Annotated in this window: 51 protein-coding genes and 1 riboswitch (2 of these 52 running past the window's edge); of the genes, 9 read left to right on the plus strand and 42 right to left on the minus strand. The window is 64.9% G+C overall.

Going from position 1 to position 57,671, the window contains the following annotated elements; all coding sequences use genetic code 11:
• The 16 genes from ABIC75_RS11815 to ABIC75_RS11890 all read right to left on the minus strand — a co-directional run.
• On the minus strand, window positions 1-1,299 hold the 5' portion of the coding sequence (locus ABIC75_RS11815) for a sigma-54-dependent transcriptional regulator (protein WP_354014053.1). Its footprint begins 39 nt before the window's first position; the window shows 1,299 of its 1,338 coding nt (coding positions 1-1,299); its start codon is at window positions 1,297-1,299; the stop codon falls past the left edge of the window.
• Window positions 1,300-1,479: 180 nt separating this feature from the next.
• Window positions 1,480-3,285, minus strand: a complete 1,806-nt coding sequence (locus ABIC75_RS11820; protein WP_354014054.1) for a DUF885 domain-containing protein — start codon at window positions 3,283-3,285, stop codon at window positions 1,480-1,482.
• Window positions 3,286-3,417: 132 nt separating this feature from the next.
• The gene (locus ABIC75_RS11825) at window positions 3,418-4,629 is read right to left on the minus strand and encodes an ABC transporter permease (protein ID WP_354014055.1); all 1,212 of its coding nucleotides are present in this window, start codon (window positions 4,627-4,629) and stop codon (window positions 3,418-3,420) included.
• Window positions 4,630-4,637: 8 nt separating this feature from the next.
• Window positions 4,638-5,960, minus strand: a complete 1,323-nt coding sequence (locus ABIC75_RS11830; RefSeq protein ID WP_354014056.1) for an ABC transporter permease — start codon at window positions 5,958-5,960, stop codon at window positions 4,638-4,640.
• 16 nt (window positions 5,961-5,976) lie between these two features.
• On the minus strand, window positions 5,977-7,200 hold the full coding sequence (locus ABIC75_RS11835) for an ABC transporter permease (protein ID WP_354014057.1): 1,224 nt from the start codon (window positions 7,198-7,200) through the stop codon (window positions 5,977-5,979).
• 2 nt (window positions 7,201-7,202) lie between these two features.
• A complete protein-coding gene (locus ABIC75_RS11840) occupies window positions 7,203-8,507 on the minus strand; it encodes an ABC transporter permease (RefSeq protein WP_354014058.1) in 1,305 nt (434 codons plus the stop codon).
• A 33-nt stretch (window positions 8,508-8,540) separates the two neighbouring features.
• The gene (locus ABIC75_RS11845; protein ID WP_354014059.1) at window positions 8,541-9,770 is read right to left on the minus strand and encodes an ABC transporter permease; all 1,230 of its coding nucleotides are present in this window, start codon (window positions 9,768-9,770) and stop codon (window positions 8,541-8,543) included.
• Between the two features lie 15 nt (window positions 9,771-9,785).
• Window positions 9,786-11,099, minus strand: coding sequence for an ABC transporter permease (locus ABIC75_RS11850; RefSeq protein WP_354014349.1), 1,314 nt, complete (start codon window positions 11,097-11,099; stop codon window positions 9,786-9,788).
• Window positions 11,100-11,167: 68 nt separating this feature from the next.
• On the minus strand, window positions 11,168-12,400 hold the full coding sequence (locus ABIC75_RS11855) for an ABC transporter permease (protein ID WP_354014060.1): 1,233 nt from the start codon (window positions 12,398-12,400) through the stop codon (window positions 11,168-11,170).
• 10 nt (window positions 12,401-12,410) lie between these two features.
• Entirely contained in the window at window positions 12,411-13,724 is a 1,314-nt protein-coding gene (locus ABIC75_RS11860) for an ABC transporter permease (RefSeq protein ID WP_354014061.1), read from the minus strand.
• 62 nt (window positions 13,725-13,786) lie between these two features.
• Complete coding sequence (locus ABIC75_RS11865) at window positions 13,787-14,509, minus strand: ABC transporter ATP-binding protein (protein ID WP_354014062.1); 723 nt, start codon at window positions 14,507-14,509, stop codon at window positions 13,787-13,789.
• Between the two features lie 24 nt (window positions 14,510-14,533).
• Window positions 14,534-15,805, minus strand: coding sequence for an efflux RND transporter periplasmic adaptor subunit (locus ABIC75_RS11870; protein WP_354014063.1), 1,272 nt, complete (start codon window positions 15,803-15,805; stop codon window positions 14,534-14,536).
• A gap of 173 nt (window positions 15,806-15,978) precedes the next feature.
• Window positions 15,979-16,566: a hypothetical protein gene (locus tag ABIC75_RS11875; RefSeq protein WP_354014064.1), complete on the minus strand. Its 588-nt coding sequence runs from the start codon at window positions 16,564-16,566 to the stop codon at window positions 15,979-15,981.
• Between the two features lie 173 nt (window positions 16,567-16,739).
• Window positions 16,740-16,964, minus strand: coding sequence for a hemin uptake protein HemP (gene hemP / locus ABIC75_RS11880; RefSeq protein ID WP_354014065.1), 225 nt, complete (start codon window positions 16,962-16,964; stop codon window positions 16,740-16,742).
• A gap of 71 nt (window positions 16,965-17,035) precedes the next feature.
• The gene (gene bla / locus ABIC75_RS11885; RefSeq protein ID WP_354014066.1) at window positions 17,036-17,920 is read right to left on the minus strand and encodes a subclass B3 metallo-beta-lactamase; all 885 of its coding nucleotides are present in this window, start codon (window positions 17,918-17,920) and stop codon (window positions 17,036-17,038) included.
• A 140-nt stretch (window positions 17,921-18,060) separates the two neighbouring features.
• A complete protein-coding gene (locus tag ABIC75_RS11890; RefSeq protein WP_354014067.1) occupies window positions 18,061-19,029 on the minus strand; it encodes a potassium channel beta subunit family protein in 969 nt (322 codons plus the stop codon).
• 146 nt (window positions 19,030-19,175) lie between these two features.
• On the opposite strand from ABIC75_RS11890, the gene ahr reads away from it, so the two are divergent.
• Window positions 19,176-20,192 carry an NADPH-dependent aldehyde reductase Ahr gene (ahr, locus tag ABIC75_RS11895; protein ID WP_354014068.1) on the plus strand — a complete coding sequence of 339 codons (1,017 nt, stop codon included), beginning with the start codon at window positions 19,176-19,178 and terminating at the stop codon, window positions 20,190-20,192.
• Between the two features lie 88 nt (window positions 20,193-20,280).
• Here the strand turns inward: ahr and ABIC75_RS11900 are convergent, their stop codons facing one another.
• The 4 genes from ABIC75_RS11900 to thiL all read right to left on the minus strand — a co-directional run bounded on the left by ABIC75_RS11900 (window position 20,281) and on the right by thiL (window position 24,216).
• Window positions 20,281-20,757: a hypothetical protein gene (locus tag ABIC75_RS11900; protein WP_354014069.1), complete on the minus strand. Its 477-nt coding sequence runs from the start codon at window positions 20,755-20,757 to the stop codon at window positions 20,281-20,283.
• A gap of 140 nt (window positions 20,758-20,897) precedes the next feature.
• Window positions 20,898-22,052 (minus strand): acyltransferase family protein, encoded by a 1,155-nt coding sequence (locus tag ABIC75_RS11905; protein ID WP_354014070.1) that lies wholly within the window; start codon window positions 22,050-22,052, stop codon window positions 20,898-20,900.
• Between the two features lie 683 nt (window positions 22,053-22,735).
• Entirely contained in the window at window positions 22,736-23,242 is a 507-nt protein-coding gene (locus ABIC75_RS11910; RefSeq protein ID WP_354014071.1) for a phosphatidylglycerophosphatase A family protein, read from the minus strand.
• Window positions 23,239-24,216 (minus strand): thiamine-phosphate kinase, encoded by a 978-nt coding sequence (gene thiL / locus ABIC75_RS11915; RefSeq protein ID WP_354014072.1) that lies wholly within the window; start codon window positions 24,214-24,216, stop codon window positions 23,239-23,241. The genes ABIC75_RS11910 and thiL overlap by 4 nt, the downstream gene beginning before the upstream one ends.
• A gap of 164 nt (window positions 24,217-24,380) precedes the next feature.
• On the opposite strand from thiL, the gene ABIC75_RS11920 reads away from it, so the two are divergent.
• Window positions 24,381-24,854, plus strand: coding sequence for a nuclear transport factor 2 family protein (locus ABIC75_RS11920; protein WP_354014073.1), 474 nt, complete (start codon window positions 24,381-24,383; stop codon window positions 24,852-24,854).
• Between the two features lie 113 nt (window positions 24,855-24,967).
• On the opposite strand, the gene ABIC75_RS11925 is transcribed toward ABIC75_RS11920, so the two are convergent.
• The 11 genes from ABIC75_RS11925 to glyA form a co-directional block, all read right to left on the minus strand.
• Complete coding sequence (locus ABIC75_RS11925) at window positions 24,968-25,507, minus strand: GNAT family N-acetyltransferase (protein ID WP_354014074.1); 540 nt, start codon at window positions 25,505-25,507, stop codon at window positions 24,968-24,970.
• Entirely contained in the window at window positions 25,507-25,953 is a 447-nt protein-coding gene (nusB, locus tag ABIC75_RS11930) for a transcription antitermination factor NusB (protein ID WP_354014075.1), read from the minus strand. The genes ABIC75_RS11925 and nusB overlap by 1 nt, the downstream gene beginning before the upstream one ends.
• The gene (gene ribH, locus ABIC75_RS11935; RefSeq protein ID WP_436407912.1) at window positions 25,953-26,414 is read right to left on the minus strand and encodes a 6,7-dimethyl-8-ribityllumazine synthase; all 462 of its coding nucleotides are present in this window, start codon (window positions 26,412-26,414) and stop codon (window positions 25,953-25,955) included. Before ribH ends, nusB begins: the two co-directional genes overlap by 1 nt.
• 45 nt (window positions 26,415-26,459) lie before the next feature.
• Window positions 26,460-27,425 carry a muramoyltetrapeptide carboxypeptidase gene (ldcA, locus tag ABIC75_RS11940; RefSeq protein ID WP_354014076.1) on the minus strand — a complete coding sequence of 322 codons (966 nt, stop codon included), beginning with the start codon at window positions 27,423-27,425 and terminating at the stop codon, window positions 26,460-26,462.
• A 114-nt stretch (window positions 27,426-27,539) separates the two neighbouring features.
• Entirely contained in the window at window positions 27,540-28,631 is a 1,092-nt protein-coding gene (gene ribBA / locus ABIC75_RS11945) for a bifunctional 3,4-dihydroxy-2-butanone-4-phosphate synthase/GTP cyclohydrolase II (RefSeq protein WP_354014077.1), read from the minus strand.
• 117 nt (window positions 28,632-28,748) lie between these two features.
• Entirely contained in the window at window positions 28,749-29,390 is a 642-nt protein-coding gene (locus ABIC75_RS11950) for a riboflavin synthase (RefSeq protein ID WP_354014078.1), read from the minus strand.
• A gap of 131 nt (window positions 29,391-29,521) precedes the next feature.
• A riboswitch (FMN riboswitch) is annotated at window positions 29,522-29,688 on the minus strand.
• Window positions 29,689-29,813: 125 nt separating this feature from the next.
• Window positions 29,814-30,830, minus strand: coding sequence for a Gfo/Idh/MocA family protein (locus ABIC75_RS11955; RefSeq protein ID WP_354014079.1), 1,017 nt, complete (start codon window positions 30,828-30,830; stop codon window positions 29,814-29,816).
• Complete coding sequence (locus ABIC75_RS11960; protein WP_354014080.1) at window positions 30,827-31,693, minus strand: phytanoyl-CoA dioxygenase family protein; 867 nt, start codon at window positions 31,691-31,693, stop codon at window positions 30,827-30,829. Before ABIC75_RS11960 ends, ABIC75_RS11955 begins: the two co-directional genes overlap by 4 nt.
• 38 nt (window positions 31,694-31,731) lie before the next feature.
• Window positions 31,732-32,796, minus strand: coding sequence for a bifunctional diaminohydroxyphosphoribosylaminopyrimidine deaminase/5-amino-6-(5-phosphoribosylamino)uracil reductase RibD (gene ribD / locus ABIC75_RS11965; protein WP_436407923.1), 1,065 nt, complete (start codon window positions 32,794-32,796; stop codon window positions 31,732-31,734).
• A 155-nt stretch (window positions 32,797-32,951) separates the two neighbouring features.
• Window positions 32,952-33,470 (minus strand): transcriptional regulator NrdR, encoded by a 519-nt coding sequence (nrdR, locus tag ABIC75_RS11970; protein WP_354014082.1) that lies wholly within the window; start codon window positions 33,468-33,470, stop codon window positions 32,952-32,954.
• An 85-nt stretch (window positions 33,471-33,555) separates the two neighbouring features.
• Window positions 33,556-34,809 carry a serine hydroxymethyltransferase gene (gene glyA / locus ABIC75_RS11975; RefSeq protein WP_354014083.1) on the minus strand — a complete coding sequence of 418 codons (1,254 nt, stop codon included), beginning with the start codon at window positions 34,807-34,809 and terminating at the stop codon, window positions 33,556-33,558.
• Between the two features lie 145 nt (window positions 34,810-34,954).
• Between glyA and ABIC75_RS11980 the strand changes: the two genes are divergently transcribed.
• Both ABIC75_RS11980 and ABIC75_RS11985 read left to right on the plus strand, forming a co-directional pair.
• Window positions 34,955-36,055: an alpha/beta hydrolase family protein gene (locus ABIC75_RS11980; protein ID WP_354014084.1), complete on the plus strand. Its 1,101-nt coding sequence runs from the start codon at window positions 34,955-34,957 to the stop codon at window positions 36,053-36,055.
• Window positions 36,056-36,058: 3 nt separating this feature from the next.
• A complete protein-coding gene (locus ABIC75_RS11985; RefSeq protein WP_354014085.1) occupies window positions 36,059-36,664 on the plus strand; it encodes a TetR/AcrR family transcriptional regulator in 606 nt (201 codons plus the stop codon).
• A 10-nt stretch (window positions 36,665-36,674) separates the two neighbouring features.
• On the opposite strand, the gene ABIC75_RS11990 is transcribed toward ABIC75_RS11985, so the two are convergent.
• Window positions 36,675-37,532, minus strand: coding sequence for a DUF817 domain-containing protein (locus ABIC75_RS11990; protein ID WP_354014086.1), 858 nt, complete (start codon window positions 37,530-37,532; stop codon window positions 36,675-36,677).
• A 209-nt stretch (window positions 37,533-37,741) separates the two neighbouring features.
• Between ABIC75_RS11990 and ettA the strand changes: the two genes are divergently transcribed.
• Window positions 37,742-39,403, plus strand: a complete 1,662-nt coding sequence (ettA, locus tag ABIC75_RS11995; RefSeq protein ID WP_019464029.1) for an energy-dependent translational throttle protein EttA — start codon at window positions 37,742-37,744, stop codon at window positions 39,401-39,403.
• A gap of 97 nt (window positions 39,404-39,500) precedes the next feature.
• The gene (gene pyrF / locus ABIC75_RS12000; RefSeq protein ID WP_354014087.1) at window positions 39,501-40,313 is read left to right on the plus strand and encodes an orotidine-5'-phosphate decarboxylase; all 813 of its coding nucleotides are present in this window, start codon (window positions 39,501-39,503) and stop codon (window positions 40,311-40,313) included.
• A 50-nt stretch (window positions 40,314-40,363) separates the two neighbouring features.
• Here the strand turns inward: pyrF and ABIC75_RS12005 are convergent, their stop codons facing one another.
• The 6 genes from ABIC75_RS12005 to def all read right to left on the minus strand — a co-directional run bounded on the left by ABIC75_RS12005 (window position 40,364) and on the right by def (window position 49,931).
• Window positions 40,364-41,251 (minus strand): patatin-like phospholipase family protein, encoded by an 888-nt coding sequence (locus tag ABIC75_RS12005; RefSeq protein WP_354014088.1) that lies wholly within the window; start codon window positions 41,249-41,251, stop codon window positions 40,364-40,366.
• 88 nt (window positions 41,252-41,339) lie between these two features.
• On the minus strand, window positions 41,340-42,512 hold the full coding sequence (locus ABIC75_RS12010; RefSeq protein ID WP_354014089.1) for an acyltransferase family protein: 1,173 nt from the start codon (window positions 42,510-42,512) through the stop codon (window positions 41,340-41,342).
• A gap of 105 nt (window positions 42,513-42,617) precedes the next feature.
• A complete protein-coding gene (locus ABIC75_RS12015; RefSeq protein ID WP_354014090.1) occupies window positions 42,618-43,382 on the minus strand; it encodes an AcvB/VirJ family lysyl-phosphatidylglycerol hydrolase in 765 nt (254 codons plus the stop codon).
• A 17-nt stretch (window positions 43,383-43,399) separates the two neighbouring features.
• A complete protein-coding gene (gene mprF / locus ABIC75_RS12020; protein ID WP_354014091.1) occupies window positions 43,400-46,006 on the minus strand; it encodes a bifunctional lysylphosphatidylglycerol flippase/synthetase MprF in 2,607 nt (868 codons plus the stop codon).
• A 142-nt stretch (window positions 46,007-46,148) separates the two neighbouring features.
• Window positions 46,149-48,146, minus strand: a complete 1,998-nt coding sequence (locus ABIC75_RS12025; RefSeq protein ID WP_354014092.1) for an OPT family oligopeptide transporter — start codon at window positions 48,144-48,146, stop codon at window positions 46,149-46,151.
• Between the two features lie 1,248 nt (window positions 48,147-49,394).
• Complete coding sequence (gene def / locus ABIC75_RS12030; protein WP_354014093.1) at window positions 49,395-49,931, minus strand: peptide deformylase; 537 nt, start codon at window positions 49,929-49,931, stop codon at window positions 49,395-49,397.
• Between the two features lie 207 nt (window positions 49,932-50,138).
• Here def and ABIC75_RS12035 point away from each other — a divergent pair, with 207 nt between their 5' ends.
• The 3 genes from ABIC75_RS12035 to ABIC75_RS12045 all read left to right on the plus strand — a co-directional run bounded on the left by ABIC75_RS12035 (window position 50,139) and on the right by ABIC75_RS12045 (window position 53,086).
• The gene (locus tag ABIC75_RS12035) at window positions 50,139-52,214 is read left to right on the plus strand and encodes a carbon starvation CstA family protein (protein WP_354014094.1); all 2,076 of its coding nucleotides are present in this window, start codon (window positions 50,139-50,141) and stop codon (window positions 52,212-52,214) included.
• 11 nt (window positions 52,215-52,225) lie between these two features.
• The gene (locus ABIC75_RS12040; RefSeq protein WP_354014095.1) at window positions 52,226-52,420 is read left to right on the plus strand and encodes a YbdD/YjiX family protein; all 195 of its coding nucleotides are present in this window, start codon (window positions 52,226-52,228) and stop codon (window positions 52,418-52,420) included.
• A 141-nt stretch (window positions 52,421-52,561) separates the two neighbouring features.
• Window positions 52,562-53,086, plus strand: a complete 525-nt coding sequence (locus ABIC75_RS12045; RefSeq protein ID WP_354014096.1) for a DUF2127 domain-containing protein — start codon at window positions 52,562-52,564, stop codon at window positions 53,084-53,086.
• A 25-nt stretch (window positions 53,087-53,111) separates the two neighbouring features.
• On the opposite strand, the gene ABIC75_RS12050 is transcribed toward ABIC75_RS12045, so the two are convergent.
• The 4 genes from ABIC75_RS12050 to purL form a co-directional block, all read right to left on the minus strand.
• On the minus strand, window positions 53,112-54,011 hold the full coding sequence (locus ABIC75_RS12050; protein WP_354014097.1) for a DMT family transporter: 900 nt from the start codon (window positions 54,009-54,011) through the stop codon (window positions 53,112-53,114).
• On the minus strand, window positions 54,008-54,880 hold the full coding sequence (locus ABIC75_RS12055) for a glycosyltransferase family 2 protein (RefSeq protein WP_354014351.1): 873 nt from the start codon (window positions 54,878-54,880) through the stop codon (window positions 54,008-54,010). The genes ABIC75_RS12050 and ABIC75_RS12055 overlap by 4 nt, the downstream gene beginning before the upstream one ends.
• 177 nt (window positions 54,881-55,057) lie before the next feature.
• Window positions 55,058-55,771 carry a hypothetical protein gene (locus ABIC75_RS12060; RefSeq protein ID WP_354014098.1) on the minus strand — a complete coding sequence of 238 codons (714 nt, stop codon included), beginning with the start codon at window positions 55,769-55,771 and terminating at the stop codon, window positions 55,058-55,060.
• Between the two features lie 69 nt (window positions 55,772-55,840).
• Window positions 55,841-57,671: the end of a phosphoribosylformylglycinamidine synthase gene (gene purL / locus ABIC75_RS12065; RefSeq protein ID WP_354014099.1), read on the minus strand. It continues 2,030 nt past the right edge of the window; only the last 1,831 of its 3,861 coding nucleotides appear in the window; the start codon falls outside the window, past its right edge; it ends in the stop codon at window positions 55,841-55,843.

Genomic DNA, 57,671 nt, shown 5'->3' on the forward strand with positions numbered 1-57,671 from the left:
CAACGCCTGTCGTGACAGCCCCAGCGACTGGGCGGCACGACTGACGACGCCGCCGGCCTTGTCCAGCGCCGCTTCCACCGTTTCGCGGCTGGGCTCGTCCAGATTGCGTGCACCCACCGCGGCGATCTGCGGCAAATTGAGCTGCTCGGGCGTGATGCGTCCGTCGCTCACCAGCAGCGCCGCGCGCTCGATGGCGTTCTTCAGTTCCCGCACGTTGCCCGGCCACGGATAGCTCAGCATCGAATCGCGTGCGGCATCGGTAAGTTCGGCACGGCCGTCGAGGAAGAATTCAGCCAGCGGCAGGATATCGTCCACGCGATCGGCCAGCGGCGGCAGGTTCACTTCGATCACGTTGAGGCGGTAATACAAGTCTTCGCGGAACGTGCCCGCACGTATCATCGCCTTGAGGTCGGCATTGGTGGCGCTCAGCACGCGCACCTTCACCTGGCGCGTGCGGCCCGAACCCAATCGTTCGAACTGGCCGGTTTCCAGCACGCGCAACAGCTTCACCTGGCCCGACAACGGCAGGTTGCCGATTTCGTCGAGGAACAGCGTGCCGCCATCGGCCATTTCGAAACGGCCTTCGCGCGCCTTGTTGGCGCCGGTGTAGGCACCGGCATCGGCGCCGAACAATTCGGCTTCGATCAGTTCGCCCGGCAACGCGCCGCAGTTCACCGCGATGAACTGGCCACGCTTCACCGCCGAATTGGCGTGCACGATGGCGGCGATGCGTTCCTTGCCGGCGCCGTTGGGGCCGGTGATGAGCACGGGCACATCCGAACGCGCCACCTGGCAGGCCAGGTCCAGCGTGCGGGCCATGGCTTCGGAGGCGAACACGATGCCGTCCAGGTCGTAGCGGCGCTGCAGGTCTTCGCGGCGCTTGCGGCGCTCGTTGCGCGCGCGCGTCACTTCACGCGTGGATTCGGAAAGCTCCAGCAGGTTTTCCACCGTGGCGAGCAGCTTGGCGTCGTCCCACGGCTTGGCGAGATAGTCCGCCGCACCAGCCTTGACCAGTTCCACCGCCGTTTCCAGGTGAGTCCATGCGGTGAGCAGTATCACCGGCATGTCCGCATGGCGCTGGCGCAGCTCGCGGAACAACGCGATGCCCTCTTCGCCCGAGGTGGTGTCGGCGGTGAAATTCATGTCCTGGATCACCACGTCCACCCGTTCGGTCTCGAGCATGGCCAGGCCCTGCTCCGGCGTGAGCGCGATCAGCGGGCGGATCTCATGCAGGGAGAGCGCCAGGGACAGCGCCTCGCCCACGGCCGGGTTGTCGTCGATGATCAGTACGGTTCGCATTCGTCGCTTGCACATGTAGACGTGGATGCATCTCCACGCCAAAAGGTTGCCATCAATCGATCGATTCGTCGCCTGGATTAACCGTCATCCCGGCGAAAGCCGGGATCCAGTGCCTGTCCAGGGCACCTAGGCGCTGGATTCCAGCGTTCGCTGGAATGACGGTCCTGAACGTTCAATGCCTCAATTATTGACCGGGTGTGCCGGCGCCTTGCCCGCCTTTACCGCGGCGATCCAGGCATCGGTACGCGCTTCGAGCACGTCCAGCGGCAAGGCGCCGCCACCGAGGATTTCGTCGTGGAAGGCGCGGATGTCGAACTTCTCGCCCAGTTCCTTCTTGGCGTGCGCACGCAGCTCCAGGATCTTCAGCTGGCCCATCTTGTACGCCAGCGCCTGGCCCGGCCAGGTGATGTAGCGGTCGGTCTCGGCCTGCACGTCCGGCTCGTCCTCGCTGGAGTGCGCGTGGAAGAAGTCGATCATCTGCTGGCGCGACCAGTGCTTGTAGTGCACGCCCGTGTCGAGCACGAGGCGATCGGCGCGCAGCAGCTCATCGGAGAGATGGCCGTAGTAGGAGAGCGGGTCCTTGTAGAAGCCCACTTCCTTGCCCAGCTGCTCGGCATACAGCGCCCAGCCTTCGATGTACGCGGTGTAGCCCGCCTGCTGGCGGAACGGCGGCAGCTTGGGCAGCGTCTGCGCGATGGAGATCTGCATGTGATGGCCCGGGATGCCTTCGTGATAGGCGGTGGACTCGATGCTCAGCACGCTGCGGTTCTGGTAGTCGCCGGTGTTGACGAAGATCTGGCCCGGACGCGAACCATCGGGCGTGCCCTGGTGGTATTCGGCCGCGGCGGCTTCTTTCTCGCGGAACGCTTCCACCGGCACCACTTCCACCTTGGTCTTGGGCAGCAGGCCGAACAGCTTGGGCAGTTCCGGCTGCATGCCGGCGAGGTAGCCGCGATAGCGGTTGAGGATGTCCTCACGCGAGGTGGCGTGCACCTTCGGGTTGGTCTTGAGCGATTCGCGGAAGCTCGGCAGATCCTTGAAGCCCTGCTGCTTGGCGATCTCGGTCATCTCGCCTTCGATGCGCTTCACTTCCGAAAGGCCGATCTCGTGGATGCGCTCCGGGCTTTCCTTGGTGGTGGTCATCTGTTCCACCTGGAAGGCGTAGATGGCCGCACCGTTGGGCAGCTGCCACACGCCCGGCTCGCTGCGGCCGTGCGGGGCGTAATCGTTCTTCACGAACGTGCCGAGCTTCTGATACGCCGGACGCACCTGCTGGTCGATGGCGGCGATGATGGCATCGTGCAGGCGCTTCTGGTCAGCGGCGGAAACCGACTTGGGAAAGTGCTTCAGCGGCTCGGCAAACACGCTGTCCATGCCGGCCGGCTTGCCGATACTGTCGATCTGCACGACCACTTTTTCGAGCAGGTACTTCGGCGGCATCATGCCGTCCTTCATGCCCTGCTGCGCCACCGCGGTGACCTGGTCGAACAGCGCCGGCACGGCCTTCAGGCGGGCGAGGTAGTCGTCGTATTCCTTCGTGTTGTCGAAGGGAATGGAGCTGATGAAACCGGCCAGTTGCAGATGCGCGCCGCTCATCTGGTCCAGCGGCATCTCGTCGAGCTTCAGGTCATGCGCCTTGAGCGCATCCTGCAGCTGACGAACCATCAGTTGCTGGTTGAGCTTGTCGTCATCGGAAAAGCCCGTGGTGTCGATGGCCTGGAAGCGCTTGAGGAATTCCTGGGTCTTGGCCACCTCGGCGCGCTGGTGTGCCAGCGAGGCATCGGTCCAGCGGTTGTTGTAGCGCAGGTCGCCGAGGATGGTGGCGAACTCCGGCGAATTCTCCAGATTGTGTTGCCACTGCTCGGCCAGCAGGTCGTTCAGCGCCTTCTCGCGCGTGGAGACATCCGCCGTGGCGGCCTGCGTCGAGCCGGCACAGGCCGCAGAAAGCGCCAGGCCGACCAGGAGCATGCGTGGTCCAATCTTCATGGGTACATCCTCGGGTTGATATCCCTCTATTCTGCACACCGCACGCCCGCCCGCCCGTGCCGAACCGCACGCCCTATCGTTCAGCGAGCCGGTCCGCCTGCCAAAACAGCAGGTTCTTGCTCTTTGTGCCGCTCACACCGATCGCGTCGCCACCACCGGCGGCACGTCGGCCGCACGCTTGGCCGGGGCCAGCACGGCGAGTTGGCCCAGCGTCCACAGCACGAGCGCGCCCAGCGGAAGGTAGTACAGCGGCAGGCGCGGCACTTCGTAGAACTTCATCAGCATCAGGTTGAGTGCGAACGTCATCACCGTGCCGATGGCGATGCCCACCGTCACGATCAGGAAATTTTCCGCCAGGAAGTAGCGCAGGATGTCGCCGCGTGTCGCGCCGATGGCCCGGCGTATGCCGATCTGCTTGCGTCGCTGCTGCACCCAGAAGCTGGCCAGCCCCACGATGCCCAACGCCGTCACCAGCAGCAGCGCAACGATGACGCCCGCCAGCGTGCCGACCATCACGCGCGTCTGCCGGAAGAAGTCCGCGCGCAGCTCGGGCACCGTGCGGCTCTGCTGCAGATCGAGCACGGCTTCGGGCGCTGCCTTCTGGGCGGCGGCACGGGCCTCGCGAAGCACGCGCGAGAGATCCGTGGGATTCGCGCGCAGCGCGTAGACGCCATGGAGCGATTCACCCGGAATCACCGGCACGAAGATGGACCACTCGCCAGCGCTGTCGCCGTGGCCGCCGCCCGGATCCGGAGGCGTCAGGTGCGCCATCACGCCGATCACGCGGAAGCGGTACTTGTTCGCCCAGAACTCCTTGCCCAGCGGGTCCTGTCCGGGCCATAGGCGCTGGGCAAATGCGCGCGTGATCCACACCGCGTTGTTTTGCGGAAGCCAGAGTTCGGCCGTCTGGAAATCCTCCGTGCGGAACGCACGTCCTGCCTGCAGTTGTAGCCCCAGTGTTCCCACCGCGTCGGGACCGCCTGTGTAAAAGTGCGGCACGGCGATGAAATGTTCGCGATCGAGACTGATGCCGGCGTAGCCGGTCGGCTGCGAGAACGGCACGGCATTCACCACGGCCACCGACTGCACGCCAGGCACGGCGCGCAACGCGGTGGTGACGCGTGCGTTGAGGTCAGCACCCTTGCAGCCGTCGCAACCGAGGTTGATCACCGCCAGCGAGGATTCGGCCACGCCGCTCTCGATATGCAAAGCCCGCAGTTGCCCCACGATGAGGAAGCAGGCGTTGCACAACACCGCGCAGGCCAGTGCGATTTCGAACGCAATGAGCGCCGTGGCAAGGCGGTGACGACGCAAGGCGGAAAAAATGGGAGCGAATTGCGTCACGGTTGGCCTCACAGGGACTTCAGTTGCCATGCCGGCACCACGCGGCACGCACGCACCGCCGGAAGGGCTCCGGCCAGCAGGCTGGAACCGATCGCGGCGAGGAAGGTGAGCAGGAACATCGACACGTCCAGGCGCGCCAGGTCCGCATAGGCCACCGGCTGCTGCCGTATGAACCACAGCCCTGCCAGGGTGAGCAGCCAGCCGCAGATGCCGCCGATGAGTCCGATCATGGCCGACTCCACCATGTACTGCGCGAACACGGCCGCGCGGCTGGCGCCGAGTGCGCGGCGCAGTCCGATTTCACCACTGCGGCGCAGGAATTTCGCCAGCAGCAGACCCACCATGTTGACCAGGCAAATGACGAGGAACGCCACCGCCAGCCAGGCCTGCAGCCGCACGTTGCTCGGCAATACGCCGTTGAAATCCAGCCATCCCATCAGGCTGCGCAGGCGCGTGTTGCCGGCATGCGTGAAACGACCGATCACCTGCTGCTGCGCAGCGTAATCCGCCACGAAGCGCCGGTAAGCGGCGACCCGGCTCGCATCGTCGATCTGCACCCACAGTGCCACCCACACGCACGGCGAGTCCTGCAGATGCCCCGGATGCGGCGCCTCCTGCCAGCAGGTGAACTGCTGGAAATTGCCGTCGTTGACGTCCAGGCCGGTGAAGAACGGGGTGATTACGTCCTCCGGCTTGGCGTAGAAATCGCTGGTGTCGCCTGCCGCGAAACGGCCGCCGCGCACGGCGTAGAACTGCGGCGAGGGCCGCCACGGCTTGAGCACACCGACGATGCGCACGTCGCTGCCGCGCAGACGCAAGGTGCGCCCCACGCTGTTTTCGCCGGCGAACAGCTTCTGGTTGAGGTCGTCGGTGATGACGGCCACCCGCGCACGCGCCGCGTCATCCTGCTCGCTCCACGGGCCGCCATAGCGGAACGGCACGTTGAACATGCTGAAGAAGTCCGCCGTGGCCGACAGCATCGGTATCATCACGGCTGGCTTCCCGGCATCGGCCGTGTTCAGGCGCACCACGCTTTGCACCAGCATCGTCTGCCGGTCAGCGCGCCGCGCGCTCCAGAGGTCGACCGCCGAACGGTAGTCCAGCACGTCCAGCGGTTCGTTGCTGTCCTTGTTCTTCGGGTCGGCATCCACCTGCGGATAGAAGATGGCCTGGCTGCGGCCCGGCAAGGGATCGCCGGAAAGCAGGTGCACCACCGTCAGCGTGGTCATGCACGCGCCGATGCCCACGGCGATGGCCAGCACCATCAGCGAGGTGAGTACCTTGTTGCGGCCAAGGCTGCGCAGCGCCAGGTCGAGGTAGTAACCGAACATTCCCCTGCCCCCTTGGTTACACCGAGCGCGTGGCAACCACCGGCGGCACCGCCGCGGCACGCATCGCCGGCCCCAGCACGGCCAACTGGCCGATGCCCCAGAGCAGCAGCGCGCCGACCGGGAAATAGATGCCGGGCAAGCGCGGCAACTCGTAGTGCACCATCAGCAACAGGTTGATGCCGTAGGCCAGCACCATGCCCACGGCGATGCCGATGGTGGCGAGCAGGAAGTTCTCGGTCTGGAAATAACGCAGGATGTTGCTGCGCGTGGCGCCCAGTGCACGACGCACGCCGATCTGCCGTCGACGCTGCGCCACCCAGAAACTGCCCAGGCCCACGATGCCCAGCGCCGTGACGATCAGCAACGCCACGCACACACCCAGCAGCAAACCAGCCATGGCGCGGTCGTTCTGGAAGAAGTCCTCGCGCATGTTGGACAGCAGATGTTGCTTGAGCACGATGCGATGCGGATTGATCTCCTTGAGTTTCGCCACCGCCGCCTTCAACACGCGCTCGCGGTTCTTCGGATCGTCCACGCGCACGATGTATTCGTTGTTGGCCACGCGCACCGGCAACACCATGGTGTAGCTCTTGGCCGAGTCATCCCAGATGGACGGCCGGATCAGGTCCTTCACCACGCCCACCACGGTGAACGGGTAATCGGACATGTAGATCTGCTTGCCCAATGCCGACTGCCCCGGCCACAGGCGCTGGGCCAGGTTCTGCGTGATCACCGTGACGTGCGGAATGCCCTTGGCGTCCTTGGTTGCGGCGGCATTCACCACCTGGTCCATGTCCATATAGTCGTCGGCCTGCAGCTCGCGACCGGCGATGAGTTGCGTGCCCAGTGTCTGGGTGACGTTCTCGCCAAAGTAGTCGGTGGCGTTGAGCGTGGCGATGCGTTGTTTGGGATCGAGCTTGATGCTGCCGTTGGACGAAGAATTGCCGAACGGCACCTGGTTCACCGAGGCCACCGAGACCACGCCGGGCACTTGCTGCAGCGCGGCCAGGTCTTCGTTGCGGCGCGCCTTGTCGTCCTTGGTCACGCCGATGTTGGTGAGCGCGATGTGCAGCAGGCGCTGCTCGTCCACGCCGCTCTGCCAGTGGATGCGCTCGATGCGCTGATCGATGATGAACACTGCGTTGCACACGATGGCGCAGGTGAGCGCGATCTCCGCGATCACCAGGAAGGCGGTGGTCTTGTGGCGGCGCAACGTCGAAAGGATCGGAAGAATATCCATGGTCACTGGCTCTTCAGTTGCAGCGCGGGAGTGATCTGGCAGGCGCGCCAGGCCGGCAGCAGGCCGGCAAGCAGGGTGGTGCCAACGGCCAGCAGGAAAGTGAGTGCCAGCATGCCCATGCTCATATGGGCCAGCGCGGCATAGTCGGAAGGTTGCTTGCGCACCAGCCACAGGCCAACGAACGCCAGCAGCAGTCCGCACGCGCCGCCGGCAAGTCCGATCACGCCGGACTCCACCAGCAGCTGCATGAACACTTCACGCTTGGACGCACCCAGGGCACGGCGCACGCCGAGTTCGCCCGCGCGGCGCAGGAACTTCGCCAGCATCAGGCCCACCGTGTTGACCAGGCAGACCAGCAGGAAGCCAAGCGCGAGCCAGGTCTGCAGGCGCACGTCGCCCGGCACCACCTTGTTGATGTCCATCCATTCCATCAGTCCGGGCAGCTCGACGTTCACCGGTCGCTGGAAACGGCCCAGCGTCTTCTGCTCCTGCGAGTAGTGCACGAGGAAGTCGTGATACGCGGCCACTTTGCTGGCGCCATCGAGCTGCACCCAGAACTGCAGCCAGACGCATGGCGACGTTTCCGCGTGCTCGTCGTCGCCACCGCCGGTGCCCCAGCAATCGGTGTTGCCGCTGTGCCCGAAATGCACGTCGCGCGAGGTGGTCAACGGCACGAACACGTCTTCGACGTCGCCGTAGCTCTCCATGTTGAGATCGTAGAAGCGCGGCACCGGCTTCCATGCATCGAGCACGCCGATCACCTGGAATGCCGTGTCCTTCATGCGCAAGGTCTGGCCAGTGCTGTCCTTGCCGCCGAACAGTTTCTCGTTGAGCTTGCGGCTGATCACCACCACCCGCGCCCTGCTGTTGTCCTCGGCCTCCGTCCACGGACGTCCATAGAGGAATGGCACCTGGAACATCGGGAAGAAGTCGCTGCTGGTGTAGCGCGCATCGCTGAAGAACGGATCGATGTTCGACTGCGTGGGCTGCACCGGCACCGCGCCACCTGTCATCAAGGCCTGCCGATCGGCGCGCTTGGCATGCAGGAGGTTCATGCCGTCGGTCCAGGCGATCTGTTCCGGCGGACGCTTGCCCTCTTCATAGCCGTCCATGTCGCGCGGATCGACCTGCGGATAGAACAGCGTTTGGCTGCTGCCCGGCAGCGGATCGCCCGACAGCACGTGCAGCACGGTGAGCGTGGTCATGCTCGCGCCGATACCCAGCGCAATCGCCACCACCATCAGCGCGGTGAGGATCTTGTTGCGCCTGAGGCTGCGTAGCGCCAGGTCCAAGTAATAGCCGAACATGTGGTTATTCCTCTCTTAGCGCCATCCACGCGGTCACACCGATCGCGTGGCCTCCACCGGCGGCACGCGCGACGCACGAAGCGCCGGCGCAAGTACCGCACCCTGACCCAGCAACAGCAAGATCACCACGCCCACGATCAGGTACACCAGCGACAGCCGATGCATCTCGAAGCGGGTGACCATCCATAGATTGATCGCAACGGCGAGCACCGCACCCATCAGCACGCCGCCGCAACTGATGAGCAGGTTCTCGGTCATGAAGTACTGCAGCACGTCCTGCCGCGTGGCGCCCAGCGCGCGCCGCACGCCGATCTGCTTGCGGCGTTGGCCCACCCAGAAGCTGGTGAGCCCGACGATGCCCGCCGCGGTGATCGCCAGCAGCACTACGCAGATCACGCCCATCAGGATCGCCATGCCGCGGTCGCGCTCGTAGGCGCGCGAACGCACCTCGCTGAAGCTCAGCACGCCATCGTCCTCGTTGATCACGCGTCGCGGGTTCTGCGCGAAGAGCGCCTTGACCGCGGCCGGCATGCTCGCATCCAGCTGCCCCGGCTTGGTGCGCACGATGTAGAACGTGCCCAGCGAAGCGTTCAGGCGTTCGGGAATGATCACCGAGCGATAAGCAAAATCGGCGGCCCAGTGCTCCACGCTTTGCGCCTGCAGCAGTTCCACCACGCCGATGACGGTCGCCGGGCCGCCGATCAGGTAGATGGTCTTGCCCACCGAGGTATCGCCCGGAAACAGTTTCTCCGCCAGCGCCTTGGTGATGATCACCACCGGCGGCGCCAGCTTGTAGCGCATGTCCATATGGCCGATTTCTTCCGCGCGGAAATTGCGTCCGGCGATGAGCTTGAGATCCAGCGTGTCGAGGAAATGCTCGTCGGCAAAATAAATGGTGGAGCCGGAGGTGTCCTGCACCTGGTCGGGCTTGAGCCGGATGGCATCGTCCCAACCGTCGCCACGCAGCGGATACGAATTGCTCGGCGTGGCGTCCTGCACGCCGGGCAGCTGGCGCAGCACCTGCAGGTCTTCGCGCATCTGCGCGTCGGCACGATCGGGGCCTGGCGCGCCGACCCACTCGCTCTTGATCACGAAGATATTGGCTTCGTCGATGCCGGTGGGTTCGGACAGGTGCGTCACGCGCTGCTGGATGATGAACAGCGCATTGCACACGATGGCCAGCGTCAACGCGATCTGCGCGGCGATCAGAAAGGTGCCCGCCTTGTGTCGGCGCAGCGCGGAAAGTATCGGCTTGATCTGCACGGTTCGCCTCTCCCCTCAGTTGGACTTGAGCTGCCAGGCCGGCTGCACTTGCGCCGCCCGCCAGGTGGGATAGAACGCCGCGATGACCGTGGCCGTAATGGCCACCAGCAAAGTCAGCAGCACCAGCGATGCGTCCAGGTGTGCGAGCCGCGCAATCTGCGGTTCGAACACCATGCCAAGGCCAAGCATGCCGATCGCCGTCAACACGAGTCCCAACGTGCCGCCGGCCAGTCCGACCATGGCCGCTTCGGCGAGGAACTGGCGGTAGATGTCGCCACGCGACGCACCCAGCGCGCGACGCACGCCGATCTCCGGCGCACGGCGCATGAACTTTGCCAGCAGCAGGCCGATGGTGTTGACCAGGCAGATCACCAGGAAACCGAACGCCAGCGTCATCGAAATGCGGCTCTCCTGCGGCACCGCGCGTTGGTAGTCCAGCCACTCCCGCACGTTGCGCAGGCGATTGTTAGGCGCCCAGTTGAAACGGCCCGCCTGACGCTGTTCACGCGCGTACCCGTCCAGGAATTGGCGATACGCCTGCACGTCCGCGGCGCTGTTCAATTCCACCCACGGGTTGATCCACACGCATTCGCCGTGCAGCCACGAATCCCAGGTGTCGCCGCGCTTGCCGTCGCTGCCGCAGTTGTTGTTGCCGCGGGTGTCGATGTGCTGCGCGATGGCGTAGGTAAAGGGAATGTAGATTTGCGTGGGATCGGCATAGGCGTTGCCGCTGAAGGTGTCGAAGAAACGCGGCTTGGGATCCCACGTGTCGGTGACGCCCACGATGCGGTACTGCTTGTCGTCCAGGATCACCCGACGGCCGACGCTGTTGCTGCCGCCGTAGAGCTTCTGGTTGAGCGCGCGGCTGATCACGATCACTGGCTCGCGCGCTTCGTCCTCGGCGCTGCTCCAACCACTGCCGTATTGGAACGGCACGTCGAACATGCTGAAGAAGTCGCCGTACGTGGCGTAGCCCGGCGCCTTGAACGGCATGCGGTGCGGATCATCCGGCATCACCGAAAGACCCACCGGATACACCATGGTCTGGCGCACGGCCTTGTGCGCACGCATCAGCGCCACCGCATCGACGTAATTGAGCGCCGACGGCGGCTCGCCACGGCGGTTGTACTGCGGCCCGCGATTGTCGATCAGCGGCACGAACAGTTGCGACGACTTCTGCGGAATCGGGTCACCCGACACCGCGCGGAACACGGCAAACGTCACCATCGACGCCGCCACGCCAAAGCCGATCGACATGATCATCAATGTCGTCAGAAAGACGTTGCGCCGAAGGCTCGCCGTTCCCAGTCGCAAGTTGTGCACAAACATGCCGCTCATCGTTACCTCGTGTTTCCCAGCAGGCCCTGCCGTCCTTGTCTTGCTTCACCACGCGCCGGTCAGACCGAGCGCGTGGCCTCCACCGGCGACACGCGCGAGGCGCGCATGGCCGGCGCCAGCGTCGCGCCCTGCCCCAGCAACAGCAGCGTCACGACACCAACCAACACATAGATGACCGACAAGCGCGCCATTTCGAACTGCGTCACCAGCCACAGGTTCATGCCGACCGCGAGCAAGGCGCCAATCAGCACGCCCGCAATGCCGATCAGCAGGTTCTCGGTGAGGAAGTAGCTGAGGATGTCGTGCTTGGTCGCGCCCAGCGCGCGTCGCACGCCGATCTGCTTGCGGCGCTGGCCGACCCAGAAGCTGGTCAGGCCCACGATGCCCGCCGCGGTGATGCCGAGCAGCACCAGGCACACCACGCCCATCAGGATGGCCATGCCGCGGTCGCCCTTGTACGCGTATTCGCGCACCTGGGCAAAGCTGCGCACACCGCGCTCGGAAGGAATCACACGCATGCGGTTGGCCTTCACCAGCGCTGCCGGCGCCGCCTTCAGCACATCGGCCAGCTGGCCGGGCTTGGTGCGGATCAGGTAATTGGTGAACGCACTGGTGAGCTGTACAGGCTGGATCAGCGAGTTCTCGTAGAACGAGTCGGACCACGTGCCATTCCACGGCACCTGCAGGCGCTCCACGATACCCACGATGGTGCTGGGTGACTTGGAGTCGCCGATGTAGATGGTCTTGCCCAGCGCCGAACCTTCTGGATACATCTTGTCGGCCAACGCCTTGCTCACGATGATCACGGCAGGATCGGGCACCGCCTGCGGATCGGCTTCCACGATTTCGTCGGGACGGAAGTTGCGTCCCGCGACGAGCTTGAGCGCCATGGTCGGCAAGGCGTGTTCGTCACCGAAGTATTGCGTGGTGTGTGCCTTGGAGTTCTTCGCGTCCGGATCGGTGCGTACGCCGGTCGACCAGCCACCGCCGCGCAGCGGATAGGAGTTCAAGGCCACGGCGTCCTGCACGCCCGGAAGCTGGCGCAGCGCGACCAGGTCCGCCTTGACCAGGGGACCCGCCTTGGATTCCTCGATACCGACGAAGCGGCTCTGGATCGCCATCAGGTCGCTTTCCACCATGCCGGTGGGACGCTGCACGCGATCCAGTCGCTGATGGATGATGAAGATCGCGTTGCAGACGATCGCCAGGGTCAAGGCGATCTGCATGGCGATGAGAACGGTGCCAGCCTTGTGACGCTTGAGTGCGGCGAGTATGGGCTTGATCTGCAGCATGGTCGTCGCCTCAATTGGATTTCAGCTGCCACGCCGGCTGCACTTGCGCAGCACGCCACGTGGGATAAAAGGCCGCCAGCACCGTCGCAAGGATCGCGAGCAACATGGTGAGGAGGATCAGCGATGCATCGAGCGTGGCGAGTTTGGCGATGTCCGGTTCGAACACCAGCGAGATACCCATCACGCCCAGGCCCGTAAGCACCAGGCCGATCACACCGCCAGCCAGGCCGATCGCGGCCGCTTCGATCAGGAACTGCAGATAGATCTCCTTGCGCGTCGCACCCAGCGCACGCCGCACGCCGATTTCCGACGAGCGCCGCATGAACTTGGCCAACAGCAGACCGACCGTGTTCACCAGGCAGATCAGCAGGAAGCCCAACGACACCAGCAGCGAGACCTTGGCCTCCTGCGGCACCACCTTCTGATAGTCGAGCCATTCCGTCACATTACGCAGGCGCGTGTTGGGCGCCCAACGGAAACGGCCGGCACGCTGCTGCTCGGCGGCATAGCCATTGAGATACTGGCGATAGGCATCAGCCTGTGCCGTGGTCGGCAGTTCCGCCCAGAAGCCCAGCCATACGCACTCGGACTTGATCCACGCATCCCAACCCTTGCCCGGGTCCTTGCTGCAGTTGTTGTTGCCGTTGGTCGTGGTCTGCACTTCCACGGCACGCGTAAAAGGAATGAACACTTCGATCGGGTCATCGAAGCCATTGGTGTTGATGACGTCGTAGAACACCGGCTCGGGGTTCCACTTGGCCGCCACGCCGACGATGCGGTAATCGCGGCCGTTGAGGTTGATGTTCTTGCCGACGCTGTTGGCGCCGTTGAACAGCTTGTCGTTGAGCGCCTTGCCGATCACCGCCACCGCGGCATGCGATGCATCTTCGTCGGCCGTCCAGCCATGGCCGTAGAGGAAGGGAATGTCGAACATCGGGAAGGCGTCGGCATACCAGGCGTAACTGGTTTCGCGGAACGGCAACATGGACGGATCCGCCGGCACGATCGACATCGCCGCCGGGAACAAGGCCGTCTGCCGCGTCGCGCGCTTGTCGCGCATCAGGTTGATGGCGTCGGTATACGTCATCGCATTGGGCGGCTCGCCTTTGTTGTCCGCCGTCGCTTCCGGACCCCAGTTGTCGATCTGCGGCACGTACAGCTGCGAGGACTTCTGCGGAATCGGGTTGTTGGAGGTGGCGCGGAACACCGAGTAGGTGGTCATCGACGCCGCCACGCCGCAGCCGATCGCCAACACCATCAGCAGGGTCAACAGCGGGTTTTTCCGAAGGCTGCGCAAGCCTAGCTGGAGGTAATAGGCGAACATGGTCGTCCTTTACATGGCGGAAGCCGCCTCCCGCACGTGCGGGAGGCATCGGTGGCGGGGAATCAGGCCGGCGAGTTGGCGCGTGCCGAATGCACGGCATGGTGGAAGCGCGGGTCTTCCGCCAGATCCACCACCTGGCCGTCGATGATGTGTACGTTGCGCTGCGCGCGTGCAGCCAGTTCCGGATCGTGCGTCACCATCACGATGGTGGCGCCCTCGCGGTGGATTTCTTCGAGAAGCTCCATCACGCCACGCGCCATCTGCGTGTCGAGGTTGCCGGTGGGTTCGTCCGCCAGCAGCAGGCGGGGCGAACCGGCCAGCGCACGCGCAATGGCCACGCGCTGCTGCTGACCGCCGGAGAGTTCGGCCGGATAGTGCTTGGCACGCGAGGCCAGGCCCACGCGTTCGAGCGCATTCATGATGCGTTCCTTGCGTTCGGCGGCCTTCATGCCGCGATAGCGCAGCGGCACTTCCACGTTGTCGAACACGTTGAGATCGGGAATCAGGTTGAACGCCTGGAAGATGAAGCCGATCTTCTCGTTGCGGATGCGCGAGCGCTCGTTGTCGTTGAGGTTGCTCACTTCCACGCCGTCGAGGTGGTACTGGCCACCCGTGAACGTTTCCAGCAAGCCGGCGATGGTGAGGAAGGTGGTCTTGCCCGAACCGGACGGACCAGTGACGGCCACGAACTCGCCTTCGTTCACGTTGATGTTGAAGTCGCGCAGCGCATAGGTCTCCACCACTTCGGTGCGGTAGACCTTGGACAGATGGGTCATCTTGAGCATGGTTGTGTCGTCCTTCGGTGGTGGTTAGTTGGAGATGGCGACGCGCTGGGCGCCCTTGAAGCTGTCGGTACCGGAGATCACGATGTTGTCGCCTTCCTTCAGGCCATCGAGGATCTCCACCTTGTCGATGCTGCTGGCGCCGACGCGGATGGGATGCTTCTCCGCCACGCCGTCACGCACGAGGTAGGCGTAGCTGCCACCCGATTCGTCCACGAACGAGCCGCGCTGCACGGTGAGCACGTTGTCGCGCTTGTCGAGCAGGATGCGCACGGAGAGGCGCTGGTTCTGGCGCAGCTGCTTGGGCGTCTGGCCGTCGAAGCGCAGGCGGGCGGCCACTTCACCGTTCACCACTTCGGGCGAAATGGCGCTGACCAGGCCCTTCCACACGCTGCCGTTGCCGCTGATTTCGCCGGTCATGCCGATGCCCAGGTCACGCGCGAAACTTTCCGGCACCTTCATTTCCACTTCGAGCGCGGAGAGATCGATCACGCTGACCAGTTGCGCATCCTTGGCCACGGTGGCGCGCTCGGCGATGAAGAGCTGGCCCACCTGGCCATCCACCGGCGACTTCACGTTGAGGTCTTCCACCTGGCGCTGCAGGTCTTTCACCAGCAGCAGCTGGCGATCGTGCGCGAGCTTCTTGGACTGGATGTCGAAGTTGAGGCTGTCGGTATTGGTGGCCAGGTCGGACTTGGCGTGGATCAGCGTGATCTTGGCTTTTTGTAGATCGTCCTTGGACTTGTCCACGTTCATGCTGGGCACGGCGCCCAGCGAAAACGCCTTCTGGTAACGGGCCAGGTCGCGCTCGGCGCCCTGCTCGTCGATCTGCGCGTTGTCGTAGGCCTTCTGCAGTTCGCCGCGCGTCTTGCGCGCGTCGATCTGCGCACGCAGGTAATCCACCTGCATGGCGTCGGCCGCGCTCATTTCCTGGGCGAGCTTGTTGGTGAGCTCAGGGCTGTCGATGACGGCGAGCACCTGGCCCTTCTTCACTGCGTCGCCCGCGTGCACCTTGAGCGTGACGGCGCCGCCATAGGTGGCGTAGAGCGTGGGGCTGACCGCAGCGACGACCTTGCCTTCGGCCGCGATGTCGCGCACGAACGGCCCGCGTTCCACGGTGGCGAAGGCGAGGCGCGAAGCGCTGACCGACGCGTCGGCCGAGAACAGGCGTCCGATGCGCGGACCGAACACGGCGAGCAGCGCCAGTACGGCCACGCCGGCGCCGATCAGCAGCATGCGGCGCTTGGGGTTGCGTTTGACCTCGACCAGCCGGTCTTGTGCGGAAGTATCGCGAATCATCGATGGGTCCCTGGCCGCGGACAATGCGGCCCCTGACCCTACTGAGCAATCCGCGTGCCAAGCCGGAGCGGTCGATTTATTGGCTATTTTTCAGTGAGTTGGAAACACGCACCATCGCCGGACAGCTGTCCGCGGACACAAGCTCGGACAGACGGACAAACGTCCGCGGACGGCTAGTCGAACGCAGGCGCCAGCGCCACGGCCGCCGCCCTCGCCACGTCTCGGGCGATGCCGCGACCGAGCAACGAAAGCTGGTCCAGCGGCAACGTGTCCAGCACATCCAGCGTTGCCACGCGCGTGGTGCGAAAACACAGCAGTTCGGCGATGGCGGCCTTGCAGGCCACTTCTCCCGGACAGACCGGTGCGGCCGGCAAGGGCGTGCCGCGCGCGAGCAAGGCATCCCAGGCGAGGTAATCGGTATCGGGCAGCAGATGAAGTCGCGCGCAGAACGTGCCGGAGGCATCGAAGCAGTCGATCCATTCGCGCGGTCCGTCGGCGCCGATCATGCTGGAAGCGCGCAGTTCTTCCGTCTGCAACAGCGGGGCAAGATCCTCGCGCGTCACGAGCCAGCCGGGCGCGACATCACTACAGGGACGCGAGGCAACGGAGGCCGGCAGATACAGCACGCCGCCCAGCAGGGGAAGACGGGAGGCCAGCTCCGTGCCGGGCATCCGGACAGCGGTGCGGCTGATGGTCCACGCCGCCGTATCAGCGCAGGACCGGGCCGTAGCGAAGGCGTGCGCAAGCCAGCCAAACATCATCAGTGCTCCTTGGAAGGACCTGGCTGGCGTTCGGCGAGAACCGCGTGGCGATAGGCCTGGGAAAATACCCCGGCGTGAAGCCGGAGGGAAAAGGCATCCATGCCCATGACGCTTCCCTCGGGGGACGGCATGGCCATCGGCGACCCGCGCCGCAGCGCGGATCACGGCAACCATTACTTGGTGAGGATCAGCTTGTCGTTGCGGGTAAGGCGCAGGTGGTACTCGTTGCCCTGGTGCTGGATCACCAGTTCACGTTCGCCCTTGAGCAGCGACTGGCTGGACACGCGCCGCATGGGCGCCCCCGGCGAGGCGGGCGCTGCAGGCTTGAGGCTGAGCAGGCGGAACGGGCGGGCCAATGCGTCGGCACCCTGGGGGAGGGACAAAACCGTCGTGGTCATGATGGAGCTCCGCAGGAGAGTGGTGGCGACTCAGATGATAATAATTCTCATTTGAGTGTCAACACCCTGTTTTACGGGGACCCACCCTTCCCTGCCTGCTCCTTGGCCAGCCTGGCGTCCAGGCTGCGACCGCCGACCGCAGCGTAGGCGCGACAGGCATCCGGCTTGATGATCGGGTCGGGCTTGGCGCCCGCATCGCGTTGGGCGACGCGTTCCAGGAAGTCGATCTGGTCGGGATGCGGCGTCACCAGGATGTCGCAAGGCAAAGCCGCGATGACGGCCAGGCCGTGCCGATAGTTCTGCACGCGTTCCGGATGCGCCGGATCGCTGTAGCGAAAGCCCCCGGCCGTCAGGGCGGTAACGCTGTCCGCATAGACCATGTGCAGGCAGCGGTCACCTTCGCACGATTGCCACGTCCAGGTGGTGCTGCCCGGCGTGTGACCCGGCGTGTAGTGCGCGGTGATCTGCACATTGCCCAGACGCACCACGCCATCGTCCGCGACCGTGTCGACGTGCGCCACCGCGGGATAGTTCGGCGCATCGCCAAATTGCGGATCGTCCGGATACTTGCCGCCCAGCATCAATTCTCTGGCACCGATCTCACTAGCCACGACGCGTGCGCCGGTGTCGCGCGCCAGCGCGGCGATGGCGCCGGCGTGATCGGCATGCGCATGCGTGTTGAGGATGAGCTTCACGTCGCTGAGCTTGAAACCCAGCGCCTTGATGTTGGCTTCCACCTGCGCCGCGTTCTGCGGCAGCGTGCCATCAATCAACACCAGGCCATCGGACGACTGGATGAGCACGGAGGAAAGCCCGCGCGTGCCGACGTAATAGGCATTGCCGTAAATGCGGAACGGCTTTTGTGGCTGCGTCCATGCCGGTGGGCCCGCGTGTGCGGACGGCATCATGGACAGGCCGATACAAACGCCGAGCGCGGCGCGGGACAGAGGCTTCATGCGTTGGTTTCCCTTGGAGACAGTCCGCGCAGCTTGGCAGCCGCCACCGGAGCGATGCGGCCAGCATCGGGCAGCCCGAGGGCGAAGTCTGGCAACCCGCAGGCAAGGGTTGCCAGATGCCCGGTGGGAACACTTCGTTTTCAGGCCACCGCCTGCGCGATGTGTTTCAACACATCCGCATCCAGCCGCGGCAGCAACGCCAACGCGCCGAGATTCTGCTCCAGCTGTTCCAGCTTGCTGGCGCCCAGCATCACGGTGGAAACATGCGGATTGGCCAGACACCAGGCAATCGCAAGCTGCGCCATGGACACGCCAAGCTCGGCCGCAATGGGCGCGAGACGGCGCACCTTCTCCAGGCGCGAGCCGTCGTTCTCGAGCACCGCTTCGCGCAGCCATGCGTAACCCGGTTGCGCCAGACGCGATTCCGATGGCACGCCGTTGTTGTACTTGCCGCTCAACAAACCCGAGGCGAGCGGCGACCAGATGGTGGTGCCCATGCCGTACGTTTCATAGAGCGGTGCGTATTCCTGCTCCACGCGCTCGCGGTGCAGCAGGTTGTACTGCGGCTGCTCCATCACCGGGGCGAACATGTGGTTTTCACGCGCCACCTTGTGCGCTTCGACGATGGCTTCCGCGGGCCACTCGCTAGTGCCCCAATAGAGCACTTTGCCTTGCCGCACGAGCGTGTCCATCGCCGCCACCGTTTCGGCAATTGGCGTATCGGGGTCGGGGCGATGGCAGAAGTAGAGATCCAGGTGCTCCACGCGCAAACGCTGCAAGGCCTGATGACAGGCTTCGATCACGTGCTTGCGCGAAAGGCCGCGTTGCGTGGGTAGCGGGTTGTCCACCGCGCCGAAATAGACCTTGCTCGACACGCAGTAGCTGTCGCGCGGGAAGCGCAGGTCGGCGAGCACGTCGCCCATCAGCGTTTCGGCGACGCCGTTGTTGTACGTCTCGGCATTGTCGAAAAAATTGATGCCGTGATCGTGCGCCATCGCCAGCAGGTCGCGCGCCAGCCCGCGCCCCACCTGCGTGCCGAAGGTGACCCAGGCGCCGAACGAGAGCGCCGAAAGCTGCAGGCCGGATTTGCCAAGGCGTCGGTATTGCATGGGAGCGCTCCGATGAAGGGGGATGGGCCAGCATGCCAAGAGCGTGCGTCATTCGTCCATCACCGCGCTTTACACGTCGCGCCGACGCCGGGCGATCTAGAGTCAGGGCTTTCACCGCCATCACTCATCCGGATCGGAGCGACACCATGTCAACCATGCAAGGCTGGGCTGTCCAGGAAGCTGGCAAACCACTGGTGCTTTCGCAGTTCGATCTCGGGCCGCTCGCTGCCGAAGACGTGGAAGTGGCGGTGGACTACTGCGGCATCTGCCATTCCGATCTGTCGATGATCGACAACGAATGGGGCATGTCGCGCTTTCCCTTCGTGCCCGGCCACGAAGTGGTGGGCCGCGTGACCGCACTGGGTGCGCAAGCGAAAGGCCTGAAGATTGGCCAGCGCGTGGGCATCGGCTGGACATCGGCCAGCTGCATGCATTGCCACCAGTGCCTTTCCGGCCATCAGAACCTATGCCCCGAATCGCAGGCGACCATCGGCGGTCGCCACGGCGGATTCGCGGACAAGCTGCGCGCGCACTGGGCCTGGACCATTCCCCTGCCCGACGGCATCGACCTGCCCAGTGCCGGCCCGCTGCTGTGCGGCGGCATCACGGTGCTCAAGCCGTTCCTTGCCTACAGCATCAGCCCCACCGCGCGCGTGGGCATCGTCGGCATCGGCGGACTGGGCCATATGGCGGTGAAATTCGCGCGTGCCTGGGGCTGCGAAGTCACCGCCTTCACGTCCAATGCCGCGAAAGCCGACGAGGCACGCAGCTTCGGCGCGCACCACGTGGTGTCCAGCCGCGATGCCAATGCCATTGCGGCCATCGCCGGTTCGCTCGACCTGCTGGTGATCACCGTCAACGTGACGCTCGACTGGCCGGCCTTGATCGGCACCCTGGCGCCGCGCGGCCGCATGCACGTAGTCGGTGCAGTGCTGGAGCCGATTCCGGTATCGGCGTTCTCGCTGATCATGACCGAGCGTGAAATATCGGGGTCGCCCACTGGTTCGCCGGTGGACATCGCCATGCTGCTCGACTACGCCACGCGCCACGACATTCGTCCGCAGGTGGAAATGTTCCCCATGTCGGAGGTGAATGCCGCGCTCAAGCATCTCGCCGATGGCAAGGCGCGTTATCGCATCGTGCTCGAAGCCAAGGCGGCGTGAGACGTCAGGGCGAAATCACCTGAGCGCGCAGTGCGAACATGCGATGGCCGCCATGAGCGACGGCCATCGCAGCAGTACACTCGCCGCCTTACGGCAGCGTATGGACGTCCATACGGTTTTCGATGCCCTGGTCGGCTTCGGGGCGCCACAAGGTACTCTTGAGCGGATCGCCCATACCCCACGCCTTCAGCGCAGCAATCAGCGGCACGTTGTCGCCGCTCTTGCGGACGTAGAAATCCAGGTGGCGGAAATCGTCGCAGGCGGTATCGCAGTGATAGCTGGAAAAGCCCAGCGCCTCGATCTGGCCATACTCGTTGACGATGATGGCGGCCGCGCTGCCGCCGCATTCGCGAGCCGGGCACGCGGTAAACAGGTAGCGATTATCGGCCAGCACCTGAACCGTCGCGGATGAACCGCCAAGCGCCGACAGCGCCTGCTCGCTCACCGAGCGGCTGCCCCGGAAATAGTTGACCTTGTTGTCGCCGACGAAATGCCCCAGCGCCGTCACGAAACCGCTGGCGTGCGCGAGCTGGTTGGCATTCGCGCAGGTGGACGGATCAATCATGCGGCACGGACCCGCGGGCGCTGCCGTGGCAGCGAACACCGAACAGGGCACAACGGACAACAGCAGTACGAAACACACAATGCGCATGAGTTTGCACATGACACCCTCCCCTTGGAGTGGAACTGCCCCCTAACACCGCATCAGGCGGCATCCGTTCCGGCTCCGGCGATCACGCCGGATGCGCGCGCCGCAGCCGGCGCCTGATGCAAAACACGTACTCGCAACTTCAGGAATGGACGCTCCACCCCGTAGTGCAGCAACGCACCAACCCCCAACACCGCCGACGCATAACCCGCAAAAGTCAGCATACCGTGGCCGTCCAACCGGCGACCCGCGGCGGATTCCATCACATGGAACACCGCCTTGTGCGACAGATACAGGCTGTACGAAATCGCAGCCAACCATCCGGCGCCCGGCACACGAAGACGCGCAAGCGCGCCGGACGCGTGGGCACCGCCCAACACCAGCAGTCCCAGACCGAAGGAAAGCAACGGATATCCCAGCACCGTGGGAATGAAGCCGGTCCGATCACGGAACAGCCAGATCGAACCGCCGACTACCGCTACCCCTGCAAGCAGAAAGCCGTTGGCGTGTCGCCCCCATCGGGACCAGAGGACGGGCCGGTAGACCCTGGCCGTAGCCAGCATCACGCCCATCAAGAGGCCGTCCAGACGGGACCACGTGGGATAGTAAATGCGCTCAAGGAAGGTTTTGCCATAGGAATTTTGGTCAAGCCCTGCCCACGGCGAGAGTTCGTGCCACCACAGCGCACCGCGCACCAGCATGCCCGCCAGCACGATGCCGATGCATACCACCGCGAACCGATGCACCGACGGACGCCGCGCGAGCCACCATGCCAGTGGCGGGAAAAGCAGGTAGAAATGCTCCTCCACGCACAGGGACCATACGTGCGAGAACGCCAGATGATCCTTGGCATCGATGAACAGGTTCACCGTGAACGTAAGGAACTGCCACAGCGGCTGGACGTCGCCCTGTTCCCTGATGGACGGCCAAATGAAATACGCCGCCACCACGACCAGGTACGCGGGGAGAATGCGGAAGGCCCGGCGCAGGTAGAAATCCGCGAACGAAAACCCCCGGCCCTCCGCGAGCGACTTGAGCACCTGCGAGCCGATCAGGAACCCGCTGAGCACGAAGAACAGGTCTACCCCCATCCACCCGTTCTTCTCGATGCCGCCGAAGTGGCCCCATCCGCCGATGAAGTACGAGTGGAAAATCATCACCCACACGATGGCGATAGCGCGCAGCAGATCCAGCCCTGGTAGTCGGTTCACGCAGTTCTCTCTTGGCATCCATGCGGCATCCGAGGCGAACGCGTCGGACGGAATCGCGGGCGGAAAATATATCGCGAAGAGCAGCTACTGCGGTGTCCGGCGCGTGGCAAAACCGGGGCAACCGTTACCGCTTATGCAGCGTGAAAGACGGCCGCTCGAACCAGCAGGGAGGAATGCTGTGCATTGCATTGGCGATGCGATGCGAAGCGAGCTTCGCTTTGAGCCCTCTTCGCATCGGCGCGTGGCGGTGTAGCCGCTACGCTCACTAGGGAAATCGTGACGATCCAGGCACCGAAGACTGCAAGGCTTGTATCCAACAGAACGCTACGAGCATGAAGCTCTGAGGGCCATTTTCTTTGGGTTACTTTCGACGCGAAGCTAGTCCCCGTGGGATCTTTTGGGCCAGCAAAAGAAAAGTGACTCGAGCGGCGGCAGCCGATCGAAACGCCCGCTGCGTAGGCGGCCAGGTCGCGGGAATCCTGCATAAGAGCGATAGCAACGCTGCCGCCATAACCAAGAGAAAAGACGCTGGATGACCAGCCTTCGGCTGTTGTAAGCGCCTCCTGCTTTCGCAGGAATGACGGGTTGGGGCGTCTTCGTCTACTGAAAAGATGCCTCCCACTGTTGCCGCCTTTTGGGGTTCGCAGGAATGACGAGCAAAAAAGCAAAGCCAGCGCTCCACCTCAACCCCAATGCACCACCGCCAAAACCCCCACCAACACCACAGCAGCAAAAACCCCCGCCACCACATCATCCATCATCACCCCCACCCCACCCTTGAGCTGCCGATCCAACCACCCAATCGGCCAGGGCTTCCAGACATCGAACAAGCGAAACAACGCAAACCCGACCACCACGCTCCACCAGGGAGCCATCAATGCGGGAATGAGCGCAATCCACAGCCCGACGAATTCATCCCACACGATGCTGCGATGATCGTCCACGCCTACCGCACGCCCCGCCACACCGCACACCAGCACACCCACGGCGAAGCCCACGACGATGGCGAACACGTAAAGCTGCAGCGGCAACGTGCGCAGCAACAACCACGGCAGCAGCGCCGCCAGCGAGCCGAAGGTGCCTTGCGCCACCGGCGCCAGGCCAGAGCCCAGGCCGCAGGCCAGCCAGCCGGCGGGCGTGGCGAGCAGTGCGCGGCGTTGTTCGGGAGTGAGATTGGTCTTGTCGCTCATGCGAAGTGGTCCCAGCCATGATGGGTAGCGTCCAGCCATTGCCCCTGGGCGTCGCGCACACGCACGCCCGTGCCTTCCACCATGCGCCCAATGCGCGTGGCTCCGCAACCGAGGCGCGCGAGATCGCTCTGCACCTGCGCGACCAGCGTGGGCGGCACGGTGAAGCACAGCTCGTAATCGTCGCCGCCGGCCAGCGCAAAATCGCGTACGGTCTCGTCGTCGAAGCTCGCCATCAGCATGGGGGAGCGCGGCAGCAATTCCGCTTCGATTTCCGCGCCCAGGCCACTTTCCTCGCAGATATGGCTAAGGTCGGCGAGCAGTCCGTCGGAGATGTCGATGCAGGCGCTGGCCCAACCGCGCAGGGCCAGCCCCGTCGACAGGCGCGGCGTGGGCCGGTGTAGCCGTTCGATCAGATAGGCCGCGCGTCCGTCGCCCTCGTCCACGCGCGCACCACGCTGCAGCAGGCGCAGGCCTGCCGCCGCATCGCCCAGCGTGCCGGTAACCAACACCACGTCACCCGCGCGCGCGCCTGAGCGCGTCAGCGCCTTGCCGGGCGGAGCAAAGCCATGCACGGCCACGCTGATGGTCAGCGCGCCGCGTGTGGTGTCGCCGCCGATCAGGGCGAGGCGATGCGGTTGCGCCAGTTGGGCGAAGCCCTCGGCGTAACCATCGATGAACTCGCGCAATTGCTCGGCGGGCTGCGGCGGCAGGGTGAGCGCCAGCAGCGCCCAGGCCGGGCTGGCGCCCATGGCGGCGAGATCGGAAAGATTCACCGCCAGCGATTTCCAACCGATGTCGGCCGCCGCCGTGCCATGCGGGAAATGCACACCCTCGACCATGGTGTCGATGGCGATGGCGATCTCCTGCCCCGCTGGCGGCGCCACCACGGCGGCATCGTCGCCGATGCCCAGCTTCACGTCTTCGCGGCCCTGCGCGGTGCGTTCGCGGATGCGGTCGATCAGTCGGAATTCCATGGCGGTCCGGCAAGGAAAAACTACGGAAAGCAGACCACCCGCAGCGCGCCCGCGCAAGCGCGAGGCTGAACGATGGGCCCATCTACCCGGTCATCAGTCATGGCTGCGGGTTTCCTGGCCGCTCCCTAGAATCGAAAGGCCCTTGTCCCACATCGGAGCCCGCCATGCATGCTCGTTCTTCACGGCTGTCGCGACTTGCCCTTGTCGCTGGCGCCGTCTTCGCCACGTTGGGCGTTTCCGTGGTTCATGCGTCTACACCGGAGGAACAGGCCGTGCTCGCGCCGTTCCAGGCACTGCTGGACGGCATCGGCAAGCGCGACCACGCGATGATGCGCGAGGCGCTGCTGCCCGGCGGCATGATCACGCTCAAGCGGGGCGACAAGATCACCCAGCTGCATTTCGACGCCTTCATCGATCACATTCCCACCACGGGGAACACGCAGCTCGCCGAGCGCATCCATGATCCGCTGGTGCGCATCGACGACGACATCGCCATCATCTGGGCGCCCTACGAGTTCTTGGTCGACGGCAAGCTGGACCACTGCGGCACGGACATCGCGCATCTGGTCAAGCACAACGGGAAGTGGCTGGTGGCCGGCATCGCGGACAACCAGCATGCGAGCTGCGCGGGGAAGTGAGGCCTTGGCCTTTCTGGCATCCGGAAAGCCGCGCGAAGAACAACGCGTCCGTCACCTGACGCAGCAATGGCATCGAACGCGCCCGCGCTTCAGAGCCGGGCGCATGCAAGCCATCAACGCCGATACACGACCGTCGGCGCGTCGTGGTAAACCGAATCCATCCATTTGACGAACCCGGCCTTCTCCGCCACGCGAATGGAGGGGGCGTTCTCCGGCGAAATGATGCACACAGCCGTCATGTTCGGCAGGTGCTCGCTCGCCCATGCCAGCGCGGCGGCCACGGCTTCGCTCGCATAGCCTTTACCTTGCGCATGCGGCGCCAGCGCCCAGCCGAATTCCAGCATGCCGTGCAGCGACGGCTCCATCTCGCGCTTCAGGTCGGCGAAGCCGACGTCGCCAATCAGGCGGCCCGTGGCCTTCTCTTCCACGCCCCAATAGCCGTAGCCCAGCACGTGCCACAGCCCGATGTACTGAAGGAAACGCCGCCAGATTTCTTCGGCGCCGAAGGGGCGTCCGCCGATGTAACGGGTCACCTCGGGGTGCGACCAGATGGCCACGCGCTCGTCATGATCCTCCACGCGATGCGCACGCAGGCGCAAACGCGCCGTCTCGATCACGGGAATCACCGACGAATGCCCCGTGGCGCCGTCCATCAGTGACGCTTCTCCGTGGTGCGCAGCACGCCGGCGAGCTTGTCCAGCACGCCGTTGACGTAGCTGTGGCCGTGGTCGGCGCCGAAGCGCTTGGTGACTTCGATCGCCTCGTTGATGATCACGCGGTACGGCACGTCCGGACGGTACTTCAGTTCATACGTGGCCAGGCGCAGGGCGGCGCGCTCGATCGGGTCGATCTGCTCCACCTCGCGATCCACGTAAGGCTTGATGGCCTCGTCGATGACCGCGACATGACGCTCGATGCCGTGCAGCAGATCCTCGAAGTATTCGAGGTCGGCCACTTCCATGTCCTGCTCATGGCGGAACTGGTCGATCACGGCATCCATGCGGCTGCCACCGATCTGCCACGCATACAGCGCCTGCAGTGCACGGCGACGGGCACGCGAACGTGCCGCCAGATCGATGCCTTCCGGACGTTGGTTCATCACAGCTTTCCGTACAGGTTGACCATCTCCAGCGCGGCCAGCGCGGCATCCGCGCCCTTGTTACCGGCCTTGGTGCCGGAACGTTCGATGGCCTGCTCGATGTTGTCGGTGGTGAGCACGCCGAACGCCACCGGCACGCCGGACGCGTAGGCGGCCTGGGCCAGGCCCTTGGCGCATTCCCCGGCCACGTAGTCGAAGTGCGGGGTGGAACCGCGGATCACCGCGCCCAGCGCGATCACGGCGGCGTACTTGCCGGAGTTGGCGACCCTGTGCGCCGCCAGTGCGATTTCCCAGGCGCCCGGCACGCGGATCAGCTCGATGGCATCGTCCTTCACGCCATGGCGTACCAGCACGTCACGCGCACCGGCCACCAGGGGCTCGACGACGAAACCGTTGAAACGGCCGGCGACGATGGCAAAACGGCCTTTGGGCGTGGCGAAATCGCCTTCGATGATCTTCATGGGTATGCGTTTCCTGGGGGCTTGGGCCCGACGGGGCCGACTATTTTACGGGATTTGAGGGATCGTGCCCGGATCGGGCCGCGAAACGGCTCCGGACAGGCGCGGATGGCCGCGGAAGCTGAGGCTGGCCTGCCCCGCCGCCACGCGCAGGCGGCCCGGCACGCCGAACGGCAGGGTGAACTTGTCCGCCTCGTGGCCGAAGGGCAGGCCGCGGACGATGGGAATGCGCACCACGCGGGCGATCTGCTCGAACGCCGCCTCGGTGTCGTAACCGTTGTCGTAGCTGTGCGGCCGGCAATGGGTGAAATGGCCGAGCACCAGGGCCCGCTGGCGGTCCAGCACGCCGGAGAGATGTAGCTGGTACAGCAAACGCTCGATGCGGAACGGCGGCTCGCCAATGTCCTCGACGAACAGGATGCCGTCGTCGATGGCCGGAAAATACGGCGTACCCAGCAGGCTGCACAGCATGGCGAGGTTGCCGCCCCACAGCGGGCCTTCGAGGTCCAGCTCGGCATCGGTCGCGGCCTTCCAGCTCGCCGTGGCTTCCGGATCGCCCACCGCACGCCAGAAATGCTCCCACATGAGCCCGTTGAGTTCCGGCGCACCGAAATCGGGCCCCAGCATGGGGCCGCCGAAGGTCACCAGTCCGCTCTTCACGTACAGCGCCATCTGGATGGCGGTGAAATCGCTGTGGCCGACGAGCAGCGTGTTCGAGCCGGCCAGCCGTTCCTTCAGCGCGTCGTAGTGCAGGTGTTCGAGCAGGCGCGCCGCGCCGTAGCCGCCACGCACGGCCAGCGCGATATCCGGCAAGGTGGACGTCGTGGCCAGCGCGTTGAGATCCGCCACGCGCGCCTCGTCCGACCCGGCAAAGCGATGCTCGACGCGATCCAGTACGTGCAGCCCATCCACCGCGCATCCGGCGACGCGCAGACGCGCCACGCCACGCGACATGGCATCGCGATCATGCGGATAGCCCGAAGGGGCGATGAGGCGAACGGTGGGAAAGGTCATGGCGAAGGTTCGTGGTGAAAGCCCGAGTATGCCGATAGCGGCATGGCATGGAAGTGGCGGCAACCTGCCACTTCGCTGCGGGAACGCACGAGGCGTCCCCGCGCCGGTTTTCGGTCAGACGTACTCGGTCACTTCCAGCCCGAAACCACCCAGGCCCACCATCTTGCGCGGCGTGCCCAATACGCGCAGCTGGCGGATGCCCAGGTCCGAGAGGATCTGCGCGCCCAGGCCCAGCTGGCGCCACTCCTGCTGCTGCGCTTCTTCCGGCGCCTGCGCCGAGGGCTGGCGATTGAGGCGGCGCAGCAGCGCGTCGGCGGTGTCTTCGCCCGACAGCACGAGCAAGGCGCCGCGCCCCTCGTCGGCAATGCGACGCAGCGCCGAGGTGACGGTGAGGCCAAGATCGTCGCGATGCAGATGCAGAACGTCGGACAAGGTGTTGCGCACGTGCACGCGCGTCAGCACGGGCTGGCCATCGTCCACGTTGCCGCGCACCAGCGCGAAATGCAGGCCGTGGCGGATGGCATCGCGATACGCCACCAGCTTGAACGCGCCGAATTCCGTATCGACGTCGCCCTCGTACACGCGCTGCACGGTCTTCTCCGTTTCCAGGCGATAGCGGATGAGGTCGGCGATGGAGCCGATCTTCAAGCCGTGCTTCTTGGCGAAGATTTCCAGCTCGGGACGGCGCGCCATCGAGCCGTCTTCGTGCAGGATTTCGATCAGCACCGCCGACGGTTCCAGCCCTGCCAGCGCGGCGAGATCGCAACCAGCTTCCGTATGGCCCGCACGCGTCAGCACGCCACCCGGCTGGGCGGTGAGCGGAAAGATGTGACCGGGCTGCGAGAGATCCTGCGGCTTCGCATCGGACTTCACCGCCACCTGGATGGTGCGTGCGCGATCGTGCGCGGAAATGCCGGTGGTGACGCCTTCGGCCGCTTCGATGGAGACGGTGAAGTTGGTCTGGTACGGCGAGGTGTTGTCCACCACCATCGGCCGCAGGCCCAGCTGGCGCGTGCGCTGCTCGGTGAGCGTGAGGCACACCAGGCCGCGCGCCTCGCGCACCATGAAGTTGATGTCTTCCGGACGCACCATCTGTGCGGCCATGATGAGGTCGCCTTCGTTCTCGCGATCTTCATCGTCGAGGATCACGACCATGCGGCCGGCGCGGATGTCTTCGAGAATTTCGGGGATGGTGTTGAAGCTCATGGGTGTTCAATCCGATCGCGTTTCATCTTTGCCGTCATCCCAGCGAAAGCTGGGATCCAGCGACTTTGTCGTGCGTTTCACGGCACGGGATCCCAGCTTCCGCTGGGATGACGAGCATTAGGCAAACCCGTGCTGCTTGAGGAACGCCTCATCCAGTTTCGGCGCATCGCCACTGGCGATCAGCCGCTCGATGTAGCGCGCCACCACGTCCACTTCGATGTTCACCGCGTCACCCGCCTTGCGTGCGTGGAACGCCGTGTGTTCCACCGTATGGGGAATAAGGTTGACCCCGAAGCGATGCCCGTTCACCTCGTTCACCGTGAGGCTGGTGCCATCGATGCAGATGGACCCCTTGGCGGCGATATAACGCGACAGCGCGGCCGGCACCTCGAACACCCAGCGCAGCGAACGGCCGTCCGGCGTAATCGACGCCACCTTGCCCACGCCATCGACATGGCCGGAAACAAGGTGGCCACCCAGGCGATCGGCCAGGCGCAAGGCCTTTTCCAGGTTCACCGGATCGCCGGCCTTGTGCTTACCCAGCGTGGTGAGCGAGAGCGTTTCGTTGGAGACGTCCGCGCTGAAACCGCGCGATTCGAGCGTCACCGCGGTCAGGCACACGCCGGACACGGCGATGCTGTCGCCCAACTGCACGTCGGCGAGATCGAGGTCGGCCGTGTCGACATGCAGGCGCACGTCACCGCCGCGCGGTTCGAGTCGCGCAATGCGGCCCACGCTCTGAATGATGCCGGTGAACATCAGCGCACCTCCCGAACGGAGGCGGCAAGGGAATGGCAACGATGCTTGGACATGAAACGTTTCCCGCGTCGAAAAGTGCGAAAAACGCCCCAAGGCGTCAGGCAGGCACACGCCCGCGAAGGCATGCGCCATACCGTCTTCTCTCATCCGGACTTTCTGGCAACCATCGCTGGCTGCCAACCGTCGGCTCCGGCATTGGACCGGATCTGCTGACCTTCCGATGACTTGGAAGCGCTCGCGGGCTCACCCCGAAGGGCCTACCGCCGGTGGGGAATCGCACCCCGCCCTGAAGACGTCGTTTGTGGTTTGACCGGCGAACCGGCCCCGTCAGTTTAACACGCCCCAGGCGGGTGGCCCGGGGCTCATCGTCCCCATCCGGGAACAATGTGTCGCCGCAGTGAGTGCCCGCGGTGGGCTTCGAGGTTACATGCCGATCGCTTGCCCGGTTTCCCTGCGGTATTCGCGCAGCACCTGATCCATCACCCAGCTGGTGCGGGCGCCGCTCACGGCCGTCGAAGGACAGGCGCCCTTCTGTCCGGTCAGCTCGGCCACGATGGTTTCGATCAGCGGCTGCTGGATGTGCAATGGGTTGGCCACGCGGTATTCGTGCGAGCCGTCGACGTTCTCCACCTGGATCGGCCCGTCGCCGAAGGTGGCGAACGCGATGCGGCCCTTGTCGCCGATCACCTCGATCTGGTCATGACGCTTGAAGCCATCGAAATTCCACAGGCCCGTGCCGAGCATGCCGTTGCCGAAGGTGAAGGACATGGCCACGCCGTCTTCCACTGGATAGGCGCCAAGCTGATTGCTCGCCTGCCCGCTCGCCGACACGATGGGCCCGAACAGCCAGTCGAGAATGTCGAGCGTGTGGCAGCCGATATCCATGAACACGCCGCCGCCGGAGATCTCCGGCTGCACGTGCCACGGCAGATTCGCCGCATCGTGATAGCGCGGATGGTGCGGCTCGTACAGCACCGTATTGACGATGCGCGGCTTGCCGATCGCCAGTTGGCCGAAGATCAGTTCGCGCACTTTCTGGAAGCGCGGCAGGCTGCGGCGGTAATAGGCAACGAACACCGGCACCTTGGCCTGCTGTCCGGCGTGGATGATCGCCTCGCACTCGGCGTGATCCATCGCCATCGGCTTTTCCACGTACACGGGCTTGCCCGCGGCGATGCTCATCAACGCATAGGCCTTGTGCGTCGACGGCGGCGTGGCGACATAGACCGCGTTGACGTCGGGATCGGCAATCAGCCTGGCCGCGTCGTCGTACCAGCGTGGCACGCCGTGGCGCTCGGCGTAATCGCGGGCCTTGTTGCCGTCGCGACGCATCACCGCCACCAGCGCGGAGTTGGGCGTCTTGCTGAAGCCCGGACCACTCTTCACCTCGGTGACGTTGCCGCAACCGATGATGCCCCAGCGAACCGCTGCCGTCGTCATGTGGTCTTGAACTCCTTGCGCAGGAACTGCTGGTGATAGGCGTGGAATACGTTCACTTCCGGATGGCGCGCACGCTCGACCAGATGCGCACACAAGGCCTCGCGCACGCACGGCGCCAGCGAGGAGAGGTATTCCAGGCTGTATTCCGTGTGATCGAGCACGCCGAAATGCAGGGTCGGCGCATGTTGCGCCGAGTGGAAGCCCATGTGGATGGTGATGCGCTTGTCGGCGAGCACGCCACCCCAGCCGCGATGCACGGCGTAGTTGTTGTAGAACACCGCCTCGCCCGGTTGCAGCAGGATCTGCTTGCCGGCGGCGAGCTCCGGCGCATCGACCGGCGCCATCTTCTCGGTGTTTCCAAAAACCGCCCGTTCTTCCGCATTGAGCTGGCGACGATGACTGCCCGGCACGATCCACAGGCAGCCGTCGGTGGTGAGCGGCATGTTCATCTGCACGTAGTTGTAGTGATAGTCCTCACTGAACCAGTGGAGGTCGATCTCATCGTCCGGCACCTGCAGCACGTCGCGATGCCATCCCTGGCGATAGTCGACACCGGCCTCGCCATAGAACAGCGACGCGCCGTCCACGATGATGCCTTCGCCCAGCAAATCACGGCATACCGCCAGGATGTCCGCGTTGCAGATGATGTCCTGGATGCCGCGAATCGCCTTGCCCGGCTGCAGGAACTGCAGGTTGCTCATGCGCTGCCTATCGCCGCGTTCACGACGCGCTTCTTCCACGGCGGCGACGTAGCGGCCAACGCTCGCGTCGTCGAGCAGCTTGCGGATCAGGTAACCCTGCTCGCGAAAGGAGGCGCGCTCGGCGTTGCTCAGAACAGGCTGTTGCGAAATTTGCAGCGTCATGTCTTTTCCCGACCATCCATACGCAAGAAGTCCGACGCTTAAAGAACGGGCCGCATCAGCAGCCGCATGTCCTCGTCCAGCACGCGCCGATCGATGGTGCGAAGTTTCCAGCGCGAGGCCATGTCGGTCAGTGACGGCAATCCCAGCAACGGCTGCGCATTGTCGCCAAGCAACACGGGTGCGACGTAGAGCAGCAGTTCATCCACCAGCCCTGCGGCGAACAGCGATCCGCATAGGCTAGGCCCCGCTTCCACGTGTACCTCGCTGACATGGCGCCGCGCGAGTTCGTCCATCACGGCATGAAGATCCATCGCACCGCCCTTCTCCGCCACCACGGCCAGCTCCACCGCCTGAAAGCGCTGATCGACCGGCGTGTATTGTTCGTTGTGCAACACCAGCGTCGGCATCGCGCCATCGAGCACATGGCTGTTGGGCGGCGTACGCAGACGATTGTCGAGCACCACGCGCCACGGTGGCGTAAAGGCTTCGCCTTCGGGCAGGCGCACGGTGAGCCGGGGGTTGTCGGCCAGCACCGTGCCCGAGCCCGTGAAAATCGCCGAGCTGCGCGCACGCCAACGCTGCACGTCCGCACGCGCGGCTTCGCCGGTGATCCATTTCGACTCGCCGTTGGCCAATGCGGTACGGCCGTCCAGGCTCATGGCCAGCTTCACGCGCACCCACGGGCGACCGCGCTCGATGCGGCTGAAGAAACCGATGTTGAGTTCGCGCGCCGCATCGCGCATCAGGCCGGTGCCCACCGTGATGCCGGCGTCGCGCAGCTTGCCGATGCCTCGGCCCGCGACCTGCGGAAAGGGATCCTCCGCCGCGATGACCACGCGCGACACGCCTGCGGCGATCAGCGCGTCGGCGCACGGCGGCGTGCGTCCGTGATGCGCGCAGGGTTCCAGCGTGACGTAAGCCGTCGCGCCTCGCGCCTGCTCGCCCGCTTCGCGCAAGGCATGAACCTCGGCATGTGGTTCGCCCGCACGCCGGTGATACCCCGCGCCAACCACGCGATCATCATGCGCGATCACGCAGCCGACGCGCGGGTTGGGATGCGTGGTGTAGAGCCCCAGCCCTGCCAGGCGCAAGGCGTGGGCCATGTGGACGTGGTCGATGGCGGTGAACGGGGTGGCCATGCGGGACGCTTGCTGAGCGAGGGTGGCCTCAGTTTAGGCGATGCTTCCGCAAGATGGGCCCTTTGCTGCCTTCAGGTGACCCGCCCCGCTCTCCGGAGTGGGAGAGGACGAGAAGAGCGTCAGGACTTCTTGCGACGCGCCACCTGCTCGCCCAGCAGCGAAAGCTGCAACGCTTCCAGCTCCGGCAGATCGCGTTCGAGCTTCTCGATTTCCTCGCGAAACGCCTGCACGTCCTCGAACTTCCGATACACGGAAGCGAAGCGCACATACGCTACCTGGTCGAGCTTCTTCAGCTCGCGCATCACCAGCTCGCCCACCTGCCGCGAAGGCACTTCGCGTTCGCCGCAGCGGCGCAGGTCGTTGACGATTTCGCGCACGGCGGTGTCCACCGAATCGGTGGGCACCGGGCGTTTCTGCAGGGCGCGCTCGAAGCTCACGCGCAGCTTGTGTTCGTCGAACGGCTCACGGCGCTCACCGCTCTTCACGATGGAGGGCAGCTTGAGTTCGGCCGTTTCGAAGGTATTGAAGCGTTCGGCGCACTTGGGGCATTCGCGACGACGACGCACCGTGGCGCCGTCCTCGGCGAGGCGCGAATCGATCACGCGGGTGTCTTCGTGCTGGCAGAAAGGGCAATGCATAGGTCTAGGAGTGAGATGCGAGGAGTGAGTATTCAGAGGAAACGCTTTTTCTCACTTCTCACTCCTCTTCACTCGCTTCTCGCTCTCACCCGTACACCGGGAACTTGTGGCACTGCGCCGTGACCTTCTCACGCACCTTGGCGATGACGGCGTCATCGTTCGGTGCGTCGAGCACGTCGCAGATCCACTGCGTGAGTTCGACCACATCCGCTTCCTTGTAGCCGCGGGTGGTGACGGCCGGCGTACCCACGCGCAGGCCGGAGGTGACGAACGGCTTGCGCGGGTCGTTCGGCACGGCGTTCTTGTTGACCGTGATGTGCGCCTTGCCCAGCGCTTCTTCGGCATCTTTGCCGGTGACGTCGCGGCCGATCAGGTCCACCAGCATCAGGTGATTCTCGGTGCCGCCGGAAACGATCTTGTAGCCGCGCTCGATGAAGGTCTTGGCCATCGCCTTGGCGTTCTTCACCACCTGTTCCTGGTAGGTCTTGAACGCCGGCTCCAACGCTTCCTTGAAGGCCACGGCCTTGGCCGCGATCACGTGCATCAGCGGACCGCCCTGGATGCCCGGGAATACGATGGACTGCAGCTTCTTCTCGATTTCTTCGCCGGCGTCCTTCGCCACGATGATGCCGCCGCGCGGGCCGCGCAGCGTCTTGTGCGTGGTGGAGGTGACGACGTGCGCGTGCGGCAGCGGGTTCGGATACACGCCTGCGGCGACGAGGCCGGCAACGTGGGCCATGTCCACGAACAGGTAGGCACCGACCTTGTCGGCGATGGCGCGGAAGCGCGCCCAGTCCATCACCTGCGAGTAGGCGCTGAAACCGGCCACGATCATCTTCGGCTTGTGCTCGACGGCGAGGCGCTCGACTTCGTCGTAATCGACCAGACCCTGCTCGTTCACGCCGTACTGCACGGCGTTGAACAGCTTGCCCGACACGTTGACCTTGGCGCCGTGGGTGAGATGGCCGCCATGCGCGAGCGACATGCCCAGGATGGTGTCGCCCGGATTGAGCAGCGCCAGGTACACGGCCTGGTTGGCCTGCGAACCCGAGTGCGGCTGCACGTTGGCGTAGTTGGCGCCGAACAGCTGCTTCAGGCGATCGATGGCGAGGCGTTCGGCCACGTCCACGAATTCGCAACCGCCGTAGTAGCGCTTGCCGGGGTAGCCCTCGGCGTACTTGTTGGTGAGCACGCTGCCCTGGGCTTCCATCACGCGGGGGCTGGCGTAGTTCTCCGAAGCGATCAGCTCGACGTGGTCCTCCTGACGGCGGGCTTCGTCGGCCATGGCCTGGGCCAGTTCGTTGTCGTAACCGGCGATCGTCTCGTGCTTCGGAAACATCCTGACCTCGTGGGGGTGGCGCGTAGGGGTTGGAACGCAAAAGTGTAGCCGTGATGTGGTAGTGCGGCCACCTTCGGACAAGTTGCGATCGCATTTCGTACAATGTACCGTACGTTGCACGCAACTCAGACCACGGACTTTCGCCATGCCGATTCAGCCGTCCCGCGCCCACGCACATCCCCTGTCCTTGCTGCACGCTGTCGCCCGGTTTGCCCTGATCGTGCCCCTGCTCCTGCCACTGGCGGCGTTCGCCTCCGGTGTCACGGGCGTGGGCATCGCCGCCATCCAGATTCCCGACCCGGTGAGCGGCAAGCTCACCGATGGTGACGTGTTCTATCCCTCCGCCCAGGCCACCAAAGGCACTACCGCGCTGGGGCCGTACAACGTCGCCGCCACCCCCGACGCGTCGGCCATCCCGGGCGCCAAGCCGCTGGTAATCCTTTCTCACGGCAACGGCGGCAGCGACCTGGGCCATCACGATCTAGCCGTCTATCTGGCCAGCCACGGTTTCGTGGTGGCCACGCTCAACCATCTGGGCGACTACTTTCGCGATACCAGCAAGGTCGGAAGTATCGAAGTGCTGGCCGGTCGCCCGGTGCAGGTGAAGTCCGCCATCACCACCTTGCTCGACGATCCGAAGTGGAAAGCGCTGATCGATCCCAGCCGCATCGGCGTCGCCGGCTTCTCCGCTGGCGGCTACACCTCGCTGATGGTGGCCGGCGCCAAGCCGCATTTCGTCCGTTTCGTTGCCTTTTGCCAGCGCTACCCAAACGACAAGGACGTCTGCGGCCATGCCGCGGAGTTCAAGGCCAATGCCGCCAAGCAGGGCAAGACCATGGAGCAGGTGCTCGACGATATGCAGGGCCAGCTCGGCAAGTACGGCGACACCGCCGATCCGCGCGTGAAGGCGGTTTTTGCGATGGCACCGCTCAGCCTCATCTTCGACGACCACGGTTTCGACAACGTGCGCATCCCGGTCTTCCTCTACTACGGGCAGAACGACACGGTGCTGCCGCCGGAAGCCAACGCCAGGCACATCCAGCCGCTGATCAAGACGCTGTATGCCGTGAAGGAAGTGCCGCACGCCGATCACTGGGTATTCCTGCCACCCTGCTCGCCCGATCTGGCCAAGGAGATTCCGCCCATGTGCGTCGACCCCGCCGGCGTGGACCGCACCGAGGTGCATGCGCAGGTGAATGCCGATGCGCTGGCCTTCTTCCGCAAGACGCTGAACGTGAAGGGCTGACCCGTGCCCAAGGCGCTTAGTGAGCAGGAAACCGAAGCCTTCCGCCAACGCCTGTGCGAAGCGGCGGCGACGATCTACGTGGAAGAAGGCCCGGCCGCCGTCACCATGCGGCGCCTGGCCGGCGAACTGGGCGTGGGCACCATGACGCCCTATCGCTACTTCGACAACAAGGAAGAGATCATCACGGCCGTGCGCACGCGCGGCCTGAACCGCTTTTCCGAAGCGCTGGAACGCGCGCTGGAATCACCCGGCGACGGCCGCACGCGCAGCCGTGCCGTGCGCGACGCCTATATCGGCTTCGCCCGAACGAATACCGCCACGTATCGGCTGATGTTCGAATACCCGGAGACGCGTCGCGACGACCCGGCCTATCGCCAGGCATACGAACGCATGTGGCGCACCATCGCCGCGCACGTGGAGGTGATGATGGCCGAAGGCACCGTCGCCGCGGATGCCGACGCCCCCATCATCGGCCATCAGATCTGGGCTTCCCTGCATGGCGCCGTGATGCTGGAAATCGCCGGCATGCTGCCCGCAGGTTACGACGCCGCGTCGCTGCACACGCGCACCGTGAGCGCCGTGTTCGATGCGGCCAAGCCACCGCGCTGATCGACACGATTTATCGCTTTCGACGCGCCACCGCGGACACCAGCACGTAGCTGATCACCATCAGCAGGAGCCACGCGCCCAGCTTGTCCAGCGGCACCATGGCCCAGCCTTGGCGTTGCGCCGGATAACGCCACGCCGATGCGAACGTGCCCAGGTTCTCGGCGAACCAGATGAACACCGCCACCAGCACGAAGCCCAGCAGCAAGGGCATCCTGCGATACGCATGGCGCACGCGGAACAACACCCAGGTGCGGCCAAACAAGGCTGCCAGCGCTGCAAACAACAGCCAGCGAACGTCGGGCAGGAAATGATGCGTGAAGAAATTCACGTAGATCGCCAGCGCGAGCCACGCCGTCGCCGCGAACGGGGGATGGCGAATGAAGCGGAATTCGAACAGCCGCCACGCGCGGGCAATGTAACTGCCCACCGCGCCATACATGAATCCTGTGAACAGCGGCACGCCACCGATGCGCAGCACGGAAGCCTCCGGATAGATCCACGAACCCATGGCGGTCTTGAACACCTCCATCGCCGTACCGACCACGTGGAAACACAGGATCACCTTCGCCTCGTCCCGCGTCTCCAGCCCCAGTGCGATCAACACCACCTGCATGGCCAGCGCCGCCAGCACCAGGAAGTCGTAGCGCGCCAGCCACGCATCGGCGGGATACCAGGCCCAGGTGGCCAGCAACAGCGCCAGCATGCAGCCGCCGAACAGGCACGCGCGGGCCTGCTTGATGCCGAAGCAGACCAGCTCGTGCAGGGCGACCGCCCAGGCGCCTTGCCGGCGAGTCCAGCCAGCGACGCGTTCGTCCAGCGTCGCCAGGGCGCGCCACTCGCCCGTTGAAACCAGCGTTCCGGTCCTCATTTCGTCCTTCCCTGGGAAAACCCCAGAGCCTGGCCGCCGCGCCGGGCAGACAGGGGGCGCCACATGGCAGAAGGCGGGCTGAAGCATCGCCGAGACCGGGCCATCGTCACCGGCGCGACCCCACAAACCGCTATAATGAGTGGTTTACACCCACTCTGATCGCACCGCCTGCCCTCCCGGCCGGCACCGTGCACGCCGCCGGAGGTTCCATGCAGTACATCTACACCATGAACGGGGTCAGCAAGATCGTTCCCCCGAAGCGCCACATCATCAAGGACATCTCGCTGAGCTTCTTCCCCGGCGCCAAGATCGGCCTGCTGGGCGTGAACGGCGCGGGCAAGTCCACGGTGCTGCGCATCATGGCCGGCGTCGACAAGGACTTCCAGGGCGAAGCCCGTCCGCAGCCGGGCATCAAGGTCGGCTACCTCGCGCAGGAGCCGCAGCTCGATCCGGAAAAGACCGTCCGTGAATCCGTCGAGGAAGGCGTCTCCGTCATCCTCGACGCGCAGAAGCGCCTGGAAGAGGTCTACGCCGCCTACGCCGAAGAAGGCGCCGATTTCGACAAGCTGGCCGCCGAGCAGCAGGAACTTGAAAACGTGCTGGCCGTGAACGACGCGCACGCGCTGGAGCGCCAGCTCGAAGTGGCCGCCGACGCGCTGCGCCTGCCGCCGTGGGACGCCAAGATCGGCCCGCTGTCCGGTGGTGAAAAGCGCCGCGTGGCGCTGTGTCGCCTGCTGCTCTCCAAGCCCGACATGCTGCTGCTCGACGAGCCCACCAACCACTTGGACGCCGAGTCCGTGGATTGGCTGGAGCAGTTCCTGCAGAACTACCCGGGCACCGTCGTGGCGGTGACGCATGATCGCTACTTCCTCGACAACGCCGCCGAGTGGATTCTCGAACTAGATCGCGGCCGCGGCATTCCGTGGAAGGGCAACTACACCGAGTGGCTGGAGCAGAAGGACGCCCGCCTCAAGCAGGAAGCCTCGCAGGAAAAGTCGCGCCAGAAAGCCATCGAGAAGGAACTGGAGTGGGTGCGCTCGGCGGCCAAGGGCCGTCAGTCCAAGGGCAAGGCGCGCCTCAACCGCTTCGAGGAACTGAACTCGGTCGAGTACCAGCGCCGCAACGAAACCAATGAAATCTTCATTCCGCCGGGCGAGCGCCTGGGCCAGGAAGTGATCGAGTTCAAGAACGTCAACAAGGCGTTCGGCGATCGCGTGCTCATCGAAGACCTGTCGTTCAAGATCCCGCCGGGCGCCATCGTCGGCGTGATCGGCCCGAACGGCGCCGGCAAGTCCACCTTCATGAAGATGATCATGGGCAAAGAGCAGCCCGATTCCGGCGAAGTGAAGCTGGGCCACACGGTCAAGCTCGCCTACGTCGACCAGTCGCGCGACGCGCTCGATCCGAAGAACAACGTGTGGCAGGAAGTGTCCGGCGGTTCGGACATCCTCACCATCGGCAACTTCGAGATCCAGTCGCGCGCCTACATCGGCCGCTTCAACTTCAAGGGCACCGACCAGCAGAAGATCGTCGGCCAGTTGTCTGGCGGTGAGCGCGGTCGCCTGCACATGGCCAAGACCCTGCTGCAGGGCGGCAACGTGTTGCTGCTCGACGAACCGTCGAACGACCTTGACGTCGAAACGCTGCGTGCACTGGAAGACGCGCTGCTGGAATTCCCCGGCTGCGCCGTGGTCATCTCGCATGACCGCTGGTTCCTCGACCGCATCGCCACGCACATCATCGCGTTCGAAGGCGACTCGCACGTGGAATTCTTCCCGGGCAACTACAACGAGTACGAAGCGGACAAGAAGCGTCGTCTCGGCGATGAAGCTGCGAAGCCGCATCGCGTGAAGTACAAGAAGCTGGCGTAAGAGCGAGAAATGAGCGAAGAGGAGTGAGAAGCGAGAGGCTGCTGCGCCCTTCTCTCACTCCTCACTTCTCTCCCCTCACTCCTGTTTGGAGAATCCGATGCACTTCATGCAATCCCTGCAACAGGCATGGGCTGACCATGACTCCCTCGTCTGCGTCGGTCTCGATCCCGAGCCCGCGAAATTCCCCGCGCATCTGAAGGGCCACGCGGATGCGGTGTTCGAATTCTGCCGCGACATCGTCGATGCCACTGCCGACCTCGTCTGCGCATACAAACCGCAGATCGCGCACTTCGCCGCGCTGCGTGCGGAAGACGCACTGGAACGACTGATCGCGCACATCCACGAGAAGCATCCCGGCGTGCCGGTGATCCTCGACTCAAAGCGTGGCGACATCGGCAGCACCGCGCAGCACTATGCCGCCGAAGCGTTCGATCGCTACAAGGCTGACGCCGTCACCTTGAATCCGTACATGGGCCGCGATTCCGCGCAGCCCTTCCTCGATCGCGCGGACAAGGGCGTGATCCTGCTGTGCCGCACCTCCAACCCGGGCGGCGCGGATTTCCAGGCGCTCGATTGCGGCGGCTTGCCGCTGTACCTGCGCGTGGCCGAAACCATCGCACGCGACTGGAACGCCCATGGCAACTGCGCGCTGGTCACCGGTGCGACATGGCCGGAAGAACTCGGCAAAGTGCGCGCCATCGTCGGCGACATGCCGTTGCTGGTGCCCGGCATCGGCGCACAAGGCGGCGATGTGGAAGCGGTGCTTGCACATGGCCGCACGGCGAACGGCACGGGCCTGATGATCAGCTCGTCGCGCGCCATTCTCTACGCCGGCAACGGCGAGGATTTCGCTCAGGCCGCACGCGCTGCCGCGCAAGACCTGCGCGATACGATCAACCGTTTCCGCTGAAAGGCCGCTTGGATCTCGGTTGGATCATCTGATCGGTAGCGCTTGATCGGCTATCGGATCAAGCCGCCACGCAAGGCATCCACGGCATCCCCTGCACCCAGGTCGTAGGCGTCGCGAACCGTAGCCTTGGGCGTGCAATCCCAGGTCGACACAGGAATGCGTTGGCTCGGCTGCCAATAGGTACGACCTCGCCAGGTGAACATCGGCGGCAGCTTCGGATAGTGCCGTGTGAGCATCACCAGGGTCTTGGCGCGCTCGGCGTCGGACTGCAGCGGAATCGGTGCATTGTCCGTGTAGCCGCCATCGATGGCATGCCCGTTTCCGATCGCTCGCGCCGACATGATGGGCGGCGCCGACGCGGCGGCCACGAGAAGATTCTGCGCGGTTTCGACATCGCCACAATCGTTCAACACCATGAAGTCCTGGCGCAGCCCCAGCATCCGTGGAAGGCGGGGATGGATGCTGTTCCACAGGTATTTGTCGACCAGATAAGCCAGCGTTCCTGCCGCCACCGAACCACGCAGGCCGAGGAATCGCGCGGGGCGCGTGAGCGCCACCGTCAGCCGCGACGACGAGCGGCCCAGCAACGCAAACGTATCGGCGTTCAAGAAGGCGTTGACCCAGGCGGGATAAATCTGTTGATGCGCAAAGGTCAGCTTGAACCTTGCCAGACCCGACCAGTCGAAGATCGCCGGGTTGTCGCGGTAGAGATTCTGGCAAGCCTGCAACGCCGTTTCGGCGCCCTTGACCAGGAAGGAAGCCGCCACGCCCGCGCCCGCACTCGTGCCCACCAGTTGCGCCGGAAGACGCACGCCCGATTCCATCAAGTGCCGCACCGCGCCCGCCTGCCACCAGCAACGATTGCCGCCGCCGGCGAACACCAGCGTCTCGATCGTGCCGAAGCGGAGCTGCCGAACTTCGCCGACGTTGCCAAGCATGTCTTTCTTCCTTTGAAAGTGCCGCGACATCCAGGTGCTGGACGCAAGCCACGCGTGAAGGAAGATCTGGCGCCCTCGCCCGCCTTTCTCAAGTGGCCTGCACGCCCTGCTCCGCAGGCGCCAGTGAGGCCTGGGTGCCCACCTGCAACCTACGGCGCAACCATCGCTCGGCGGGCGTGGATGCGAAGTGTTCGAGCCCTTTTCCAAGCAGCCAGCACATGGGCAACGCGGGCAGGTACCAGAGAAAACCAAGCGACACGTTGCCGCCCATGGCCTTGAACAAGCGCACGACGCTGTACACCACGAACATGTGGGTGAGATAGATCTCGTAGCTCAGGCGTCCCCACGAGCGCAGCCAACCCAGGCCACGCCAGGAGGCGAGATGCGAACGCGACCAGGCGCTGGCAAGCACGAGGCACAGCGCAGCACCGGTCAGCACGAGCATGGAGCCGTCGTGCATCGCCTGCCACAACCACCTGCCCTCGAACATCACCAGGTAGAGGCCAAACGCACCGGCGACACTGAGCATCGCCGCGATACCGCGCGGCACGCTGTGCCATCGCTGCACCATCAGTGCACCGAGCACGCCGGTGGCGATCGCTGCCATGCCCGGCAGGTACGCCTTTTCCTGCCAGATCTCATTGTCCGCAAGCGCTCCGCGTGTCCACGGCAACGACAGCGCCAGCACGATCAGCACCGGCACGAGCACCCACGTTCGCCGGGTGAGCAGGCACACGATGGGAAAGCCGAGATAGAACACTTCTTCGATCGACAATGACCACAACACGTCCCAGTTGCCGGGCAGATAGCCCGTCATGCCTTCGTACCAGTTCAAGTGGAAGCCCAGCGCCGCCACGATGGCGCGCGGCAGCGACTGCCCTTCCCGGTGGATGACGTAGTCGGGCAGGCTGGCCAGATGCAGCACGCTCAACACGGCCACCAGCAACAACAGGCAAGGCGCGATGCGCGAGAAGCGCCGCGCGTAGAACGCGCGCAGATCGATGCTGGCGAGCGAACCGCTTCGATGAAGCGCATTGCGGGTGATCAGGAATCCGGAGATCACGAAGAAGATGAACACCGCTTCGTAGCCGTTGAAGTTGACGGCTGTGAGCAGGCTCTTGGGCAGCACATCGAGCAAAACGGTCTTGCGCAACGGAATGCGCAAGCCGATGTGATGCAGCACCACCAGCAGGATGGAAAGGCCGCGCAGCAGGTCGATGCCGGCGTTGCGTTGCGCAGGCGGGTTCGTCGTTGCATCCATCAGCCCAGTCTCTCCATCACAACATCCGCGTGGTGGACCGCGTCGGCGCAAGGCGCGACACATGGCCGGTCGCGCACAGCGTGCGCTCCGGCCGGTAGATCGCGTTTACTGCGCAGCCGGCAGGTCGTGGATCATCTGCTGCGCCAGGCCTTCGTAGTTGTAATCGAAGTGATGGTCGCCGGTCTTTTCGTAGACCTTCACCCAGGACGGCAGGGCCGCATCGGCGCAGATGGTGTCCGCCTTGTCCTTGATGCCGTAGTAGCACATCACGGATGGATGGCCATTCAAGGCCACCAGCGGCGGCATCGCATCGTAATGATGGACGGGGTTGAGCCACTGGAAGAAATCCTGCGTGTGCGTCTTCCACCAGCCTTCGCGCGCCGAGATATAGCCTTCCATCTCGATCTCGAAGTTCACGTCCTTGCTGGGCGAAAGCAGCACGATCTGCGCGACCCGCGCGCGCCCTTCGGGACTGAGCTTGCCCACGATGGTCGGCAGCACGTCGGCACCGAAGGAGAAGCCGATCAGCCACACGCGCTTCTTGCCGTTCTGCGCCAACGTGCGGGTGATCAGCGCGTCGAGGTCCGCCGCCGAAGCGTCCGCGTTCTTCTCGCGCCAGTAGTACTGCAGCAGGCTCACGCCTTCCACGGGGATGCCGTGCGAGGCGATGATCTTGCCCAGCGACTGGTCGAGATCGCGCCAGCCGCCGTCACCGGAGTAGAAGATCGCCACCACGTCTTCGCGCCCCGCCAGCGGCGTGACGCCGGCCTGCGCCGGCACCTGCACCAGCGACTCGTCCATGCTCGCGTGATGCCACGGCTGCCAGGCCCAGAGGCCCGCGCCGGCAGCGATCAACAGAACGAGAACCAACCACTTCCAGAATCGTTTCAACGGCGCACCATGCCTGAGAGTCCACCCGAAATGAGGCTCGCCACATTGGCGAACACCAGCGGCAACGCAATGCCGTTAGGCACCGCAAGATACCGAGGTTCCCACACCGGGTCGAATTTGTCCTTGTACTTGTGCAGGCCACGGAAGTTGTAGAAGCGCTCGCCGCGACCGAACAGCATCGCGCCCAGGCGGCTCCACAGCGGCGCGCTGCGGCGGTTCTGCAGGCCGGAGAACGGTGCCATGCCGAGGTTGAACCAGCGGTAGCCTTCCTGCTTGGACCACTGCATGAGGTTCACGAACAGGAAGTCCATGATGCCGGCCGTGCTGTCGGGCAGGTGCCGCATCAGGTCCAGCGAGGCCTCTTCCTTGTTGTCGGTGAGGAACAGGTTGGCGAACGCCACCAGTTCCTCGCCCTGCCACACCAGCGCCATCGGCGTGCGTTCCAGATAACGCGGGTCGAACGTGCCCAGCGAGAAGCCTTTCTCGCGCACGCCCTTGTCGCGCATCCACGCATCGGAAATCTTCTTCAATTGCGGCATCAGCGCGGGCACCGCATCGGCCGGCACGATGTCCATGCGCATGCCTTCGCGGGTGAGCTTGTTGATGGTGTTGCGCAACACCTTCTTGGACTTGCCGTCGAGGTTGAAGCCGGCCAGTTCCACGCGGGCTTCCTCACCGATCTTGAGGAAGTTCATACCCACTTCCAGGTACAGGTCCAGATCGTCCTGGCGTACCTGGTAGAACAGCGGCCAGCCACCCGCGCGTTCGCACTGGTCGCGGAAGGTCCACACCAGTTCGCGGCGTGCTTCTTCGTTCTCGCCCACCGGGTCGCCCATGGCTACCCAGCTGCGGCCTTCCACGTCGTACATGATGAAGGCGCGGTTGTCCGCATCGAACAACAACGTCTTGTCGCCCATCAGCGCGAGGTGCGCCTGCGCGGAGTTGTAGTTCTTGATCAGCGGCAGCGCGCGCTGCAAATCCTCCTCGTTGGGAAGATGCAGGTCCGGCCGCGCGGGACGAATGAGGTTGGCCAGCGCAAACAGCAGGCCCGCCGCCGTGGCACCCACCAGCGCGCGCAACGCGCGCGGCGCACCACCATGATAGAAGCTGAATTCCCACCACAGGTTGTTGCTGTATTCCACGTGCTTGTAGCTGAAGCCGACCAGCCAGCCTGCGCAACCGAGCACGGCCACGATGGCGATGATCCAGCCCCACGAGAAGCTCGCACTGAACATCGACGCGCGCCGATAGAACAGCTTGTGCGCCGGCGCAAGCGCAAGCGCCAACAGTGACAGCAGCGTGGCTTCTTCGTAATCGATGCCCTTGAGCAGGGACAGCACCGCGCCCAGCACCAGCAGGATCAGCGTAAGCACATACGCCGCATCGAGGCGCCGCTGCAGGCCGCGCGCAAGGATCAGCAACATCATGCCGACCACGCTGGACAGGAAGTGGGACACTTCCAGCACGGCCAGCGGCAACACATCGCGCAGAATCGCCATGCGCGCGGGCAACGCCGAGGTGGCGCCCGAGAACAGCAGCACCGCACCCGACACCAGCGTGAGGCCAGCGAAGAATGGCGGCAGCAAACCGGTGAACCACGGCGCCAGCAAGGTCTTCTGGCGCAGGCCGCGCGCCTCGCGCCACAACACCACCACGGTCGCCGCGAACAGCGGCAGGAAGTAGTAGATCAGGCGATACGCCGCCAGCGCGCCGAGGATGGGCGCTTCCAGGCCCTGGTTTCCCTCCGCGCCGAAGCCGGCCAGCATCACCGCCTCGAACACGCCCAGGCCGCCCGGCACGTGGCTGATCAAACCGGCGATCTGCGCCAGCACGAAGATGGCGAGGAAGTGGCCGAAGCCCGTGTCCACCTGGTTGGGCATCAGCAGATAGAGCACGTAGGCGGCCAGGCCCCAGTCCACCGCGCCGACGAGCACCTGTCGCGCGGCGACCAGCGTGCTGGGCAGGCTCACGCGCCAACGCCACAGGCGCAGTGGACGTCCAAGCAGCCGGCTGCCCACGATCCACAAGAGCGGAATGAGCGTAAGCACCGCGGCAACCGGAAGACGCCAATTGGCCAGCGGCAGCGACGAAGGCACCGGCACCAGCAGCAAGGTGACGCCGGTGAGCGCGCTCAGGCCCAGCCAGAAACTCAGCGTGGTGTAGACCACCACTTTGGCCACTTCGGCGGTGGAAAGGCCGGCCTGGATGTAGAAGCGGTAGCGGATGGAACCGGAGATCAGCAGCGCCATGCCCAGCGCATTGCTGAAGGCGTAGCTGATGAAGGAGATCAGGCTGACCTGTGCGCCCGGCAATCGCTTGCCGATGTAGGCGAGGCCAAACCAGTCGTACAGGATCATCACGCCGTAGCTGCCGGCCGTGAGCAACACGGCCAGCGCGACGCGATAATTCTCCAGCCCGTGGACGTAGCGGGCCACCTCGCGGTAGCTCACTTCGCTGGCGAGGCGGTGCAGCGCCCACAGCGCCAGGCAAAGCATGGCCACCGAAAGCAGTGGACCGGCGAGCCTGCGCAACCTGACCATCAGGCCAGGGCGAGCAAGCACTTCACCGGGAATCGGGGCTTGTGCCCCTGTCTGCTCCACCACGCGTTTACCGCCTCCACATGACCATCGCGCAAGACATTCGCGACCGCCTAGGATAGCCGGTCAACGTGCTCTTCTGTTCGATCGTGGCATGCAGGCATGACATTCGGTCGCGCCCGCTTCAGGCAGGTCGCGACCGCGTGATTCAGGACTTGCCGGGTAGCCCGTTGGCCATGCGTGCGATCCAGCGGTAGAGCACCAGCACGATCACCGCGAAGGCAATGCCGCCGATCCACTGCGCGGCGTCGCCGAAGCTCTCGCCTACCAGCGCCAGCGGCGCGCCCTTGCCTGACAGGCCGACGATGAAGGCGATGACCACGCCGATCACGCTCTCGCCCACGATCAGGCCCGAGGCCAGCAGCACGCCGAGTTGCTTGGTGGTTTCCGGCCGCTTCGAACGGTCGGCCCGACGGTCGAAATACCAGCCAACCACCGAACCGACCACCACCATCAGCGTGCTCACCGTGGGCAGGTAGATGCCCAGGCCCACCGCCAGCGGCGGGATGCGCATGTGCTTGGTGGTGCGCGCCAGGACCTCGTCCACGATGATGATGGCCACGCCGATCCAGATGCCGGTGATGATCAGGCTCCAGTCGATGTTGCCGGTGATCACACCGTTCGCCAGCGCCGAAATAAGTCCGGCCTGCGGCGCCGGCAGCGCATGCGCACCCGCGCCCGCCACGCCGACGAAACCGTAGGCCTTGTTGAGCAGATCGAGCACCGGCGGAATCACTGCGGCGCCTGCGATCACGCCAATGACCAGCGCCACCTGCTGGCGCCAGGGCGTGGCATCCACCAGCTGGCCGGTCTTCAGATCCTGCAGGTTGTTGTTGGCGATGGCTGCCACGGTGAAGACCACCGAGGTGATGAACAGCGCAAACGCTACCAACGCCTTGCCCTCTTCCGGCCCCACGTGCGGCTTCACGAACGCCACCAGCAGCAGCGCCGCAGCGATAACCACCAGGATGCCCACGCCCGACAGCGGGCTGTTGGACGAACCGATCAGGCCGGCCATGTAGCCGCACACGGTGGAGACGAAGAAGCCCATCAGCACCACGAAGGCCACGCCGCCAATGGCGAGCACGGCGACATGGTCGCCCAGGCCGCTGATCTCACCGAAATAGCCGAGCAGCCAGGCGATCGGGATGAAGCACGCCAGCGTGATCAGGCCCACGATGCCGATCGGGATGTCGCGCTCGGTGCGCGGCAGCGAATCGGCGTTGCCGGCCTTGCGCACTTTCGAGGCGGCCATGGCCGAGGTCAGGCCGCTGATCACCGGCTTCACCAGCTTGGCGAGCGTCCAGATGGCCGACACGCCGATGGCGCCCGCGCCCACGAAGCGCACCTTGTGGCTCCAGGTGCCGTTGGCCAGGTCCGCCACCGACGCACTCATGTCGCCCAACAGCGAGTAATGCGGCACGCCCCAGCCCCAGCCGATGATCGCACCGATAAGCATGGCGATACCCACCGACAGGCCCACCAGGTGGCCAATGGCGAACAGCGCGAAGGAAAGATTGAAATCGAAGCCGCTGACCGAGCCCTTGTCGTTCACGCGGAAGTAGCGCACGAAGTCGCTGGCGAACACCTGGGTGGCCACAATCACCGCAAACAGCGCCGACACGATGGAACCCCACAGCACCGCAAGCAGACCGGCGCGGCCTTCTTCCACGCTGCCGGCATCGGCATCGTCGCCGCTGCCGACCTTCAGCACCTCGGCGCAGGCCAGGCCTTCCGGATACGGCAGGTCGGACGTCGTCACCAGCGCGCGACGCAGCGGGATCGAATACATCACACCCAGGATGCCGCCCAGCGCGCACACGGCGAACGAGGTCCAGAACGGGAAGCCCGTCCACCAGCCAATCATGATCATGCCCGGCAGCACGAAGATGATGGACGACAACGTGCCCGCCGCCGAAGCGATGGTCTGCACGATGTTGTTTTCCTGGATGGTGGAATTCTTGAACCCGCGCAGCAGGGCCATGGAAATCACCGCCGCCGGAATCGAGGTGGCGAAGGTGAGGCCGGCCTTGAGGCCGAAGAAGACGTTGGCAGCGGTGAACACCACCGTGATGATCACGCCCAGGATGAGACCGCGGACGGTCAGCTCTTTGCGATTTTCGGTTTGGGAAAGATTGCCGCTCACGAAAGTCGTCCGGTCATGTGATGGGTCCCCTGGTGGCCGCCCTGCGGCAGCGTGAATGCGTCGGGCCTGCCCGGGGGCAGGTCAGCGCGTAGGGTTGCCGGATTTGGAGGGAATCGCAACGGGTTGACGGGGATTGGGGGCCGGGTTCGCGGGGCCGGGTGGATGGGCATGGGCCCTTGAAGGTGGCCAACGGTGGGCTGGCAGGAGTTGTTGGAGGTGGGTGTTTCGGCTCAGCGCGCGTTTTCTTGTTTGTTGGTCCTGCAGGGGGGGCGGGGGCGAAGGGCGCCGGGGCTGAAAGCGCGGCTGGGTTTTCGGTTATCCCGGCTCAAAGGGGGCAAGAGGAGGAGGCGCCTCTCAGTAGTCGAAGACTTCCCAGCTCGTCATTCCTGCGAAAGCAGGAGGCGCTTTTCAACAGCCGAAGGCTGGTCATCCAGTGACTTTTCGCTTGGTTGTCGCGATCGCGTGTGATCGCGCTTATGCAATGACTCCGCGATCTGGCCGCCTACGCAGCGGGCGTTTCGATCGGCTGCCGCCGCTCGAGTCACTTTTCTTTTGCTGGCCCAAAAGAAAAGTAACCCAAAGAAAATGGCCTTCAGAGCAATAGGCTCATAGCGTTCTGTGGGATACGAGCCTTGACGGTTTTAGAGCCTGGATCGTCACGATCTCTCTAATCGACGGTACGGCTACGCCGCAACGCGCCGGGGCGAAGAGGGCTTAAAGCAGGACGTCACTGCATGGCTCCAAGCTGCGAGCGTTGGATCTTCGCCACGCACCGCACTTCTCCCTCTCCCCTTGTGGGAGAGGGCTGGGGAGAGGGGGCGGGTGCTCGCAAATGCGTTTCTACCCCGAGCTTTCGCTCCCGCTCCTCGGGGTCCCCGTATGACAGCGGCGGGCGGGTGAAGGAAAGCCCGCAGGGTGGCCGCACGGATGCGTGCCAGTTTTTCGACAGGACAAGGATGTCCTGTCGAAAAACCCCGTAACCCGCTCGCGTACCTTCCGGGCGTAGCCCGGAAGGCGCGTCATCCGGGGTGCCTTTTCTTTTGGCATTGCCACCATCTCGGTGGTTACTTTTCTTTGGGCAAGCAAAGAAAAGTGACCCGGCCTCCGGCAGGAGGACGGAAGCCCGCCGCAGGCGAGCCAGGTCGCCGTACCGCGACAACTAAGCGCAAAGTCACTGGATGACCAGCCTTCGGCTGTTGAAAGGCTCCTCCGGCCTACGCCGGGATGACGAACAAAAAGAAGAGCGCCTCAGTCGTCCGCCAAATCCATCCCCGGAAACAACACCTCGGTATACCCAAACTTGGTGAAGTCCGTGATGCGCGACGGATACAGCCGCCCGATCAGGTGATCGCACTCATGCTGCACCACGCGCGCATGAAAACCCTCCGCGTTGCGGTCGATCTGCGCACCCTTCGGGTCAACACCTTGATAGCGGATCAGCGAATAGCGGTTCACCGCACCACGCAGGCCCGGCACGGACAGGCAGCCTTCCCAGCCTTCCTCCATGTCCTGCGACAGCGGCGTGATCACCGGGTTGAGCAGGATGGTGCGCGGAACCGCCGGAGCATCCGGGTACCGCTCGGACTGGTCGAAGCCGAAGATCACCAGTTGCAGGTCCACGCCAATCTGCGGCGCGGCCAGGCCGACGCCGCCGGCGTCGTGCATGGTGTCGAACATGTCGGCGATCAGCGCATCGAGCTCCGCACTGCCGATCATGGCGTCGGGCACGGGCGGGGCCACCCGCAACAGCCGTGGATCGCCCATCTTGAGGATGTCGCGGATCATGGACCAAAACCTCGCCTTGTCATGGGTTTACCGTCGCCGCAAGCCGCGCCGGAAAGACCACCAGTGTACGCGCCGGCAGCCACGACGGAATGCGCCCCGGCGCCTTGACCATTCGACCAATGGCTAATGCAGGCCGGCGCAATATGTTGTTGACCCCCGCCGCCCCCGGGACGACCCTTGCTGGGGACTTTCCAGGAGCCAATGCGAATGTCTACCGTCGCCGTCAAACCAAGCCCCGCAGGAAAGATCCTGTGGGCCGCCATCGCCATCGTCGGCGCCTGGTGCCTGGGTGTGGTCGCCCTGCGCCGGGGCGAACCAATCAACGCGATCTGGCTGGTCGCCGCGGCCATCGCGGTGTTCGTGATCGGCTACCGCTTCTACGGCAAGTTCATCAACGACAAGGTGCTGCGCATGGACCCGACCCGGGCCACGCCAGCCGTGTTGCGCAATGATGGCCTGGACTATGTACCCACCGACAAGTGGGTGGTGTTCGGGCACCACTTCGCGGCCATCGCGGGCGCAGGTCCGCTGGTGGGTCCGGTGCTGGCGGCGCAGATGGGTTATCTGCCCGGCACGCTGTGGATCTTGTTCGGCGTGGTGTTCGCCGGCGCGGTGCAGGACTTCATGATCCTCGGCCTGTCGGTGCGACGCGACGGCCGCTCGCTGGGCAACATGCTGCGCGACGAATTGGGTCCAACTGCCGGCGTGGTCGCCATGTTCGGCGTGCTGGTGCTGATGATGATCGTGCTGGCGGTGCTGGCGCTGGTGGTGGTCAAAGCGCTGACGCACAGTCCCTGGGGCACCTTCACCGTGGCAGCGACCATTCCGATCGCACTGCTGATGGGCGTGTATCTGCGCTGGCTGCGGCCGGGCAAGATACTCGAAGTGTCGATCATCGGCCTGATCCTGCTGCTGGCCTCGATCTGGTTCGGTTCGCACGTGGCCGCGTCACCGACCTGGTCGACCGTGTTCGATTTCGACGCGAAGTCGCTGGCCTGGCTGCTGATCGCCTATGGCTTCTGCGCCTCTGTGTTGCCGGTGTGGTTGCTGCTGGCGCCGCGCGATTACCTTTCCACCTTCCTCAAGATCGGCACCATCATGCTGTTGGCGCTGGCCATCTTCCTGGCGGCGCCCACGCTGCAGATGCCGGCCATCACCAAGTTCATCGACGGCACCGGACCGGTGTTCCAGGGCAACCTGTTCCCGTTCCTGTTCATCACCATCGCCTGCGGCGCGGTATCGGGCTGGCATTCGATCATTGCCTCGGGTACCACGCCCAAGCTGATCGCCAGCGAAGGCGAGGCGCGCATGGTGGGCTACGGCGGCATGCTGATGGAGGCTTTCGTGGCCATCATGGCGCTGATCGCGGCTGCCTCGCTGCATCCGGGAGTGTATTTCGCGATGAACTCGCCGGCGGCGCTGATCGGCACCACCGCGCAGTCGGCCGCGACCGCCATCAGCCAGTGGGGCTTCGTGGTGACGCCCGATGAGCTGCTCAACACGGCCAAGAACATCGGCGAGTCGAGCATCCTGAGCCGCGCCGGTGGTGCGCCAACGCTGGCGGTGGGCATGGCCCAGCTGCTGCACGGCATCGTTCCCGGCGAAGGCATGATGGCGTTCTGGTACCACTACGCCATCCTGTTCGAAGCGCTGTTCATCCTCACCACGGTGGATGCCGGCACGCGCGTGGGCCGCTTCATGATCCAGGAGATCGCCGGCCTCATCCACAAGCCGCTGCAGCACACCGAATCGTGGACGGGCAACCTGCTGGCCACCGCCATCTGCGTGGGCCTGTGGGGTTACTTCCTGTACCAGGGCGCGGTCGATCCACTGGGCGGCATCAACACGCTGTGGCCGTTGTTCGGTATCGCCAACCAGATGCTGGCCGCGGTGGCGCTGATGCTGGCCACCGTGGTGACGGTGAAGCTCAAGCGCGAGCGCTACGTGCTGGTGCCCGGCATTCCGGCGATCTGGCTGTGCGTGTGCACGCTCACCGCCGGCTGGGAGAAGCTCAGCGGCCCGATCAGTTTCACCGCCGCTGCGCAGAAGTACGCGCAGGCTGCGGCTGACGGCAAGCTGCTGGCTCCGGCCAAGACGGTGGAGGAAATGCAGCGCATCGTGACCAACAACTATGTCGATGCCGCGCTCACCGGCATCTTCATGCTGCTCATCCTGACGATGGTCGCCTTCACCCTGCGGGCCATCGTCAGGGCCTGGGGCATCAACCATCCCACCGCGCACGAAGAGCCGTACGTCGCGCTGGGTACCGTGCCCAGCCGTTGAGGGCTGCCATCATGAAACTGCGCCTGCAGGCCATCCGGAAGTGGGCGGTGCAAACCGCCCGCCTCTGCTGTGGCGTTCCCGATTACGACGTGTACGTGAAGCATCTGCGCGAACACCATCCGGACCGCGCCGTGCCCAGCTACAAGGAGTTTTTCCGGGAGCGGCAAATTGCCCGCTACAAGGGAACCGGCGGACGCTGCTGCTAGGCTGGGTTCGGTCGGCGCACACCAAAGGCCGTGTCCCGGCGGGGCATGGCCTTTCTCGTCTCTGAACGGGACTGGGCAGCCAGTGCCCTAGCCTTCATCATCGCGCCCAGATCATGGCCGCTCGCTACCGCACGATTCCCGATGACCGAACACCACCACCATCACCACCACCCTCGCCTGCAGCCCTCTTCGGAGATCGAGGCCCAGCACAGTCTCGGCCTGCGCATCATCGCCATCTACAAGGCGGTGAAGACGGTGTGCCTGATCCTGGTGGCCATCTTCGCGTTCCACCTCGACCGCGAGCAGAACTTCGAAAAACTGGTGCACTGGCTGGAACACCTGTCGCTCACCGACAGCAACGGCCTGCGCTGGCGACTGGTGGAAGTGCTGCAGTCGCTGGGGCCGAGCAAGTTCGTGGCCATTGGCCTCGTGGCGCTGGCCTATGCCGCCATCTTCGCTACGGAGGGCACCGGCCTGTGGCTGCGCAAGCACTGGGCGGAATGGTTCACCGTGATCGCCACGGGCTCGCTGATTCCGCTGGAGCTGTACGAGACCATCCACAAGTTCGGCTGGCTCAAGCTGGGGGCTCTGGTCGCCAATGTGGCCATCGTGATTTATCTGGTGCGGATTGCGATGCAGCCAAGGCCACCCAAGCTCAAGAACTGACGACTGCGCGCCGGCAACAGCGCGCTCACACTTCGTGGTGCAGGCCTTCCGCCTTCACCGCGCTGCTGCGCGGCGCCAGTTCCACCAGATACATCGCCGCCAGCACCAGCGCGCCGCCGGCCAGCATGCGCCAGGTGAGCGCGTCCTGGCCGAACGTCACGGCAAAGCCGGCCGCGAACACGGGCTCCAGCGTCATCACGATGGCCGCGCGCGTCGGCGAGAGATGCGCCTGCGCCCAGGTCTGCACCAGCATGGCGCCCGCACCGGCCGCCAGCGCCATGTAGACCACCGCCGCCCAGGCGCCGAGATCCGGCGGCAACGTCGGTCCCGACGGCAAGGTGGCCAACAGGCAGATTGAAGCGATCACGATCATCTGCACCGTCGACAGCGCGAACGCGCTGCCAGGACGCGACCATGTGCCCAGCCCTACGATGTGCAGGCCATACAGCGCCGCCGACGCCAGCGTGAGCCACACGCCGTAGCCGATGCTCAGGCCATGCAGCGCGAGCAGCCCAAGGCCGCCCACGGAAAGCAGCACGGCAATCCAGGTCACCGAAGGCAGGCGCTGGCGCAACAGCACGGTGCCGAGCAACGGCGTGAACACCACGTACATGCCGGTGACGAAGCCGCTGATGCTGGCCGAGGTATGTTCCAGTCCGGACGTCTGCAACAGCTGCGCGATGCCATAGATGGCACCCAGCGCCATGCCCTGCCACCACTCGCGCAGGCTCAGCCGCAACAGCGGCCGGTGGAATAACACGGCCATCGCAACCGCGGCGATCAGAAAGCGCACGGCCAGGAAATCGGCCACCGGCATGCGCGTCACCAGATCCTTGATCAGGAAAAAGGTGGAACCCCAGATGGCGGTGACGGAAACAAGACCTAGCGTGGCCCATGTGGCCGTTCGCGACGCAGGTACAGTCATGCGGCGTCCTGCGATCGCTTGCGCCGCATCAGCCGCCACAGCTGGCCGGGAATCTGCAGCAGGAAATGCGTCCAGATGCCCAGCCACACCACGGCAGCGACCCAGGGCTTGCGCGCATCCGGATCGAACTTGCGGAACCAGCGCCACATGCCGCGATGCTTGTGCCGGCTCACGAACACCGGACGATGACGGCTGGAACTGCCCTTGCCGTGCAGCACGTGCACGTCGCCCGCCAGCATCACGTGATAACCCGCATCGCGTACGCGGCGGCACATGTCCAGGTCTTCGCAGTGCAGGAAGTAGTCTTCGTCGAAGCCGGCGAGGTATTCGAACACGCGACGCGGCATCAGCATCAACGCACCCGACACCGCCTCGGCCTCGACCAGCGCGTTGGGCATCGGCCCTTCGATGTTGATGCCTTCGCCGCCGCGCTTGAACAGCGTGTTCAATGCGCGGCGCATCAGAGGATCGCGGCGATAGGAGGCCGGATCGGGCGTGCCGTTTTCATCGCACACCACCGCGCCGATCACGCCGGCGCGCGGATGCGCAGCCAGCATCTCGAGCATGCGCTGCAAGGTGTCGTTGTCGATCAGGCAATCGGGGTTGAGCACCAGCAGCGACTTGCCGTGCGACTGCGCGGCGCCGCGATTCACCGCGGGACCAAAACCGAGATTGGCGTGGTTGTAGACCACCCGCAGCCGCGCATCGCTTTCGTGCGCACGCGCGATCGCCTGCGGAATGCCGTCGTCCGACGCGTTGTCGACCAGGATCATTTCCAGCGGCACATCGCACGCCAGCACCCGCCGCACGCAGTCGCGCAGGCTGGGACCGCTGTCGGCCGCCACCACGATCACGCTGACCGGCAACACGGAGGACAAGGAAGGAGATGCGTCGTTGTTCACAGCCACAAGTATGCGTTGTCCAGAACGTCGTGAGTGCCCGAATGGCCCCACAGGGTTCGAACTGCCGTCATCGACGCGTCGCCCCGGGGAACATCCAAGTGTATGTCGATCCGCGACCCGATACGATTTCGCCGCGGGAAAACGCTAGGAGCGACCCTGCCCCAGCACTTCATGCAGCGGCGCCGGCACGCCATCGTTGCCTTGCGCCAGCCACGGCTGATCGCCGTCCCAACCGCTCAGCTGCCATCCTGTCAGGCGATGGATATGACCGCCGTGACGGTCCCACAGCACTTCGCCGCGTCCGCCCGGCAGGTTGGCGGCGAACCATCGGCCGCCCGGACTGATGCAATAGCGCGGACTGGCCTGGTCGATGATCTGTCCTTGCGCGAACACGTAACGTCCCCGCCCTTCGCCGCTGGCCTCGAATCGCGCCACGCCTGCGGCATCGATGCATTCGCCCGTGGCTTCCTGCCAGTTCGCACGCGCCAGTTCGATGATGTGCGCGGGCGGCCCGATCGGCGCCATGGCCAGTTCGCTCCACTCGGGCGTCGCCTTCGCCGCGGGCGTGCGCCTTACCCGATGATCGAGCAGCGACTCCATCAGCACCACCAGCGAAAAACCCACCAGTGCCCCGAGCAAGGCCGCGCCCCAGGCAAGCAGGTCGCCACCCAGTGCACGCTGCACGGCAAACAACAGGCCCGGCAAGCCCCAGCGCAATGCACGGCGGCACCACTCCGCATAACGGACGACACGCCGGTCGAACACCACCGCACCGAAGGCCGACAAGAGCACCAGCGACAGGCCCAGCCACCACGGCAACAGCGCGACCACGCACGTCCACGCTGCTGCCGGAAGCATCCGCCAAAGCCAGCGTGCGACCGTAGCCACGCTAGACCTTTTTCACCGGCCCAGCGTGGCGGCAACGCATCAGCCGCACCACACCCGTGCGTTGCGGAACATGCGCATCCACGGCGAATCCTCGCCCCACTTCTCCGGATGCCAGCTCATCTGCACGCTGCGGAACACGCGTTCCGGATGCGGCATCATGATCGTCACGCGACCGTCGGCCGCGGTGAAGCCGGTGAGGCCGCCCGGCGAACCATTCGGATTCAGCGGGAAGTCTTCGGTGGGCTTGCCGCGGTTGTCCACGTAACGCAGCGCACCGCCCGCCTTGGACGGACTGCAGCTGTACGGGAAGCTCACGCGGCCTTCACCGTGCGCCACCGCCACCGGAATGCGCGAACCGGCCATGCCCTTGAAGAAGATGCTCGGCGAATCGAGCACTTCCACCGTGGCCACGCGCGCCTCGTATTGTTCGGACGCGTTGCGCAGGAACTTCGGCCAGTGCTGCGCACCGGGAATGATGTCCTTGAGCTGGCCCATCATCTGGCAGCCGTTGCACACGCCCAGCGCGAAGCGCGAGGGGTCGGCAAAGAACGTGCTGAATTCCGCGCGCAGGTATTCGTTGTACAGGATGGACGTGGCCCAGCCGCGGCCGGCGCCGAGCACGTCGCCGTAGGAGAAACCGCCGCACGCCGCGAAGCCGCGGAAGTCAGCCAGCTTGATGCGGCCGCTGGCGAGATCGGACATATGGACGTCCACCGCATCGAAGCCGGCACGCGTGAACGCGGCAGACATTTCGACCTGGCCGTTGACGCCCTGCTCGCGCAGCACGGCGACGCGCGGTCGTGCGCCCTTGGCGATGTATGGCGCCGCGATGTTGTCCGACGGTTCGAACGTCAGCTTGGGATGGATGCCCGGATCGGCATCGTCCAGGCGCCATTCGTTCTCCGCATCGGCGGAGACCGGGTTGTCGCGCAGGCGCTGCATGGCGTGGCTGGTTTCATTCCACGCCTGGAACAGCGTGCGCCAATTCCACTTGAACAGCGTGTCACCGTTGTGGAACAGCTTGATGCCGAGCTTTTCCTTGGGACGGCCGATGCGATACGCCATGCCGGTGAGGCCGTGCTTCACCAGCAGCGCCTCGAACGCCTCGCGGTTGGCCGAAGCCACCTGCATGACGGCGCCGAGCTCTTCGTTGAACAACGCGCGCAGCGTGGCTTCCGCCCAGCCATCCAGATGGATTTCGAGGCCGCAGTGGCCGGCGAACGCCATCTCCAGCAGCGTCACGATGACGCCGCCGTCGGAGCGGTCGTGATAGGCCAGCAGCAGGCCGTTGGCGTTGGCTTCCTGCACGAGGTCGAACAGCGCCTTCAGGCGCTTGGCATCATCCAGATCCGGCGGCACGCCGCCGCCGCGGTTGAACACCTGGGTGAGTGCGGAGCCGCCGAGTCGATCGCGGCAGGCGCCCAGGTCGAGCAGCCACAGTTCGGAATCGCCACGATCGAGTCGCAGCTGCGGCGTGAGCGTGCGGCGCACGTCGGTGACGCGCGAGAACGCGGTAATCACCAGCGACACCGGCGAGACGGTGCGCTGCGTGGTGTCGCCGTCCTTCCACACGGTCTGCATGGACAGCGAGTCCTTGCCGACCGGAATGGAGATGTCGAGCTCGGGGCACAGCTCCATGCCCACGGCCTTCACCGCGTCGAACAGCGCGGCGTCTTCGCCGGGATAATTCACCGCCGCCTGCCAGTTCGCCGACAGACGCACTTCACCCAGCGACGCGATCGGTGCGGCAGCGAGATTGGTGATGGCTTCGCCCACGGCGAGGCGCGCGGCGTCCGGGCTGCTGAGCAGCGCCACCGGTGCGCGCTCGGCCATCGCCATCGCCTCGCCGGTATAGCCGTCGAAGTCGGTG

This window comes from Dyella japonica (assembly GCF_040545895.1).
GTDB lineage: Bacteria > Pseudomonadota > Gammaproteobacteria > Xanthomonadales > Rhodanobacteraceae > Dyella > Dyella japonica_D.

Bases quoted from the DNA above. Each gene is read 5' to 3' on its own strand.
- def (WP_354014093.1), bottom strand. From the start codon at position 49,931: ATGATCCGCGACATCCTCAAGATGGGCGATCCACGGCTGTTGCGGGTG.
- ABIC75_RS11900 (WP_354014069.1), bottom strand. From the start codon at position 20,757: ATGATTGATCCGTCCACCTGCGCGAATGCCAACCAGCTCGCGCACGCC.
- ABIC75_RS11850 (WP_354014349.1), bottom strand. From the start codon at position 11,099: ATGTTTGTGCACAACTTGCGACTGGGAACGGCGAGCCTTCGGCGCAAC.
- ABIC75_RS11950 (WP_354014078.1), bottom strand. From the start codon at position 29,390: ATGTTCACCGGCATCATTCAGAGCGTGGGCCGCATTGCGCGACTCGAA.
- ABIC75_RS11875 (WP_354014064.1), bottom strand. From the start codon at position 16,566: ATGATGTTTGGCTGGCTTGCGCACGCCTTCGCTACGGCCCGGTCCTGC.
- ABIC75_RS11960 (WP_354014080.1), bottom strand. From the start codon at position 31,693: ATGACGCTGCAAATTTCGCAACAGCCTGTTCTGAGCAACGCCGAGCGC.
- ettA (WP_019464029.1), top strand. From the start codon at position 37,742: ATGCAGTACATCTACACCATGAACGGGGTCAGCAAGATCGTTCCCCCG.
- ABIC75_RS11910 (WP_354014071.1), bottom strand. From the start codon at position 23,242: ATGAGCGACAAGACCAATCTCACTCCCGAACAACGCCGCGCACTGCTC.
- ABIC75_RS11865 (WP_354014062.1), bottom strand. From the start codon at position 14,509: ATGCTCAAGATGACCCATCTGTCCAAGGTCTACCGCACCGAAGTGGTG.
- ABIC75_RS12050 (WP_354014097.1), bottom strand. From the start codon at position 54,011: ATGACTGTACCTGCGTCGCGAACGGCCACATGGGCCACGCTAGGTCTT.
- ABIC75_RS11840 (WP_354014058.1), bottom strand. From the start codon at position 8,507: ATGTTCGGCTATTACTTGGACCTGGCGCTACGCAGCCTCAGGCGCAAC.
- thiL (WP_354014072.1), bottom strand. From the start codon at position 24,216: ATGGAATTCCGACTGATCGACCGCATCCGCGAACGCACCGCGCAGGGC.
- ABIC75_RS11860 (WP_354014061.1), bottom strand. From the start codon at position 13,724: ATGTTCGCCTATTACCTCCAGCTAGGCTTGCGCAGCCTTCGGAAAAAC.
- ABIC75_RS12005 (WP_354014088.1), bottom strand. From the start codon at position 41,251: ATGCTTGGCAACGTCGGCGAAGTTCGGCAGCTCCGCTTCGGCACGATC.
- ABIC75_RS12045 (WP_354014096.1), top strand. From the start codon at position 52,562: ATGACCGAACACCACCACCATCACCACCACCCTCGCCTGCAGCCCTCT.
- ABIC75_RS11920 (WP_354014073.1), top strand. From the start codon at position 24,381: ATGCATGCTCGTTCTTCACGGCTGTCGCGACTTGCCCTTGTCGCTGGC.
- glyA (WP_354014083.1), bottom strand. From the start codon at position 34,809: ATGTTTCCGAAGCACGAGACGATCGCCGGTTACGACAACGAACTGGCC.
- ABIC75_RS12010 (WP_354014089.1), bottom strand. From the start codon at position 42,512: ATGGATGCAACGACGAACCCGCCTGCGCAACGCAACGCCGGCATCGAC.
- ribH (WP_436407912.1), bottom strand. From the start codon at position 26,414: ATGAAGATCATCGAAGGCGATTTCGCCACGCCCAAAGGCCGTTTTGCC.
- ribD (WP_436407923.1), bottom strand. From the start codon at position 32,796: ATGGCCCACGCCTTGCGCCTGGCAGGGCTGGGGCTCTACACCACGCAT.
- ABIC75_RS12040 (WP_354014095.1), top strand. From the start codon at position 52,226: ATGAAACTGCGCCTGCAGGCCATCCGGAAGTGGGCGGTGCAAACCGCC.
- nrdR (WP_354014082.1), bottom strand. From the start codon at position 33,470: ATGCATTGCCCTTTCTGCCAGCACGAAGACACCCGCGTGATCGATTCG.
- ribBA (WP_354014077.1), bottom strand. From the start codon at position 28,631: ATGAGCTTCAACACCATCCCCGAAATTCTCGAAGACATCCGCGCCGGC.
- ABIC75_RS11890 (WP_354014067.1), bottom strand. From the start codon at position 19,029: ATGCAATACCGACGCCTTGGCAAATCCGGCCTGCAGCTTTCGGCGCTC.
- ABIC75_RS11830 (WP_354014056.1), bottom strand. From the start codon at position 5,960: ATGTTCGGTTACTACCTCGACCTGGCGCTGCGCAGCCTTGGCCGCAAC.
- ABIC75_RS12035 (WP_354014094.1), top strand. From the start codon at position 50,139: ATGTCTACCGTCGCCGTCAAACCAAGCCCCGCAGGAAAGATCCTGTGG.
- ABIC75_RS11980 (WP_354014084.1), top strand. From the start codon at position 34,955: ATGCCGATTCAGCCGTCCCGCGCCCACGCACATCCCCTGTCCTTGCTG.
- ahr (WP_354014068.1), top strand. From the start codon at position 19,176: ATGTCAACCATGCAAGGCTGGGCTGTCCAGGAAGCTGGCAAACCACTG.
- ABIC75_RS11835 (WP_354014057.1), bottom strand. From the start codon at position 7,200: ATGGATATTCTTCCGATCCTTTCGACGTTGCGCCGCCACAAGACCACC.
- ABIC75_RS11820 (WP_354014054.1), bottom strand. From the start codon at position 3,285: ATGAAGATTGGACCACGCATGCTCCTGGTCGGCCTGGCGCTTTCTGCG.
- ABIC75_RS11925 (WP_354014074.1), bottom strand. From the start codon at position 25,507: ATGGACGGCGCCACGGGGCATTCGTCGGTGATTCCCGTGATCGAGACG.
- ldcA (WP_354014076.1), bottom strand. From the start codon at position 27,425: ATGACCTTTCCCACCGTTCGCCTCATCGCCCCTTCGGGCTATCCGCAT.
- ABIC75_RS11955 (WP_354014079.1), bottom strand. From the start codon at position 30,830: ATGACGACGGCAGCGGTTCGCTGGGGCATCATCGGTTGCGGCAACGTC.
- nusB (WP_354014075.1), bottom strand. From the start codon at position 25,953: ATGAACCAACGTCCGGAAGGCATCGATCTGGCGGCACGTTCGCGTGCC.
- ABIC75_RS11870 (WP_354014063.1), bottom strand. From the start codon at position 15,805: ATGATTCGCGATACTTCCGCACAAGACCGGCTGGTCGAGGTCAAACGC.
- bla (WP_354014066.1), bottom strand. From the start codon at position 17,920: ATGAAGCCTCTGTCCCGCGCCGCGCTCGGCGTTTGTATCGGCCTGTCC.
- pyrF (WP_354014087.1), top strand. From the start codon at position 39,501: ATGCACTTCATGCAATCCCTGCAACAGGCATGGGCTGACCATGACTCC.
- hemP (WP_354014065.1), bottom strand. From the start codon at position 16,964: ATGACCACGACGGTTTTGTCCCTCCCCCAGGGTGCCGACGCATTGGCC.
- ABIC75_RS11990 (WP_354014086.1), bottom strand. From the start codon at position 37,532: ATGAGGACCGGAACGCTGGTTTCAACGGGCGAGTGGCGCGCCCTGGCG.
- ABIC75_RS12060 (WP_354014098.1), bottom strand. From the start codon at position 55,771: ATGCTTCCGGCAGCAGCGTGGACGTGCGTGGTCGCGCTGTTGCCGTGG.
- ABIC75_RS11855 (WP_354014060.1), bottom strand. From the start codon at position 12,400: ATGCTGCAGATCAAGCCCATACTCGCCGCACTCAAGCGTCACAAGGCT.